Origin of the sequence: Arthrobacter sp. UYEF21, from assembly GCF_040546085.1 — a bacterium.
Taxonomy (GTDB): Bacteria; Actinomycetota; Actinomycetes; order Actinomycetales; family Micrococcaceae; genus Arthrobacter.
The window spans coordinates 114,270-170,455 of the sequence record NZ_JBEPNF010000003.1 but is presented as its reverse complement, the minus strand read 5'-3'; the positions used below and the strand labels follow the sequence as shown (position 1 = coordinate 170,455).

Here is a 56,186-nt window from a genome sequence, read left to right as displayed (position 1 = left end):
CTCCCACTGGAAGGCATGGTGGCCGAAGTCCGCACCAGCCGCAGCCAGCGCGGCCTCATGCCGTTCAAGCACAGGAACGAAGCACTGCAGGCGCACAAGGACGTAGCCGCTGCGGTGGCCGGCGGCGACGCTGTCATGGCGGAGCCCGCCATGCACTCCAGCTTGAAGAGGTGCGGGGCGCAATGGGCCTGCGCTGACCCGGCGCAGGGGTCCGCACCAATCCCGCCGGGCGAAGCCAGCGTAAACCCCTTCCCGCGCCCTGATTTCCTGAGTAGCCTGAAAGAAATCACAGCCTCGGGAGTCATCTCCTGAGGCGGGATACAGGGCTCATGAATTGGGCCTCATAGTGCCGGGTAGAAAGACCTGCGAGGTGGAAGATGGCCATCACCGGAGCGTCACGAATAGGGACAGCCGCAACCGATTCCCCAGCGGTGGTCCCACGGCGCAAAGGCGCCATGGTGGTCACGTGGATCACGTCTACCGACCACAAGATCATCGGGTACATGTACCTGATCGCGTCGTTTGTGTTCTTCTGTCTGGGCGGCGTGATGGCGCTGCTCATCCGGGCTGAACTGTTCGAACCGGGCATGCAGATCCTGCAGACCAAAGAGCAGTACAACCAGCTGTTCACCATGCACGGGACCGTCATGCTGCTGATGTTCGCCACCCCGCTGTTCGCGGGCTTCACCAACGTGATCATGCCCCTGCAGATCGGCGCTCCCGACGTCGCCTTTCCGCGGCTGAACGCGCTGGCGTTCTGGTTCTTCCTCTTCGGCTCCACCATCGCCGTGTCGGGCTTCATCACCCCGCAGGGCGCGGCGGCGTTCGGCTGGTTCGCTTACGCCCCCTTGAATAACACCACGTTCACCCCGGGCGTAGGCGGTGACCTGTGGGTCTTCGGCCTGGCCCTGTCCGGTTTCGGAACCATCCTGGGTGCGGTCAACTTCATCACCACCATCATTTGCATGCGCGCCCCGGGCCTGACCATGTGGCGTATGCCCATCTTCACGTGGAACGCCCTGGTCACCTCCATCCTCGTGATCATGGCCTTTCCCCCGTTTGCCGCTGCGCTCATGGGCCTGGGGGCGGACCGTAAATTCGGCGCCCACCTCTACGACCCGGAAAATGGTGGCGCCATTCTCTGGCAGCACCTGTTCTGGTTCTTTGGCCACCCGGAGGTGTACATTATCGCGCTGCCGTTCTTCGGCATCGTCTCGGAGATCTTCCCGGTCTTCAGCCGCAAGCCGATCTTTGGCTACAAGGGTCTGGTCTACGCCACCATTGCCATTGCCGCCCTGTCCGTGACGGTGTGGGCCCACCACATGTATGTCACCGGTTCGGTGCTGCTGCCGTTCTTCGCGTTTATGACCATGCTCATCGCGGTTCCCACCGGTGTGAAGTTCTTCAACTGGATCGGCACCATGTGGCGGGGGTCGTTGACCTTCGAAACCCCCATGCTGTGGAGCATCGGCTTCCTGATCACGTTCCTCTTCGGCGGCCTGACCGGGATCATCCTGGCATCCCCGCCGCTGGACTTCCACGTCTCCGACTCATACTTCGTGGTGGCGCACTTCCACTATGTGGTGTTCGGCACCGTGGTGTTCGCGATGTTCGCCGGCTTCTACTTCTGGTGGCCGAAGTTCACCGGCAAGATGCTCAACGAGCGCCTCGGCAAGATCCACTTCTGGCTGCTGTTCCTGGGCTTCCACGGAACCTTCCTCATCCAGCACTGGCTCGGCGTTATGGGCATGCCCCGCCGTTACGCCGACTACCTCGTGGAGGACAACTTCACCTGGATGAACCAGTTCTCCACCATCGCCTCGTTTGTCCTCGGTGCGTCGCTGATCCCGTTCTTCTGGAACATCTACATCACCTGGCGCAGCACCGAGAAGGTCGAAGTCGATGACCCGTGGGGCTTCGGCGCCTCGCTCGAATGGGCCACGTCGTGCCCGCCGCCTCGCCACAACTTCACGTCCCTCCCCCGCATCCGTTCAGAGCGGCCGGCCCTGGACCTGCACCACCCGGAGCTCAGCGTCCGCGAGCACGACACAACGCACAGCGCCGCCTCGGCCGCCCTGGGGGCCGCCGACATCGGCGCAAAGGACGTACGCAGTCCCAACCCGGACGAGTGACCCGCGCCGGGCTGTACTCGTTGGTTGAGCGCGGGCAAGGGTCAGCGGTTGAAGCACGCCTGGGTTAACAAAAGCAGGGCCGGTCAAAATGACCGGCCCTGCTTTGAAAATGAAACCCTAAGGCCCCAGAATCTCTAAGGAATTAGAGTGCCTGGATGTTGACGGCCTGGGGGCCCTTGGGGCCCTGCTCGGTTTCGAAGGAAACCTTCTGGTTCTCTTCGAGTGAGCGGAAGCCGGAAGAGGCGATCGCGGAGTAGTGTGCGAAAACGTCCTGTGAGGAGTCATCGGGGGAAATGAAGCCGAAGCCCTTTTCAGCGTTAAACCATTTGACGGTACCAGTAGCCATTATTTTTGTCCTTCGTGAAGGTGGAGGAAAAGTCCCGACTTTCGGGTCCTCCGGTGTGGCATGTTCAAAACCGCTACTTCAGAAAGACGCGGACTTTCGACCGCGCGTACTGCCTGAACTACCAACTGCATAAACACAACAACAGGATCAACACTACAGGAGATTTCGAACAGGATTTACCACTGGCCAGTGCGGTGTGATGGTTGAGCCCGCGGACGCCCAGGCGTACCGTTCTCCCATGGGACAGATTAGGGCCATCCTCCTACCCGGTTCGGTGCTCCCCGCCCAGGCGGCTTACGGCGCACTGATCGCGGCCCTCGGGCCGGACGTGCAGGCAATCACCAAGGACCTCGAACTCTATTCGGGCGATGAGCCGCCGGCCGGCTGGAGCCTGGATACAGAGATCGACGGAGTGCTGCGCGAAGCACACGCGCGGGGTTGGGAGACGTTCCATTTGGTTGGCTATTCAGGTGGCGGCGCAGCGGCGCTGGCGTTCGCTGCCAAGCACCCGGACAGACTCCTCAGCCTGGCGCTGCTGGAACCCGCCTGGGCAGGCAACTGGGACTGGACGCCCGCCCACGCGGAGCTCTGGAAGAAATACGACCAGCTGGAAACCCTTCCACCGGAGCAATTCATGCCCGCCTTCATGAGGCTGGGAGTTAGGCCCGACGTCGTCCTTCCGCCACCGCCGCCGGGTCCCCCGCCGCCGTGGATGGCGAAACGGCCCGCGGGTATCGAGGCGTTCCTGCGGATCTTTAAGACCTATGACCTGGACAGGGCGCGCTTGGCCGCCTTTCGCCAGCCCGTCTTCTTTGCCCTCGGCGGCTTGAGCAACCCCGATGACTACGGCGAGATTGCCAGCCGGCTGTCAAGGGTTTTCTTCCCGGATTTCCATCTGGAGGTGTTCCCCAAGCGCCACCATTTTGATCCGCCCCACCGGATCGAGCCCGAGCGCCTGGCGGAGCTGCTCCTGCGGCACTGGAAGCAGGCCGGTGGTTGAGCCTGTCGAAACGTGTGCCGAACTCGGACCTTGACGAGATGGCCGGTTTGGCGGGGCAGCCACCCTCGCGGGACTGCTCTCGACCGGGCTCCTGAATGGGCATATCCTGCACTCAGATCCCGCTGCAAGGAGACGAAGAGCCATGGAAATGCCCAAGCCGTCCGACGCCGACAAGGAACGGTTCCGCTCGCTGGTGCCGGACCATCCCGGGGTGTCCGTCAAGCCGATGTTCGGCAACCTGGGCGCCTTCGTGAACGGCAACATGTTCGCTGGCCTGTTCGGGCCGACCATCGGTGTCAAGCTTTCGGGAAAGGACCGGGAAGTCCTGGAAAGCACCGAGCGGACAGTGCCGTTCGGGCCTGTGGAGCGGCCCATGGGCGGCTACACCGGCCTGCCGGAGATGTGGAATGAGGAGGGGGACGGCGACGACGCCCGGGCGCGCGCCTGGGTGGAGAAAGCCTTCGGTTACGTTGCCACACTGCCGCCGAAGGAGCCCAAGGCCGGCGCATTGAAGGCCGGCAAGGCCTAGGCCGCGACGAAGTAGCCATGACCCCGCGCGCCGCGTCCCCGGAAAAGATGCACACCCTGGTGATCGGCGCCGGGCAGGCGGGCCTGGCCACCAGCTACTGGCTGACCCAGCACGGCGTGGAGCACCAGGTTTTGGACCGCCGGGACGAGCTGGGCGGCGCCTGGCAGGACCGGTGGGACTCGTTCTACCTGAACACGCCGAATTTCTCGTTTTTGCTGCCGGACCTGACATACAGCGGGACCGAGCCGGAGCTTTTCCTTCCCGTGACACCGTGATCGGTCTCTTCCGCGACTACTCGTAGCGGATCGCGGCACCGGTGCCGCTGGGGACCGAGGTTAACCGGATCGCTCAGACAGACGGCGGCTTCGCGGTGGAAACGGGGCGGGGCGCCTGGCTGGCCCACAACGTGGTGCTCGCCAACGGCGCCTTCCAGCTCCCGCGGATCCCGCCCGCCGCCGTCGGACTTCCACCGCACGTCACGCAGCTGCACAGCCACGATTACCGGAACCCCGCGCAGCTGCCGCCCGGCGCAGTTCTGGTGGTGGGGACGGGACAGTCAGGCGGCCAGATCACCGAGGACCTGCTCGACGCCGGCCGGGAGGTGCACCTCTCCGTCTCGGCCTGCCCGGAAGCCCCGCGCCGGTACCGCGGCCAGGACATCCTTTACTGGATTCTGCAGGTGAACCTGCACGGCCCCGCGTACGGCATCAACGGCCTCCAGGTGGACCAGCTCCCCTCGCCCGCCGCGCGGTTCATGTGCAACCCGCTGCTCTCAGGCAATGGTGGCGGCCACAGCATCCGCCTGCGCGGGCTGGGGCGCCGCGGCGTCCGGCTGCACGGACGGTTCGAGGGAACGGACGACGGCGGACTCGTCTTCACGGACGACCTCCCCCAGCGTCTCGCGCTGGTGGAGGCGGGGTTCGGCCAGCGGCTGAAGCTGATGGCGGATGCGTATATATCAGCAGCCGGCATCGACGCACCTCCCGCCGAGCCTGTGACTGCGGATGACTGGCTGCCGTCCGAATCGGGCGCCCGGCTGGACCTGGCTGCCGAGGGCATTACCTCCGTCATCTGGTGCACAGGGTACGGGCTGGACTTCAGCTTCCTCGATATACCGGTGCTGGATCAGTGGAACTATCCGCGCCATACCCGCGGCGTCACCGAGGTCCCCGGCCTGTACGCCGTGGGGCTGCCGTGGCTCACCAAACACCTGTCGGCCACGCTGTCAGTAGTGGGTGCGGACGCGGAGTTCATGGCGGAGCACCTCGCGGCCCGCTAGCACCCTGTTACCTTCCCGTCACTCCAATGTCGTGGCCGTCCCTTAGAGTGGTCCCACACGATGTGAGCCACAAAACCCGGGACCCCCAATGGACTTCTACGCCATCAATTCCCTGCGTGAAAACCATGCAGGCTGGTCGCTGCTCCGAGCCCAGAACGCCCCCCTGGCGCTGACATTTTTCATGGCGGCGTTCACCGGACCCAACCAGCGCAACCTGGGCCGGCAGCAGCTTATCGATGTGCTGGACGACGTGCTCTTCGGCCTCCGGGACCGGGAGGGTGAGGACAAGTTTCCTCGTGCGGCAGGCGAATACCTCGATGACTGGGCCGGCCCGGAAAGGGCCTGGCTGCGGAAATACTATGTGCCCGGCGAGGACGAGCCGCACTACGACCTGACAGCCGCGGCCGAGGACGTGGTCCGCTGGGTGGAAAACCTGCGCGGCCGCGACTTCGTGGCCACCCAGTCACGGCTGACCAGCATCTTCGCGGTCCTCAAGCAGCTGGTGCAGCAGTCGGAAACGGACCCAGAAGTCAGGCTCGCCGAACTGCAGCGCCAAAAGGACGGGATCGACGCCGAGATGCAGCGGATCCGCGACGGCAACATCCGGGTCATGACCGGACCCGAAGCGCTGGACCACCTCCAGCAGCTCACCGCACTGGCCAAGGACCTGCTGTCCGATTTCCGCGAGGTGGAGCAGAACTTCCGCAAACTGGACCGGCAGGTGCGGGAACAGATCGCCACCTGGTACGGGACCCAGGGCGAGCTGCTGGCATCCATCTTCGCCAACCAGCAGGACATCAGCAGCTCCCTCCAGGGCCGCACGTTCCAGGGCTTCTGGGACTACCTCATGTCCCCGCAGCTGCGCACCGAACTGCAGGACCTCCTCCAGCGCGCCACCCAGATCGAGGCCCTCGCCAAAACCGATGGGCTGCATACCGTGGCCAACCTGCACCAGGACTGGCTGCCCGCCGTCGAGCAGACCCAGGCCACCGTCCGCCAGCTTTCCCAGCAGATGCGCCGGCTCCTTGACGACAAAGTCTTCCTCGAGAACAAGCGCATCATGCAGCTGATCCGCAGCGTCGAATCCGGCGCGCTGGGCACCCGGGAGTCACCGCCGTCGGGCGTATTCATGGAGATCGACGCGCCGTCCGTGGACGTGGTGCTGCCGTTTGAGCGGCCCCTGTATGAGCCCAGCCGGAAGGTGATGGTGGACGACGCCGTCCTCACCGCCGATGACACGGACGTGGACGCGGGTGCCCTGTTCAGCCAGTTCCATGTGGACAAGGAACGGCTGCGGGGCAACATCGACGCCGTCCTTTCCGACGCCGGGCAGGCCACCCTAGCGGAGGTCACCGCCGCGTATCCGCTCTCCCAGGGCCTGGCGGAGGTGGTGGCGTACTACCAGCTGGCCACCGAGTCGGACTGGGCCACCATCAACCCAGAGCAGTCCCAGCAACTGTCCTGGCAACTCCCGGACGGCAGCATCCGCGAAGCCACCCTCGAACAGATCATCTTCGGAAGGCCAGCATGAGCCCGGCGAATCCCAGCACCGACCAGACCGAAGCAAGGACGCCGGAGGAGCTCCCCGGCGTCGTCACCAGGCTCTTCAAAGGCGTGCTCTACGCGGAAAACGACGAGAAGGTCTGGCAGTCGCTGCTCGGCCTGACCTCCCATGTCCGCGATTACGTCTCCGTGCTGGGCCTGGACCTGATCCTGGACGAATCCGAGGGGTACGCGTTCCTGCGGTCGCGCGAGGATCCGGACGGCACGCTCCCCCGGCTCATCGCCCGCCGGACGCTCACGTTCAACGTCAGCCTGCTGCTGGCGCTGCTGCGCGGCCGGATGCTTGAGTTCGACACCAACAGCAGCGAGCTCCGGCTCATCATGACCGCGCAGGACATCGCGGACATGGTCTCCGTTTTCCTGCCCGAATCCAGTAATGAGGCCAAGATCCTGGACCGGCTGGGCACGGACATCAAGAAGGTGGTGGAGCTCGGCTTCCTGCGCAAACTCAAGGGGCAGTCGGACACGTACGAGGTGGCCCGGATCCTGAAGGCGTACGTGGATGCGCAGTGGCTGGAGGAGTTCGATGCGCGGCTGGCTGACTACCGCGCGACCCTCGCCGGCGAGCCACCCGCCGGGGCCCCTGCCGCCGGAGCGGCTGAAACGGAGGAGGGCAAGTGACGGCGCAGCTCGGCACGGACCTGCAGGAGAGCCTGTTCAGCCTGGATGAAACAGCGGACGACGCCGGCACTCCCCCCGGCTTCCGGCTGCATCGTTTGGAGCTGCTCAACTGGGGCACGTTCCACCAGGGCGTGCGCACGTTCCGGCTGGAAGGGGCGAACAGCCTGCTCACCGGCGACATCGGCTCCGGCAAGTCCACCGTGGTGGATGCGATCACCACACTGCTGTTGCCGGCGCACAAGATCGAGTACAACAAGGCGGCCGGTGCGCAGAAGAAGGAACGCTCCCTGATGTCGTACGTCCGGGGCTTCCACAAGAGCGCCCGGAGCACCGGCGGCGAGTACTCGAAGCCGGTGGCCCTGCGCGGAACAGGCCAGCTGACCGTGGTGCTTGGCATCTTCCATAACGCCGTGCTGGGCAAATCGATCACGCTGGGCATCACACTCTGGGCCACGCAGGAGGCCGGGCAGCCCAACCGTTTCTACTCGCTCGCGGAGGCAGAGCAGTCCATCGCGGCGGACTTCAGCAACTTCGGCCAGGACCCGCTGAAGCTCAAGAAGAAGCTCCGCGCCGCCGGGGCTTCGGTTCACGACTCGTTCGAGCCGTACTCGGCTGCGTTCAAGCGGCAGTTCGGAATCAGCGGCAACCAGGCCATGGAGCTGTTCCACCGCACCGTGTCCATGAAGCAGGTGGAAAACATCACCTCGTTTGTGCGCAGCAACATGCTCGAGGAGGACGATGTTGCCACCCGGATCACCAACCTGATCCACCACTTCGATGACCTGAAGAAAGCCCACGACGCCGTCCTCCGCGCCAAGGACCAGATCGCCCTGCTGACGCCCATCAAGGAAGGCGCCGCCCAGCACGCTAATCTCAGCGCAGACGACGACCTGGCACGGAAACAGCGCGACCAGCTGCATCCCTGGTTCACGGACCGGAAGCTGCAGCTGAGCCTGGAGCACCAGGCCGAGATGGAACAGACCGGCGTGCGGCTGCAGGAGGACGCCGCCCGGCTCAAGGGCGAAACCACCCAGCTGCGCCGCGACCTCTCCGGCGTGGAAGAGGACATCCGCACCAACGGCGGCGGCCGGCTGGCAGCCATCGACGCCGACCTGTCCCGGCTCGGCGCCGAGTCCGCGGCCCAGCGGCAACGGTTCGAGACGTACACCGCCGCCGCAGCTGACCTGGGGCTGCAGGCCCCGGAGGACCGGGTACTGTTCGATGCCAACCGGGCCCGGCTCGCCGAAGTCGAGGCCGAGCTCGGCAAGGCGTCGGACGAGCTGCAGGACCGGCGCACCGAGCTGACCATGACCCGGACCGTGCTGACCGGCCAGGCCGCGGACATCGCCGCCGAGCTCACCAGCCTGCAGGCCCGGCGCAACCTGATCCCCCTCCCCCAGCTGGACATTCGGCGTCGGCTTTGCGAGGGCACCGGGATCAAGGACACCGACCTGCCCTACGTGGGCGAGCTCCTCAAAATCCGCGACGGCGAGTCCGCCTGGGAAGGTGCTGCCGAACGCACGCTGCACGGGTTTGCGCTCTCGCTCCTGGTGCCGGCAGAGCACTACGCCGCCGTCAGCACCTGGGTTGACTCAAATATCCTGAGAGGCCGGCTCGTCTACCTAAAAATCGGCGATTCGTACGCGCCCAAACCGGCGGAGCCTGGGACACTCGCGGCCAAGATCGCCATCAAGCAGGGCACACCGTTCCGCGACTTCCTGCAGGACGAACTCAGCAGCCGGTTCGACTACTTCTGCTGCGAGAACCTCGCAGACTTCCGCCGCTACCCCAAGGCGCTGACGGCCAACGGCCAGCTCAAGGGCGGCCGCGGCAGACACGAGAAGGACGACCGGAAGGACCTCGCGGACCGGCGCAACTACGTCCTGGGCTGGGACAACCACGACAAAATGGCCCGCTTCCGCGCCGAGCAGGATGAGGTCCAGGGCCGGCTCAAGGTGGTGGCCACGGAGCTCGGCAAGGTCAATGACCAGCTGGGATCGCTGGGCCGGCAGAACCGGCAGCTGGGCATCATCGGCTCGGTGCAGGACTTCGGCGAGATCAGCTGGCAGCTCACGGCCCGCCGGATCGAGGACCTCAAGGCGGAGAAGCGGGAGCTGGAGTCAACCAGCGACGTCCTGCAGCAGCTGATGGCCAAGCAGGCCCAGGTGACGGACGATCTGGGCCGTCTGGAGGACAAGGGCGGGAAGCTGCAGCAGCGGCTCGGCGCCAATGAGAAGGACGCCCGCGACATCGCCGAGGCCATCGATGAGTGCCGCGCCGTCCTGGCCGGGACGCCGGTAACGGACGACGGCGTGGTGCTGGCCGCCGTCGGACGCCTCACTGCGGAGGCGCTCGGCGACAAGCCGCTCACCTACCGGAACACAGGCACCGTGGAAAGCACGGTGCGGAGCGGATTGACGGAGCGGATCGACGCCCTGTCCAAGCGGATCGCGAGGGCGGCCGAGAGCACGGTCAGGCAGATGGCGGACTTCCGCAACAATTACCCGAACGAAACCACGGACATCGACGCGTCACTGGAGGCCGCGGCGGACTTTAACCGGCTGCTGGAGCAGCTGGAGGGCAACGACCTTCCCCGGTTCGAGGCCCGGTTCAAGGAGTCGCTGAACCAGAACACCATCCACGAGGTGGTGGCGTTCAACGCGTTCCTGGACAGCCGGCGGCAGGACATTGTGAACAGGATCGGCGAAATCAACCAGTCGCTGGCGGGGATTCCGTACAACACGGGCCGGCACATCCAGCTGGAGCACCAGAGCACGTCGGACCAGGACGTGCGCGAGTTCGGCAGTGATCTGCGGGCGTGCTCGGAGGGGACCATCGGTGACGAGGACCAGTACTCGGAGCAGAAGTATCTCCAGGTGGAGCGGCTGATCGAGCGGTTCCGGGGCCGCGACGGGCTGACCACGCTGGACGAGCGGTGGACTGCGAAGGTGACGGATGTGCGGAACTGGTTCGCGTTCTCGGCGTCGGAGAAGTGGACGGAGACCGGCGAGGAGTACGAGCACTTCACGGATTCCGGCGGCAAGTCCGGCGGGCAGAAGGAGAAGCTGGCGTACACCATCCTGGCTGCGGCGCTGGCGTTCCAGTTCGGGCTCGGGTCCGGCAAAGGCGCGGGCCGGAACGCGGGCAGCGGCCGGAGTTTCCGGTTTGTGGTCATTGACGAGGCGTTCGGCCGTGGCTCGGACGAGTCGGCACGGTACGGGCTGGAGCTTTTCCAGCGGATGAAGCTGCAGCTGCTGATCGTCACTCCGCTGCAGAAGATCCACGTGATCGAGCCGTTCGTCTCGCACGTGGGGTTTGTGGCGAACACCAACGGCGACGACTCCCAGCTGCGCAACATGACCATCCAGGAGTACCGCGAGGAAAAGGACCGGCGTGGCCGGTGACGCGGGCCATGCTCACGGCTGGACCACGCTGGCGGGGCTGCGGGCGCAATCACTAAAGGCCTGGAACAGAGGGGGCCTGCTGCGGGAGCTACTGGAGCCGTCCGGTGTATATCCGCGGCGCCGGCCGCTGAAACGCCCGACGGCGGCCGAATTGTTGAGTGATTACGGTGCTGTCCGTGCGTGGGCGGCGGAGCTTTCCGCCGCGGCTGGTGCGTACGGGCTGGAGACGGTGGAGGTGGGGCGCCGGACGGTTGGGTCCAACCGGATACCTGCGGCCGCTGTGTTTCCGACTGTGGAGGACGAGATCGGATTCGTCGGAAAGGGCAGGGAAGCTGCCCAATTTGGCCGGCTCGCCGCGGACCTGGGCGGGCTGGAACCGCTGCTCCTTGGCTGGGCTGCGAGGCGGCCGCTGAAACTCCTGGAGCTGGGAGCTGATGCGCTGACGGCGGCGCGGGTGGCATTGTGGCTGCGGGACAATCCCGAACCCGGCATCTACGTCCGGCAGTTGAGCCTTCCCGGCGTTCACACCAAGTTCATCGAGCAGCACCGGCAGGTTATTGATCAGCTGCAGGCCGCCGTCGGGCCGGTTTCCGCCATTCAGGACGCGGACGTGGACGACGTCAGCGTCGAGGATCCTCCGGCCGGGTTCGCCGCGACGGACGCTGCCCTGGAGGAGGGGGCAGGCCGCACGCCGGCGGCACGTTTTGCGCGGCGGCACGGCTTCATGCATCCGCCGGAGCTGGTGCGGTTCCGGCTCCTGGATCCGGACCTGGACCTGTTCGGCGGTGCCCGTGACATCACCGTCACTGCCGAGGCCTTCAGTTCGTTGCGGTTGCCGGTGGAAACCGTGATCGCAACGGAGAACCAGGTGAATTTCCTTGCCCTGCCGGAGCAGCCCGGGTGCCTGGCTCTGTACGGGGGCGGCTACGGGTTCACCTCGTTGCGGCACACTGCATGGCTGCGCGGCTGCCGAGTCCTTTATTGGGGCGACATCGACACCCACGGCTTCCGGATCCTGGACCAGCTCAGGGCCGTGCACCCGCATGTTGAGAGTGTGCTGATGGATGCGGAAACCCTGCTGGCACACCGGGACAGGTGGGGATCGGAACCAACGCCGTCGAAAGCTCAGCTGACCAAGCTGACAGCCGGGGAAAAAGAGGTCTACGAAGCCCTCTGCAACGACAGCTACGGAAAGAAGTTGCGCCTGGAGCAGGAGCAGGTTACTTGGGACTGGGCGCTGAAACGACTGCGCTAAGGCCGATGGTCAGCGTGCGACGCCGAGAAAGACGGCGAGAGATTGCTCCACCGCAACAGGGGCGTGGACCAATGGCTGGAGCGTCCGGAATAGGTGACATGCGCCGAAGGCAAACCTACGTCGTAATAGCCAACGCGATCGGCGCGGAATTTTCACCCTGACTGCCAAGTGCCTCTGGTCATGCATGCAGTTTGTCAGCGCACCTGGCTGCCAGGGCGGTCAGCCGGATTCCTTTGGTACCAATGTTCCCAGGGCCTGACTCAGGCCCGTGACGGGAATGTCGGGGAACTCCGCGCGGGCCGGAGCCCACTCAAAGGCGACGGCTCCCGATTCCTCCCAGATCCCGGCCTGTGATACGCGGGCGAGGAACGGTGAGAACGGCCTGGCTACGACGGACAGGAGGCGCTCGGCAGCGGGCGGGATCCGTTGGACGGCCCCGTGGCCTACCCGCGCCAGCACAGCCTGAGCCACTTCGTTAGCCGTCAGAGTCTGCGAGCCCCATTCGATGACACGGTTCCGCAGCGCCGGGTCCGTGATCGCACGAAGGACGAGTGCGGCCGCGTCCCGGACCGACGTGTAAGTGACAGAGGCGGTCCCCGATCCGAACACGAGCACCTTGCCCTTGGGTTCGAGCGGCGCGGTCATCAGTTCAAGGCGCTGCTCGAGGAGCGGGCCTATCCTGATCACGGTCCATGCCATGCCGGAGGTGCGGACGGACTCCTCGGCCGCGGCCTTACAGCGCAGGAAGTCGATGGGTCCGTCGGGGGCGGCGCCATGCATGGACATCATAATCACTTGTTCCACTCCGGCCTCCGCCGCAGCACGGACCAACCTGATGGCGCCATCGCGGTCCACGGCGCGCGGGTCAGAGCCCTTGATGCCGAATCCCGAAGCCGCGAACACGGCCGCCGTGCATCCGGCCACCGCCTTCCAGCAGTCCGCTTCGGAGACGAGGTCCCCGCGTAGGGGCTCGACGCCGTCGCTCGCCGTGTCCGGGAAGGGCTGGGAATCGCCGCGCGCCATGATGCGGACTTGGTGGCCGGCGCCTGCCAGCATCGGGACCAGGGCGCGGCCAAGACGGCCCGTGCCGCCGACCACCAGGATCATGACCGGTCACCGCCTCCGGCTGCCCCGCGGATCGCCACGCCGATGGCTTCATCCACGTCCCCGGAGTCGTGGTCCACCGGTTCAAGGTAGAAGTGCGCCGCGGCGATCCTGTCCTCGCGAACGGTGAGGACGGCGACCCCCGCCGACCTGGTGACCGAGCCATCCGGCCGGGTGCCGCGGTTGCTCCATTCCATCCAGACCTTGTTGCCCGGGCCGGTCGCTGCGTCGTGCACTGTGAGGCTCAGGTCCGGCAGGCCGGCGAAGAGTGCGGCCCAGTTCTTCCGCACCTGGGCTGAGCCCTTAAAGCTGCGTGCCGGGTGCACGGGCGTGGTGTTCTCGTAGTCCTCGTCGAACTCGGACACCATCCCCTCAAGATCGTGGCGGTTTGCCGCGGCCACCATGCGCCGTACGGGACCTTCCGGAAGGATGCCTATTCCTGATGCGTCCATGATCTGCTCCTTCGATCTGACCGTCGCTGGAGGCGGAGAGGCTGGTACGCTGAATTTGATACAGTCAGCTGTAATTAACTGCTCTCAGGAGTCTATTCCCGATGGGATCCGTGGTCAACGAACCGCATCGTCGGGCTGCGCGTCCCCGCACCTACAACGCCCAACGCCGCCAGGAATCGGCCGAGGAGGCGAGGAAGGAGGTGCTTGCGAAGTCGCGCGAACTGTTCCTGGCGGAGGGATATGGCCGGACCACCATAGCTGCGATCGCCCGGGCCGCCGGCGTCTCGAAGGAGTCCGTGTACAAGGGCTTCGGCGGGAAGCCGGGGCTCGTCCGGGCGATCTATGAGCAGAGCATCCTCGGAGCCGGCGGCTCCCCGGCGGAAGAGCGGTCGGACCGCGCGCAAAGCACAGTCACGGATCCGCATGAGCTCATGGAGCAGTTCGGCCGGTTCATCACCGAGGTCAGTCCGATCGGATCGCCTGTCTTCCTTCTCATTCGGGATGCCGCCGCGAGCGGGGACCCGGACATGGCCTCGCTCCTGCGCGACGTGGACGACGCGCGGTACCGCCGGATGCTGCACAACGCGCGGCAGGTGCGCAGCAGAGGATTCTTGAGGACGGATCTGACGGAGGAAGAGGTAGCCGATGTCATGTTCACATGCACCTCAGCTGAACTCTACGAGAACCTTATCCTCAAGCGCGGCTGGAGCGCCGAGCGCTACGGCGGGTTCATGGCCAGAACACTGGCGGCCAATCTCCTGCCGGACCCTCCATCCTAATCAACCTGCGCACCGGGCCATCCGGACTGGCACGTTGCGCCGAACTGCATGCGTAACCCGTTGGATCAGCGAGATCACCCCCTGATCCGAAAACCCATATCGCATCCAGGAGACCATATGACAACCCTGCACAACTCCCGCACAGCAACCCGCACCAACGTCCAGAAAGCGTCCATGCTGGTGGGCGCCGTATTCCTGCTGGTGGGCGTCCTGGGCTTCGTCCCGGGTTTCACCAGCAACTACAGCGAGCTGCAGTTCGCCGGCCACCACTCCGAGGCCATGCTGCTGGGCCTCTTCCAGGTCTCGGCCCTGCACAACATCGTTCACCTCCTCTTCGGCGCAGCCGGCCTCATGCTGGCCAGGACCGCCCTCGGCGCCCGTTCCTTCCTCCTCTACGGGGGAGTCGTCTATCTGGTGCTGTTCGTCTACGGGCTGGTTGTACCCGAGGATTCGGCCGCGGACTTTGTGCCGCTGAACGTCTTCGACAACGGACTCCACCTGCTGCTCGGCGTCGGGATGATCGCCCTGGCCCTGATCCTGGCCAAGGGCCACAAGGCACGCGTGTAAACAGTCCCCTGCGGTGACACCGGGAAACGCCCGACGGCGGGACTCACCTTTCGGTGGGCCCGCCGCAGTCGTGTTTGGGACGTTTGCCGAGCGCCCGCACCGTTTCACCGGCCTCTCTACCCCCTCAGGGCTTCTGGAAGTTCCGTCAGGGTGGTGACAGTGTAATCGGGGGCGGCAAAATAGTCCGGGTACTTGGCGCCGGTCCGGTTGATCCATGCCGTGCCCAGGCCCGCCTCGGCCGCACCGTGGATATCCCAGGGGTGCACTGCCACAAGAAGCATCTGCCCCGGCTCCACCGAACAGGCCGACGCCGCGTAATGGTAGGCAGCCTGCGCCGGCTTCCACCCGGGGGCGTCCTCCACGGAAAGCAGCCGCTCGAACTGGTCCCGGATCCCGGCCGGCGTGAAGAGTTTTTCCGCTACCTGAGCCGAGCCGTTGGTCAGGGTGACCAGCCGGTACCCTGCTGCCCGCAACGCCCGGACGCCTTCCGGCACATCAGGATGCAGCCCGAGTGCAGCCATTCCTCCCATGACATGCTCCACAGCCCGGTCCAGGTTGGCATCGATACCCGAACCGGCCAGCAGCCCGCGCAGGACCTCGGCGCCGATCTCCGCGAACGTCCCGTTGCCGCCGGCAGCGGTGAGGGCGAAGCCGTCGCGCAGCAGCGTAGCGAACCAAAATTTCGCCAGCTGGGCCGGGGCGCCAATTTCAGCGAACCGCTCCCCCATCGGCGACATGTCCGAGAGCGTTTCGTTGACGTCGAAAACGATGACTGGCGTTGCGCTGTTCATGGGTTCTCCTTCATCTTCACGGTCGGTGGACTACGAGGCGCAGCAGGAGAGCCGCGAAAAATCCGTGGTGCAGCTATCATCGCAATCACCCACCAAGGAACGGCTGGATAGTCCAAGCGTTTCTCCAGGCGTCATGTCCCGGAGCCATGGTGGCAAAGTCGCCTAGCCCCTACTCCATTTCCTCGCCGTCGTCCATGACTACCTTCATCCGCCCGGAAACGAAGTACCCCATGTGGGATGCCTGGCAGCCCTCCGTTTTCGCGATCGGCTTGACGTGCGCCGGCGGAGGTGCGTCGATTTCATGGATATCTCCTGGAAGTGGGCTACTGCGAAGCCCCGATATCCCACGGCGGAGAAGGATATGGAACCCCGCCAGTGAGGACATTCTCCGCTTGCGCGATGGCGCCCGCAAGAGAGTTTTACGAACCTCGACCCATCCGCCGGGAAATGTGTTCCGAATCACTCAGGACCAGAGGGATCGCCTCACTGGCCAAGACCGAGGAGCGAATTGTGAATCGTAAATCAGTGATAGCCCTTGGGGGCTCAGTCGTTGCCCTAGTTGCCGCGGCCTCCCTGGCAGCAATTCCGGCGCAGGCGCACAATGACCAAAGCGACAGCAGAGACAACGACAAGAACGTCACCCTGACCGCCACGCTCACCGAGCTCAACGGTTCCGGAGCCTCCGGCACTGCCACGGCCGTCGTCGGCAACAAAATGATCAAGCGCATCGAGGTCCATGCCGACGGACTGACCCCCGATGCACCGCACGCCCAGCACATCCACTACGGCCAGCAGGCCCTGAATGAGTGCCCCACCCTGGCCTTCGACACCAACCACGATGGACGGCTCAACACGGTGGAGGGCATCCCCGCCTACGGTCCGGTGGTCGTGTCCCTGACCACCACCGGCGACACCACCCCGGCCAGCCTGCTGGCGGTGGACCGCTTCCCGGTTGCCAAGGACGGCAGCTATGACTACAAGCGCAAGAACATCAAGTTCACCGACGTCGCCGGGACCGGAGACGACGGCGGCATTGGAACGGCCAAGGACATTGCCCAGTCCATCCGCGACGGCGAAGGTGTTGTGGTGATCCACGGCATCGACTACAACGACAACGGCAAGTACGACTTCGGCACGATCGGCGCCAGCGAACTCGATCCCAAGCTCCCGGCCGAGGCCACCGACCCCGCAGCCTGCGGCGTTCTGGAGCGCCACTAGGTCGTCCTCCGAGGGCGTGGAATCTTCGCAAAGCACACCCCTTAAGTACCGCTTGCGTACGACGACAGTGCCACGGGCCGGTCACCGGAAGGTGGCCGGCCCCGCTTGTCGTGCCGTGCGCCTTGGGACCGCCACCTTCAAAGCCCTCAAGGTCCCGAGGCCGGACCGGCCCATCCACCCCATGGGTGCGGCTGGCAGGGGAACCATCGAACGGGCTCTACTGCGCCCGGCCTGGCGGGAGCTGGATCCGTTTCGGTCCTGGCGGTGGCCTTGGAAATTGGAACAGCAGACCAAGCGATTGATATAGACAGAGTCTGAATAAGCCTCCTTCTTGTCTAGGTGAGATGCTGTCCTGTGGGCCTACGACGCGGGGCGCTAAACCGGGCCGCACGGCGGGCGATGTGGTGGGTTTCGTGGCGGCGGCGGACCAGGACGGGTCCGGCGGGCAGCTGCTGGGCGTCGCGGGCGAAGAACCAGGCCTTCGCGAATTCCACCAGGAACATGTACACCACGATCATGCCCAGCAGGGCCAGGAAGAACGGGACCGGCAACGGATCGAAGCCCAGCACTGCCGCCAAGGGCGAGAGCGGCAAGCTGATACCCAGGACCACCACGCCCAGGGAGGCGCCGATCAGCCCGGCGGACGGCCGGCTGCGCAGGAACGGTACCCGCCGGGTGCGGATGGCGAAGATGATGAGGGTCTGCGTAGCAATGGATTCGATGAACCAGCCGGCACGGAACTCCCCCGGCGCGGCGTTGAACACGAACAGCATCAGGGCGAACGTGGCGAAGTCGAAGAGTGAGCTGATGGGCCCGAACAGGAACATGAACCGCCGGATGAACGCGATGTTCCAGTGCGAGGGGGCCCGGAGCTGTTCCTTGTCCACGCGGTCACCCGGGATGGCCAGCTGGCCGGAGTCGTAGAGCAGGTTGTTGAGGAGGATCTGGCCCGGCAGCATGGGCAGGAAGCTGAGCACCACGGAGGCGGTGGCAGCGCTGAACATGTTGCCGAAGTTGCTGGATGTGCCCATCAGCACGTACTTGATGGTGTTGGCGAAGATCCGCCGGCCTTCCATCACTCCTTCGGCCAGGACGCCGAGGTCCTTATCCATCAGTACGACGTCGGCGGCGTCCTTGGCGACGTCGGTGGCGCTGTCCACGGAGATGCCGATGTCCGCCTTGTGCAGTGCCAGGGCATCGTTCACGCCGTCGCCCATGAACCCCACCGACCCGCCGCTTTGGCGTAGCAGGGCGATGATGCGGGCCTTCTGTTCGGGCGAAACGCGGGCGAAGATGGTGGCGGTCCGGGCGGCGGCGGCCAGGTCGGCGTCGGACAGCTTCTCGATCTCCGCGCCGGTCAGTGTTCCACCGGACAGCACGCCGAGGTACGCGCAGACTTTTTCGGCCACCTTGGCGTTGTCCCCGGTGGCGATCTTCACCGAGATTCCCAGCGCCGCCAGCTGGTCCAGGGATTCCTTGGCGTTGGTTTTGGGCCGGTCCAGGAAGATGAGGAACCCGGCCAGCACCAGGCCGTGCTCGTCGGCCGGGGTGATGCTGGCCAGCCCCGCCGCGGAGCGGGTGGCCACCGCCACCACCCGGGAGCCGGCGTCGAACTGATCATCCAGCATCGCCTGCACGGCCGGCGGGGTGGGCCCGCACAAGGCGAGGACGTCCTCCGGGGCGCCCTTGGTGACCAGGCGCGCGGGGCCGCCGGCCTCCCGGACCAGCACGGTGGTGCGGCGGCGCTGGTGATCGAAGTCGATCAGGTCCAGTCGCTCGAAGCGCGCCGGATCAAAGCCAGTCGCGTCCGGACTGTCCCAGAGGGCCGCGTCCAGCGGGTTCTGCCCCGCGGAGGAGAGTTTCGCCTCCGTGTAGTCAGTCTCGGTGGCCAGCAGCCCCAGGGTGAGCAGGCCGCCGTCGGACATCTCCGGGGTGACCGGGAGCGCGCCGGTGAAGCTGATCTTTCCTTCGGTGAGGGTGCCGGTTTTGTCTGTGACCAGGATGTCCATGTCCCCCAGGTCCTCGATGCAGACCAGCCGTTTGACCAGGACTTTCCGTTTCGCCAGCTGGCGGGTGCCGGTGGCCAGGGAAGTGCTGACGACGGCGGGGAGCAGCTGCGGCGTGATGCCCACGGCGATGGCCAGGGAGAACAGGAGGGATTCGATGAGCGGGCGCTGCAGCAGCAGGTTGGCGATGAAGATCAGCGAGGTGAGCACCACAGCCACCTGCAGGAGCAGGAAGCTGAAGCGTTTGAGTCCGAGCTGGAATTCGGTCTGCGGCTGCCGTTCGCCCAGGCCCAGGGCGATCCGGCCGAATTCGGCGCGGCCGCCGGTGGCCACCACCACGCCGGTGCAGCCGCCGGACTGGATGATGGTGCCCATGAAGGCGCAGGAGGTGAGGTCCCCCAGGGACGCTCCGGCGGCCACGGGCGCCGGATCCTTGGCGGCGGGCAGGGACTCCCCCGTGAGGATGCTTTCGTCGCAGAGGAGGTTTTTGGTGCTCAGGAGCCGAATGTCGGCGGGGATGATGGCGCCCAGGGAGAGATGGACGACGTCGCCTGGCACCAGGGCGGTGACATCCACGTCTTGGGTGGTTCCGCCGCGGAGCACCACGGCGCGGTGGGTGACGCGGGAGTGCAAAGCCTCGGAGGCGCGCTCCGCACGGAACTCGTTGGTGAAGCCTAGCCCCACACTGACCAGCAGGATCACGCCGATCACGATCGAATTGGTGGCGTCACCCAAGAAGAGGGACAGGCCGGCAGTGACGATCAGCAGGATCAGGATGGGGCTCGCGAACTGCCGCCCCAGCACCGCCCAGCCGTCGGCCCGGTGGGTGCGGACGGCGTTGGGGCCCAGGGCGGCCAGGCGGGACGCGGCTTCTCCGCCGGTAAGCCCCTCGAGGCATGAGCCCAGGCGGTCCAGGACCTGTTCCCCGGGAAGGCTCGCGGCGTCGGTGATGGGCAGCTGGAGGGAGCTCCGCTCCTGGACGTTGAGCTCTGCCATGCGGATCCGTTCGGACGCGTCGAACATCGGAAAGTCGATGTACGGCTAAGCGTACGGCGCTACTGCCGGGGACTGAACCCCGGAATGTGGTGGAGCACAACCAACATGAACCACGTAGCAAGGATGAACGGCCATGTGTAAACCGGCAGCGCCGTCAGGCCCATCACCCAGGCAAGCACCGAAGAAACGACAACGCCCACAATGGCGGCAACCCAAGGTTGCCACGTGCCCCGCAAAAAGACTGCCGCCAACGCAATGGCCGTCAGGACCCCGGAATAGCCGAGGAGCCCGTGGGTCACGGCCTGCACATCGGAACCTGTGACAAGGTCCATGACGGCCTCCAAGACGCTGCCCAGGAGTGCGGCGGCGGCCACCTTCCAGTGGGCGATGAATAACCCAAGGAGGATAACGGCGCCCGCGATGGCTGAGTCGACCAGCACCACTTCGGAAATATTGGTCAGGATGGCCTGGCCCATGTCGGCAAGTATGTTTTCAGGCACCTCGCCCAGATCGGTGTGCGGGCCGTGCAGTGGGGCGTGCACGGCAAAAAGCACCCCGGCGACGATACAGAACGGCGCGGTGGTTACGGGCAGCGAGTACTTTCGGATGGCAGGGTGGTAAAACAGCCACGCAAGCGCGACGGTGACCGGGCCGCAGGCCAGGCCGCCGGCGACGGCGAACGCGGCGGCCGGCCAGGTAAAGCCCAGAGCGGAGAACTGTGCTGCGCCCACCAGGGCCCCGCAATAGCCGTGCAAGCCGTTGCCCAGTTCGCCGCGGCTCCGCTGGCACAGCACTCCGCTTAAAGTGGAAAACAGCAGCCCCACAACCGCAAGGACAGCCATCCGCCAGTTGGCGATGGCGAACCCGGCCAGCACGGTCAGCCCCGTCCAGACATTTGCCTGGAAGTAGATCTGGCCTAAACCCCGGGCGGTAGCGGCGGTCCAATTGAGGCTGCGGACGACTTCGGGACGCATGTAGTAGGAGGTCATTTGGCGTGCCGCCGCCCCAGCAGAACGGCAAGAATCCACACCGCGGCGAACGTAGCAACCAGGGCAAGCCCGGCGTTCCCGAGGTCGATCCCAGCCAGCCATCCGGCCGCACCGTCCACGCCTAATGCACCGTTGACAAAACCTCCCAGGGTGATGACCGAAACAAAAAGAGCAGAGAGCGCCGACAATCCAGTGATGACGGTGTTGAACCCGAGCCTGCGCTGCGGGTTCCCGATGGCTGACTTGTACAGGCGCATCATGGCGACCCCATTGACGGAATCACACAGGGTCATGGCCGCCGTGAAGGCCAGCGGAATGGCCATCAGTGCGATTGGAGAAACGCCGGCCACGGTCGCTGCGGTGGTCATCACCAACAGTCCGACGGTTGTGGCGGTATCGAACCCCAGGCCGAACAGGAAACCGATCACGTAGATGTTGCGCGGCCGCTCCACCTTGGCCAAAGGCTTGGCTAGAAGCCTCGCCATAAACCCCCTGGCTTCGAGGTCCTGCTCCCCCACGTCACCTCCCCTGGCCATCTTCCGGTAGGACTGTGCGGCGCTGAGGAAGGCCGCGCCGTTGACGATACCCATGAACAGCAGGAAGAGTCCGGATACTGCACTGCCGATCAGCCCCAGCACCAGGTTTCCGGTGGTGCCCCCTTCCATCAGTTGTCCCACCAGAGAGGCACCCGACACCACCAGCACCCCTGCCAAAACAACGACGGAGCTGTGGCCCAGGCTGAACGCAAAGCCCACACTGACAGGGTTCTTGTGCTGGGCAACGAACCTGCGGGTGGAGTTGTCAATCGCCGCGACATGGTCCCAGTCGTAGCTGTGCTTAACGCCGGTCAGGTAGGCGGTCAAGATCAGTCCCAGCGCCAGCGGGTGCCCGGTTGTGCCCGCGAATGACGTTCCCGCGAGCAGGAGTACGACGGCGGCCGCATGCAGCGCGGCCACCGCGCCGAAGGTGAAGAACAGGCGCGTCCGGAGCGGCAGGGTCTCCCGCTCGCGGTACATGACGGCGAACTGGGTCAGTGCGGCCATCAGTACTTCCTCAGGTCCATAGGTGATTGCCCGTACCAGCGTTCGCGCAGCAGCCCTGTGCAGGCTCCCAGGATGTGGTTGAGTTCCCCGGTGCTGTTGGACAGGGACCGCAGGACAAGACCCGTGGTCCCCGCATTTCGTGCGGTCAAAGACACGCCGGTGTGGGCGTCGTAGCCGACGGTCAGTGCGTGAAGTTCATCCGCGAGGGCTTGATCCACCCGCCGGTCTACGACAATCAGCGAGCCCAGGTGACTGAAGCCTTCCATGAAGCCCATCCCGGTGACATCACCCAGTGGCGGCCTGATGAGCAGGTTGTCCAGGGCCAGCAACTGCATGCCGTTAGGGCCGGAGACGTGGATCTCATTCCGCAGCCGCAGTTCTTCATACTTGAACGAGGAGCCATCAGGAGACCAGCCGGGAGTGACAACCTCAGCCATGATCAGGCTCGATGTCGGGCGCACGGTGATGTGCGTGTTCTGCCGGTAGGTTGCCTCGCGGTAGGCGATCAGCTGGTCCGGCGCCAGTTCCAGCTGTGCGTTTTCCCCGAGTCGCAGGGTCGTCCGCTGCTCGGCAAAGGAGTCAGGAGTCCGGTAGATCTTGGTGGCCGACTGCGTCGTCAAAAGCAACGAGGCCCCCGCCTGCACCTCAACGTCCACCGTAAAAAGGTCAGCTCCGAGATAAGCGCCGCCCGGGTTCACCGTGACATAGCAAACCTGCCCGGAGTCATCAAGGTAATGCGGCCGCAACACCCGAAGAGCGCCTTGATGATACTGGTGCGAGGCGATGGATTTGCCGCCGCGCTCGGAAATGACGAGCTCAAGCACACCCCTGGCCCCCGGTGCTTGAGCCTGTCGAAATCCCTGGGTCTCGATGAGCTCCACCACCGGTGCAAGCCCGGATGCCGTCGTACTCATTTGGCCAAATCGAGCATCAGGACGTCGTGCCGGATCCACTCGATGACCTTGTCGAGCCCTTCGTCGGTTTTCAGGTTGGTGAAACAGAACGGCTTGTCCCCGCGGAATTCCTTGGAGTCCTTCTCCATGACGGACAGATCGGCGCCGACGTGGGGGGCGAGGTCGGTCTTGTTGATGATGAAGAGATCGGATTTGATCATGCCCTGGCCTGCTTTACGGGGGATCTTCTCCCCCTGGGCCACATCGATGATGTAGACGGAGAAGTCGACAAGTTCGGGACTGAACGTGGCGGACAGGTTGTCGCCCCCGGACTCAACGAAGATGACCTTGAGGTCCGGGTGGCGCCTCTTCAGTTCCTTAATGGCCGCCGTGTTCATGGAGGTGTCTTCACGGATGGCGGTGTGCGGGCAGCCGCCGGTTTCGACGCCGATGATCCTGTCCTCAGGCAGGATACCGTTTGCCGCCAGAATTTTGGCGTCCTCGATGGTGTAGATGTCGTTGGTGATGGCGGCCATGGAAATGTCACCGCTCATGTGACGGGTGAGCCGCTCCACCAGCTGGGTTTTACCGGCCCCCACCGGACCGCCGATACCGATAATGATGGGTTCAGTCATTCTGTCCTCCTGTTAACTCATGAACATGCGCGCACGTTGCCGCTCGTGCCGCATCTGCGAAATTTCCAATCCGGGGCTCATGGCCCCGAAGTCGTCCGGTGCCAGATGCCCGATCCGCTCGACGGCGGCCGCGACGTCGCCGGCCGCTCGCCCAAGAAGCCGCTGTCCGGCGTTCTGGCCAAGCGGAATGGCGCGCACCGCATTCTGGGTCAGCGACGTGACGGTGGCGAACAGGTACGCGCCGAGTGCCTCCGCCAGCGGCACGCCCAGGGAACGGGCGACGACGGCGAACGCCAGCGGCTGGTGGCCTGCGGCGCGGCCTGTGGCCACCAGGTCGCGGTACTCCGCCAGCTCAGGCGACGGGAAAACCTGGCCGCCGATCTCCAGCAGCCTGCCGCCCATCGTGATGCCGGCTTCGCGCACCTGCCGCGGAAGGAGCTGCGCCGTGAGCACAGGATCCAGCTCGGCGACGGGACTTCCCTCATAGAGCAGCCGAATGGCCATCCCGTCGGAGTAGGTGAGCTGCTGGCCGATAAACGCCGAGAGCCAGCGCCCAAACGAGTCCGCATCGGAGATCAGCCCGCGCTCAATGTACGTCTCGAACCCCAGCGAGTGCGCAAACGCCCCGGTAGGGAGCGCTGAGTCCGTCAGCTGCTGGAGCGCGAGCTGGTAGCTAGTGCGAGTGTTCGGCATGGCGGAAAGGAACGGGCATGACGCGTTCCTGCCGGTCGTAGGGAACACCGACGTGCTTGAGGTAGTCCTCCACGGTGTGATCGTAGGCACAGACCATGACTTCGGAGCCAAACTCGGACCCTGCATCGAAGAACTGGGCCTGCAGGTGACGGTTGCCGAGGGAATGCGCCACGATCCCCATCTCCTGGATGGACCGGGGCGCGATGACCAGGACGTCGGTGGCCAGCACCGACACCACGATCATGTTGGTTTCGGCCACATCCAGGATGTCACCGTCCCGCAGGTCCGCCGAACCTGCGGGCAGGCGGATGCCGATCACCTTGCCGTGGTCAGTGGTGACCCGCTGGATCCGCTTAACCAGCTCGGCGCTGGGCAGGATCACCTTCTCCCGGTGCAGGCCTGCATACTCCCGCGAATCCGGTGGCAGCTCGTGCAGGTTACCTAAAACCTTTTCGATAATCACAAACCGCTCCTAGAAGAGGAAGTAGCGCTGGGCCATAGGCAGCACGTCGGAGGGCTCACAGGTGACGTCCTCGCCGTCGACAGTCACCTTGTACGTTTCCGGGTCAACCTCGATGTTAGGAGTAGCCCCGTTGTGTTTGAGGTCTGCCTTGGTCAGGGAGCGGATGCCGGAGACCGGCCGGATGACCTTCTCAAGTCCCAGCTCCGCCGGCACGCCGGCCTCGATCGCTGCCTTGGACAGGAACGTGATGGACGACTTTTGCAGCGCCTTCCCGAAGGTGGCGAACATGGGACGCATGGTGCGTGGCTGCGGCGTGGGGATGGAGCCGTTGGAGTCGCCCATCAGCGCGTACGCGATCTGGCCGCCCTTGAGCACCAGTTCCGGCTTGACGCCAAAGAACGCCGGGTCCCAGAGCACCAAGTCCGCAAACTTCCCTTCCTCCACCGAGCCGATGGAGTCCGCCATGCCCTGCGCGATAGCCGGGTTGATGGTGTACTTCGCCACATAGCGCTTGAGGCGGAAGTTGTCGCTCTCTTCGCCGGAACCGTTCGCCGCACCGTGCGTCCCGCCGTCGGGATCCTTCAGCACGCCGCGTTGCCTCTTCATCTTGTCCGCCACCTGCCAGGTGCGCGTGACCACCTCGCCCACGCGGCCCATCGCCTGTGAATCGGAGGACGTAATGGCGAAGATCCCCAGGTCCTGCAGGACGTCCTCCGCAGCAATGGTCTCGGCGCGGATGCGGGAATCGGCGAACGCCACGTCCTCGGGGATGGCCGGGCTGAGGTGGTGGCACACCATGAGCATGTCCAGGTGCTCTTCGATGGTGTTGCGGGTGTAAGGAAGCGTCGGGTTGGTCGAGGCCGGCAGGACGTTGGGGAGCCCGGCGATCTTGATGATGTCCGGGGCATGGCCGCCGCCGGCGCCTTCGGTGTGGAACGTGTGGATGACCCGGCCGTCGATGGCCCGGATGGTGTCCTCCACAAAGCCGCACTCGTTCAGGGTGTCGGTGTGGATGGCCACCTGGACGTCATACTCGTCGGCCACCTTCAAGGAGGTGTCGATCGAGGAGGTGGTGGCGCCCCAGTCCTCGTGGACCTTCAGCCCCACGGCGCCTGCCCGGATCTGCTCGGCCAGCGGCTCGACGGCGGACGCGTGGCCTTTGCCGAACAGCCCGATGTTCATGGGAAGCCCCTCAACGGCCTGCAGCATCCGCTGGATGTGCCATTTGCCCGGCGTGACGGTGGTGGCCTTGGTGCCTTCGGCCGGGCCGGTGCCGCCGCCCACCATGGTGGTGATCCCGCTGCAGAGGGCGGTGGGGACCTGGTCCGGGGAGATGAAGTGGATGTGGGTGTCGATGCCGCCGGCGGTGAGGATCTTCCGCTCCCCGGCGATGATTTCGGTGCTGGCGCCGATCACGATGTCCACGCCGTCAGAGATCTGTGGGTTGCCGGCCTTGCCGATCTTGAAGATATGGCCGTCCTTGAGGGCGATGTCGGCCTTGTAGATGCCGGTGTAGTCCAGGATGACGGCGTTGGTGATCACGGTGTCCGGGACGTCCTCATCCCTGGTCAGCTGGCCGTTCTGGCCCATGCCGTCACGGATCACCTTGCCACCGCCGAAAACCACTTCCTCGCCGTACACGGTGAGGTCCTTTTCGATTTCGAGGAACAGGTCGGTGTCCGCCAGGCGGATGGCATCTCCGGTGGTGGGGCCGTACAGGTCCGCGTACTGCTTGCGGGGAATTTCAAGGCTCATTTGTTTGCTCCTTCAGCGTTCGTGAGCGGCCCGTTGACGGCGTTACTCAAGCCGTAGACCTCGCGGTCGCCTGCCAGTTCGATCAGCCGGACAGGCCTGCTGTCGCCGGGCTCGAACCGGGCGGCGGTGCCTGCAGGGATGTCCAGCCGGCGGCCGTAGGCAGCGGTGCGGTCAAAATCAAGGGCGGCGTTGGCCTCGGCAAAGTGAAAGTGCGAGCCCACTTGGATGGGCCGGTCGCCGGTGTTGGTGACGACGACGTCGGTAGCGTCACGTCCTGCATTCAGCGTCACGGGTTCGGACCTGAGGGCGTATTCTCCGGGAATCATGGACCTACTCCTATCGGATGGGATCGTGAACGGTGACGAGCTTTGTGCCGTCGGGGAAGGTGGCCTCGATCTGGACATCGTGAATCATCTCAGGCACCCCTTCCATGACGTCGTCCCGGGTGAGCAGCGTGGTCCCGTAGCTCATCAGGTCCGCCACGGTCCGGCCGTCGCGTGCCCCCTCAATGAGTTCGTAACTGATGAGGGCCACGGCCTCGGGGAAGTTCAGTTTTAGCCCCCTGCCCTGCCGCCGCCGGGCAAGGTCGGCGGCAATAACGATCATGAGTTTTTCCTGCTCACGTGGCAAAAGATGCATAACTTCTCCTTTATGAAAGGTCGGAGCCGCGGAAGCCGGACGTCTGATCACCCAAGGCTTGGAACAGCCGGGGACGTGCGGGGCAGCTATACCGTTATATGCCTTAAAGCCGAGGCCATGCAATTCAGAAATGCCGCTTGCTTCCCGGCTGTCACTCGACGCGCCCGTCAGCCCAGCGGAAGAGTCAGCCCAGCGGAAGAGTCAGCCCATCGGAGGAGTCAGCCCGTACCGGGCGATGATGTCAGGGAGCCATGGTGCTTCGCCGAACTGCAGACCGTATTCGGCTGCGAGTTTGCCGATGGCCTCAGGATCGGGTGGTCCCCCGGGTTCGAGCTGATCGGCCAGCCCCCAGAAGAAGTGCTCGAATCCGGCGGGGCTGATGATTTCGATCATCCTCGCGGGAACTTTGCCCGCGTTCCACATGGTGTGCAGTTCGCCGCGCGGCTTCGTGATGTAGCCCCCGGCGCCTAACACCGCCTCGCGCTCACCGGATCGGAATCCGATCTCGCCTGCAAGGACGATGGAATACTCGTCCTCGCGGGTATGCAGGTGCGGCGGCACCAATGCCCCGACGGGGAACGGGTGCTCCACGATGGAGATCTGCTCATTGGTGTGTTCACCGAACAGTTTGAAGACAACCCCAATACTTCCGAGGCTGCCCTGGCGTCCTTCCCCTGGCTCCACGACAGTGAGCCGCGGAGCCTCCTCAGCGCCCATGACAGGCCACCTTTCCTCATTCGATATACAATGGTGTATAGCGAATTATCCGACCGCACAGGAACCGGCGTCAATGCTTTGAATGAACAGAACCGATCAACCAAAATCCGCACTTATCAGATGAACAAGCGTGCCGAGCAGGTGGAGACTACGCGTCAGCGCATCGTGGACGCTGCGGTTGCCCTGCACGGTTCAATAGGCCCAACCCGGACCACCATTGCGGGCGTCGCCAAGCAGGCCGGCGTGACGCGCCTGACGGTCTACCGGCATTTTGCCGATGACGAGGCACTGTTCGCTGCCTGCTCCTCGCATTGGCTCTCACAGCAGCAGCTACCGGACCCGAGTGCCTGGTCCGAGCTCGCGGACCCCGCGGAACGCCTGCAGGCCGGCCTGACGGATCTTTACCGGTTCTATCGCGGCGGCGAGCCGATGCTCACGCGCATCTATGGCGATCGGGAGGTCATTCCGGAGCGGCACAACCGACAGCTCGAAGAGCGCGATGCGTTTTTCCGCGACACGCTCCTTCAGCCGTTTCCGGCGACAGACAGCAGCGGCCGGCTGCGCGCCGTCGTCGCGCATGCGGTTTCCTTCTGGACGTGGCGGTCCCTCTGCCACGACAACGGGCTTTCCAACCGGGAGGCCGTGGAAGCCATGATGGACCTGATAGCAGCGTCGCGCGCAACAACCCGAAGAAGAACGAACCTCCAGAGGATGCTGCAGCGGTAGCATCTGCCCCGGCCGCGCTATTACAGCTACGTGCTTCAGGCCTCGGCAGGACATAGAACGCCCCGGCAGATTTAAGGCTGCCGGGGCGTTCTGGGGTAAAGAAGGATGTACCTGTGATCAGGCTGCTGCGGGCTGGGACGGGGCGTTCGTCGTTTCGGGCGGGGGTGCTCAGGGCTTGGCGTAGTCGGCGAATCCCTGCCAGTCGATTACCACGCAGGGTTCGTCTCCCACTGTCCAGGCGTCATGGCCTGGCGCCATGGTGCCGAAGTCGCCTGGCCCATACTCCATCTCTTCGCCGTCGTCCATGACTACCTTCATCCGCCCGGAAACGAAGTACCCCATGTGGGATGCCTGGCAGCTCTCCGTTTTCGCGATCGGCTTGACGTGTTCGGACCAGCGCCACCCGGGCAGGAAGGTAGCGCGGCCAACGGCTCCCGTATCGAGGTTGACGAGTTGAAGCTGGCCGGTACCCCCTTCGAAGGGACGGGTCTCCTCGGGCGAATCCAGGCTCTTGCGAACTAAACTTGGCATTTCAACTCCTACAGGGGGTAAAGCTCTTGTTTGGGGTGGGTCCCGGAGTTGCTCAGGGGCTCACGACGTCCCGAAGGACAGTCGGGAGCCGGCAACCGCGGCTGATGGGGAGACACCCTGCGCAATGCACGGCCAACGCAGTGGCGGCGCTGGCAGCGAAGGTGCGTTAATGTTCACGGATTTCTCCTGAAAAACGGCTGCTGGCAAGCCCCGATATCCACAACGGTGGAGATATGGAGCCCGCAGTAAGCACATTCTCCGCCTGGCCGATGATGCCCGCAAGAGCTCCGGCAAACGTCCCGGATGTGTCCATTAAACGACCATCATCCACTGTCATGAAAAAATCGAGGTCAGACGCCGGCTTTGATCAGGAGCGCATCGACCATCATGAAGAACTGGGCGCGGTGATCGGTCGCCTTCGCGTCGGTCATGTATTGGATGGCTGCGCCGTCGTAAATCGTGAGAAAGAGCCTCACCAGGGTGGCAAAGCCTATGAGGCACTGATCCCCGCTGTTTTCGGCGGCGGAAGAAAAGATGTCTCCCAGTTCCACTTCATAGGCCGGATAAGTCTTCGCGGCCAGCGGGCTGACGGCGGCATTTCGCGTTGCCCAGAGAATGAGTTCGATCTCAGCAAGGATGCTTGCCGGCTCTTCCTCCAATGCACGCCAGTAGCCTTCGGCCACCTTTTCCACAGCCGTACGCAGACCCAAGTGGACCGGGACGCCGCTGGAAAAACGGCTCAGGTTCTTTAACCAAGCCTCGGCGGCCTTGTCCATGAGTTCGTCTTTATCGCTAAAGCAATAATGAGCCGCCGCCAAGGGAGCATTAGCTTCCTTGGCAATGGCCCGCATTGTCACCGACTGAACACCTTCACGGCGCATAAGTTCAACCGTTGCTGAGATCAGCTGCTCTTTTCGTTCCGAAGCGGCTACCCGCATGGCCCATTCTCCACTCTCCACGGTTACCGCCACAGCGGGCGGTAACCAACCAAAGACTACCGCTCGGTCAACCGCGATGAATCTTCATCTTGCCTGGCCTTGCGGTTTGATGTCGTTACCACCGAGACCGTATCCCGGCTGCCCATGCACCAGCCAGGACACGGTCCGGAGCGCGGAAGCCCTCCAAATAGTCAGGGCAGCCTGCCGGAACCTAGAACCTTTCTAGATTGGCCAACGGGTATGCCTCCAGTTACCGCGCGGCCAGGATGTCGTCCACAGCGGCAGGCGAGCCGGCGTCCACATCCTGGGACGGGCCGTCCAAGTACCGCTGCATGGAGTCGTCCATCGCGTTGAGCCAGCGGGTGTGGTGCTTGGTCGCCATGGTGCCGGTGACCACGGACCGGTGGAGCATGTCGCGGTACCCCAGAATGTCCGTCTCCTTGTGGTGCATCCAGTCCTTGAACAACTGGCAAACAGCGTCGAGGTCGAAGGGCGGGTAATCCGTGGCCTCGATGAGCTCCCGCAGGTAGTCCGTCTGGAAATCGGCCTCGGCATCGTGATTCGGCAGCGCGTCCTGGCGCTCAAGCCAAAGCTGGATGTCCGCCTCGCGCTCGGCGAGGGACGGAATGTCAATCACTCCGGTCATAACGTCGCGGGCAAACCAGGCCTGCGCGTCGAACATGTTGAAGGTGTAGTACTGGTCCTGCGCACCCAGGTAGAACAGGTTGGTGTTCTGCTGCCACACAACGCCCTTGTAGAGGTTGCCCGGGTACAGCACGTTTGGCGACTTCAACGACAGCTCACTGGGAAGGTACGGGTACTTGTGCTGGTATCCGGTGCAAAGCACGACGGCGTCAAAGTCGCCTTGGGTGCCGTCGCTAAAGTGTGCGGTGCGGCCTTCGAAGCGGGTGACGAGCGGGCGCTCCACCGTGTTCTCCGGCCAGTCATAGGCCATCGGGGTAGTGCGGTAGCTCAGGGTAATGGACGCAGCGCCCATCTTGTGGGACTGCATGCCAATGTCCTCAGCAGAGTAGCTGCTGCCGATCATAAGCAGGTTCTTACCATAAAACCGCTCGGCTCCGCGGAAATCATGGGCGTGCAGGACTTCACCCGGGAATGTCTTGACGCCCCTGAACTCAGGGACCGAGGGGACGGAGAAGTGTCCAGTCGCGACCACCAGCTTGTCGAACACGTGCGTCTCAGTGATGTTGGTTTTGAGGTCCTCCACCGTCAGCGTGAATTCCTGCGTGGCCTCGTTGTAGCTGGTGTGCCGTGCGACGCTGTTGAACCGGACGTACTTGCGGACATCGGACTTCTCCACGCGGCCCTTGATGTAGTCGAAGAGAACCTCGCGTGGCGGGAAGGACGATATAGGACGGCCGAAATGCTCGTCAAAGGAGTAGTCCGAGAACTCCAGGCATTCCTTGGGGCCGTTGGACCATAGGTGGCGGTACATGCTGGAGTGAACCGGCTCGCCGTGGGCATCCAGGCCAATTCGCCAGCTGTTGTTCCACTGGCCGCCCCACTCGTCCTGCTTCTCGAAGCACATGATTTCGGGGATTTCTGCCCCCTTCTGGCGTGCTGATTCGAATGCCCGCAGTTGTGCCATGCCGCTGGGTCCTGCACCGATGATTCCGACTCGAAGTGTCATGCTGCTCTCCTCTTCCAAATTTTCATGGGCCGCCGGTATGCGGCGTAGTGAGTTGGGTTGCGCTGATGGTCCTTACGGGTTGAAGGTGCGGTCGCCGGCGAAGAACCCCAGGCCGTACTCGGGCGTCTCGAACTTGACGGTGGTGCCCTTGGGGAAGAACAGCACGTCGCGTTCCTTGGCGTGCGTGACTTCGCCGGTGGTCTGGTCCGTGAGGATGAACTCGCCCTTGATGACGACCTTCATCTCGTCGTAGGTGTAGGTGTACACCAGCGGCTCGGAAGCCTTCAGCTCGAAGAAGCCGGCGCACATGACCGAGCCCTCGGGGTTGTGGAGGGAGTCGCCGATCGCGGCGTCCGTCCCTGGCTCGTTCATCGACGGCAGGGCGGTGAAGCCGTTTTCTACTTTGTGGATGGAGCCGGCCTTGCTCAGTGTTCCTACGAGGGTGGTTTCCATGGTTTCTCCTGTGAATTGGGTGGAACAATCTTCAGAACTGTTCATGAGGGCATAAATGTCCATAGGGAATTGCACTTTTGGCGCATGAGGAATGCATTGAAGTGGTCTCTGAAACCGGGTTATGGCTCCGGGAGGAATAGCTGCAAATGCGACATTATTGATTCGCAACGGACCGGCTGAGTTCCTCTTTGAACCGTGCGGTATGAAGTGAATCACGTCTGCTCGCTCCACTGACTTTTACATGAACGGCCGTGCAAGTCAATCGTTCAGGAAAACTTGTTGCAGGGAGTCTTTTGCAAAACTGATCCTCAGATCCCCCCGCCCACAAACGTCCACATTCCTTCTCATGGACCCTTGACTGGGACGCTTGTCAATGTCAGAGTATTCAAATCCGTGATCCATATCACGTTGATGCACTTGATTTTAGATTCACCGATACGTTCCGCAAGCAGGTTCCAACTGAAGAACGGTGAAAGACTATGACCACAACAACCCAGCCCCCGTCACTGACGACGGGGGAAACTATCGACTTCTGGTCAGCGAAGACCATGCAGGTCATGAAGGACGAGTGGCCGCGACTGCGCTGCAGGTTTATCAACGCGAATCCCGACGGCCCATGGGATGACTTCCGCCTCTCGGAATGGGAAATGGAAGCCTGCGGCTGGGAGGACTTCCACCCTCACAGCGAAACGAACTTCGTCGTGGAAGGCGAGCTCTACATAGAGTCCGAGGGCAAGACTGTCGTCCTCAGGCCCGGTGACTCAGCACGCGTCAATCCCGGTCAACTTGGCCGGTACTGGGCACCCGTCTACGCCCGGATGGTTACTATTTACGGACCCAACCCCGATGGCGCGAAGTCCCACTCCTTCCGGTACTACGAAATTTGAGCCTTAGACACTTCCACAGCCGCTCCACACGCGGCGCCCGCGGGACCCTCACCAGGATGCCTGCACGCCGCCTTCGGCCACGATCGCCACACCCGTTCGCCCAACAAGTGCTTCTGCATTTCTGCGAATCCTCTCCGCCCTGAGGCCAGTGCGCGAAGATGCACGCGACATAATTCAAACCCTCGCCGCGGTAATACATGCAACTGCAATCGCAGTCGCATGGTTTGTCGAGCCGTAAAAGACATAAAGATATATCAATCTTGGCCTGCCGCCCTAAGCGCGCAAATGCGTTGAGATTTCCACCTTTACATGGCAGTAAACCATCAAGGATGGCATGAATCTTTATTGAGGCGGATTAATCCGGTCTGGCACTGCGAGCTGTCCCATAACGGCGGGCGCCGGAATATTCCCACGGCCGCCAAAATATTCAAGAGCTTCTCTATCCAGCCTCACAGACCAGACGACTTGTCGTCTAAGGAGACAGTTATGAGTAAAAATATTTCGGAGGGTGTTGACCACCTGGAAAGGTCGATCAACTGGAAGCAGGGTTTGGCCATAGCACTGGGCGTCCCCTTGTTGATTCTGCCCTCCCTTGGCTACCTGCCGATGTATATGGCCGCCGCAGCAATCCTGGTCTGGGGGTTGTCGGTCATCCAGGGCTTCATACAGAACGCTGCCTATGCTGAGATGGCTACCACTTTTCCCAAGGCCAGCGGCCTGCCAGGTTTTGCCCAGCATGTATTTCGCACCGAAAACTACAAGGGCAAGTACGACAAGGGAAAGCTGATCGGCGGCTTCTCCGCTTGGAGTTACTGGTTTGCATGGAACCCCGTCCTGGCGATCTTCGCCATCCTGGTCGGCGGCTACCTGCATGGACTGTTTCCGGCTTTGGCCGAGACATTCACCGAGTTTCAGCTCTCATTGATCTCCGGTGCGGTGATCTTTACCGGGTTGTTCATCGTCAACTGGTTCGGCCTCAAGGACGGCGCCATCCTGGGTTACATCCTGGCTGCTGTTTCCCTAATACCGCTGATTATCCTTACTGTGGCGCCTTTTGCTACCGGACACGTTGACCTGGCCAATATCACCGGCAACTGGTGGCCTGCTGACTGGGTGTGGGACATGCACCACGTCCTGATTCTCTTTGGCATCTTTGCGATTGCTCAGTGGAGTGCCTGCGGTTGGGAAACGGCAGCCATCTACGCCCCCGAATACAAAAACCCGTCCAAAGATGTCCCGAAAGCATTGTTCGCCTGCGGCGCTATCTGCTTTCTCTCGTATGTTCTGGTGCAGGCAGCAGTCATCGGCGTGCTTGGTGTTGAAGGTGTGATGGCGGAGCCTGTATCGCCTCTCATTCCGGTGGCCAAGGCGGTCTTCGGGGAAGCCGGCTCAATCATTACCATCATCATGCTGATCGCCGCCATGATCCTCATCATCCAGACGGCTTACCTGGGCTCCTCCCGCGCCATGCACTCCATGACCACGGAAGGCAATCTTCCCAGGGTCTTCGGCAAAACCAATCGCCACGGAACCCCCTTTATTGCCTTGCTCGTCACCGCGGCGTTCAACATGGTCCTGATTTCCATGGGATCCCTTGCTGCAATTCTTGCGGCCGCCGCCATTGGCTACACCTGCGCCAACGGCATCAGCCTGTTCGCCTACGTCAAGGCCAAAAAGCACCCGGCCTTCGCCAACCTGGAACGGCCTTTCAAAGCACCCAAGGGCTGGAAACATGTCGCCATGATCTTTGGCCTGTTCAATCTGCCCCTCTGCCTGATCGGCGTGGTCTACCTGAACAGCCAGGAAATCGGCTGGACCTCAACCTGGCTCGGCTTCCTCGTATTGTCGCTGTACATTCCCATTTGGTTGTATTCGCAGCACGAATCGAGGCGCAGGAATGACGAAGTAGATGCTGTTGTGAGCTCTTTGGACAATGATTCGGATAACGATGCCGAAGACCTGGAAACAGTTCCAACATCCAGGTGAAGTCGACGGTGCAGGATTCTGGACCAAGCGCGGACGGCAGTTCTACATGGCTCTAGGATCGGAGGCGACGGGTTCGTCGTCGTCGTACTGAACTACGACGGCGGCACTCCACCGAGGGGACCCGTCGCCTCCCGCGGTGGTTGAGTCCGGGGAAACCCAGAAGCTCAACCACCGACGAACGCCAGCGCTGGGACATCCTGGGCCAGCAGGACTTCTTCGCCGAACGCGACCGCAACGCCGTGGTCCTCACCGGTGACGTCCACCGGAACTGGGCCAACGACGTCAAGGTGGACTACCGGGACCCGGCCTCCGCCGTGGTCGGCTCGGAACGGTTGAGCCTGTCGAAACCCTCCAACCGGATGCGGGGCCTAAGCTTCCAGACCCCGCATCGGGTTGTTGAAGAGCGGGCTAAACAGCTCCACGTCCGATCGCGGTATCCGGCAGGCATCCGCGGCCTCCCGCCAAGTGCCCAACGCCTTGCGGACGGCGGCGAGAAGATCGAGGTAGTCACCCCCCGTTTCGCCGCAATGAAGGCCCGGCCCAAATGCACGGTGCCTGATTCCATTTCGAGATCGACTTCGATGGATGCACTCATCGGCGCACCCTCTGAGCCAGTTCCTGGCCTGCCCGCGCCCGCCCGAAGTCGGTCTCATGGGGGTCAAAGGCGACGTTGTGCTGATCTCCGAGGCCGAGGACGCGGGCCACGTCGAGGAAGGCCTCGAATGACCTCCAAACGGTCACAAACAGGAAGTACCCCCGCCTGGTGGTCCCGGCGTTCCTCACCAGCTGAAGGTGATGGGCGAGCGAGGAGTCCGTATCCCGTCTGCTGTGCACGGCGTTCGCGCACGCGAAGGCGACGTCGGCACCCTTGCCGCCGATGGGTTCCCGCACCCGCACAGGGACGTCCTCCAGCCTTACCGCCCGAGCGGCCCGGTCCGTGGAGCAGCGGCTTCTGCTAGGGAACGCCGGCCGCCGATTCCGCCGCTGCCAGGGTCTGCGAAAAAGTGTCCACAGCCAGCTTGTAGCCCGCCGGGTTACCTGCGGTTCTCTGCTGGTCTGCGGCGCCCATGGCCTTGATCATGGCAGCGGTCGGTGGGGAAAAGACATCGGACATGGCGGGGAAATCGAACTGCAACCGCGGATCCATTTCGTAGGTGAGCCATCGCCGCTTCAGCAGATCGTGCCGGTCGGCGGTCCTCCCGTATTCCTTGACATCCGCCACGGAAAGGTGCGCTAACAACCCGGCGTCCGCGCCTGAAGCCAGGGACACTGTGCTGACTGCCTCAGACTGGCGACCAAGGGCTTCCTCGGTCCCCAGAGCCAGAGGGGAAACACCCTTCTGGGTGAACTCGACATTGAACTGGTAGGCCCGTATCTCCGCCGGCGTCATGTGGTCCAGGTCGCTGGGAGATTTCCTGGCTACCTCTCTGGAGCCATATCGGCTCGCTACGCTGCTGCGGGGAATCGGGTAGAAATACTTTCCGCCGGCAAACCCGGCGGCGACTGCCACCCAGAACAACCAGTCAGGAGAATCCACAGACACTGCCCCAACAGCCGCACCCACCGTGCACACTGCATGGCCACGAGTAACTATGATCTTGGTGCGGCCGAGCCGGTACACGCGGCGGGGACGATCCAGTTGTTTCTCGTGGAATTCTTTGAGCCTGACAGCCCATTCACCGGCGTTGCTCACCAGTCACGCTCCTCAGTCAGATGACGACACCGGAAACGTGCTGCTGCTCGGCCAAGCCGGTCAACCCAAACACCGGTGTAGGACTTGACCGGTACGGCCCCCCTTCGCCAACGATACCCTTCGCCGGATGGCACGGATTCCTTGGGCTCGTCGCCGCCCTCCCGGGTGCCGCCGTCGCCGTTTCAACGGCGGACGACAATGCGAAGTGGCCGAGGACGAGGGCATGCGCAAGGTAGTAGCCCGCGCTTCCACCGGAAGACGACTCCTACCCCCTAACGTCGCAAACGTGAGTGACCGCACCGGCCCACCAGGTCCACCAGGTCCACCTGCACGCTACGACTGAAATTTCGGGCCCGGGAAGGCCTGGAGTGCTGCGTTCGCAGGCTTTTGCCAGGCGGCGAGGCCGAGAATGCCACCGGCTGCGAGGAAGTCTGTTTCCTCCTCAGGCACTATGAGGTGGGTCCGTCCGCCACAGCTGGCAACGATGCGCCGACCGAGGAACTTCACATCAGCCAGGATCTGGTCCCAGTGCCGGTACTGCACATCGTGGCCCTCGCCCGGGTAGACCCGTTCCACCGTTTCGCGCCCGGCCAGTGCAGCTGTCCAGCGCCTCATCTGTTCCAGCGGGACCAGTTCGTCTGCACTCCCCCAGTACAGGAACACCGGTGCCTGGACCGCGGACAGGTCCCTAAGCGGCTCGGAGGCGTACAGGCCAAAGGCCTGGCGCAGGCCGTCGGGGGGCACGTCGCGTCCCTTCGCAAAGAGCCCCCGCGTGGCTTCCTCGATCACCGAGTCAACGAAGCCGGGAATTGAGTGGACGGAGCTTTCGGCAGGGAACCGCCACCAGGCCACCGGATCCGCAGCCACACTTTCCGGCTCCATGGGCGCATCCGCGCCCTCGAGCATCTCGGCGAAGGCGCAAGCCAGATGCAGGGACCGGACCTGCCCCGGGCGCGCCGCGATAATCGCGGCGGCGTAGGGTCCGCCGCCGGAAATCGCAAGGACGGAGACTTGCCCAATGTTCAGGGTGTCCAGGAGGGACCAGACGTCCGCGGCGTACTCGTCCGGTCCGACGGCGGGATCGAACACGGTCTGCCCCAGGCCGTTGCGCTCCACGGACACCACACGGATCCCCATTTCCTGCCGGAAGGACCGGGCGAACTCCAAGAGCCTGAAGGCCCTGACGGTCGTTCCGGCGCCGCCGAGGAAAAGCAGCGGAACCGCCCCGGCGGCGCCGTCGTCGATATAGTTCACCGTGCGGCCGGACCCCACGACGGCGGAGCACACCACCGGGCCCAGCGGATCGAAGCCGGAATTCCGGACCTGGATCGCTTCGACGGCGTCCGTGAGGGCCTCCATGGATGTTGTCCTCTCACCTGTAGTCATAAAAACCGCGTCCGCTCTTGCGGCCCAGCATGCCTGCCTCCACCATGCGCAGGAGCAGCGGCGGCGGGGCGTAGTGCGGTTCCTTGAATTCCTCATACAGTGCGGCGGCCACATGCAGCGCCGTGTCCAGGCCCACCAGGTCCGTCAGTCGCAAGGGACCCATCGGATGTGCACAGCCGGCCACCATGCCGGTATCGATGTCGGCCGCGGTGGCGTGACCTGCCTCCACCATGCGGATGGCGGACAGCAGGTAGGGGATCAGGAGGGCATTGACCACGAATCCCGCACGGTCCTTGGCCACAATGACTTCCTTGCCGAGACCCGCCGCGAAAACGCTGGCCCGTGCCAAGGTCTCGCTGCTTGTTTGCAGGCCGGTGACCAGCTCCACGAGAGGTTGGACCGGTGCCGGATTGAAAAAGTGCACCCCCAGGACGTTTTCCGGCCGTCGCGTGGCTGCGGCGATGCGGCCGATGGGCATGGATGAGGTGTTGGAGGCCAGAATGGTCTCGGGGTCCTGCAGTACGGCGTCGATGCGCCGGAACGCGTCGAGTTTGAGGTCCATGATTTCCGGGACGGCCTCGATCACCAGGCGCCTGTCAGCGAAGGCCTCGATGTCGGTGCCAAAGCTGATCCGGGCAAGGGCTTCGTCCCTGTCCGCGGCATTCAGTCGGCCGGAAGCAACCGCCTTGTCCATCGACGCCGTGAGCCGTTTGCGGCCTGCGGCCACCGCGGCGTCGTTGGCTTCAACAACCACAACGCCGGCACCGGCCCGGGCACAGACTTCCGCGATGCCGGAACCCATGAGTCCGCACCCGAGCACGCCTACCCGCTCAAATTCGCCCACGCTCATTCGGGATCCCCCGCGGGGCGGTTGAGGGCGGCGTAAGCGAGCTGTTCGATGAGCATCGACGCCGAGGCCGAAGACTCCGCTGCGGCGTCGATTGCCGCTTTGGTCCAGGCCACCGCCATCGCCGGCTGCCCGGCCAGGAATTCCGCCCGCGCCAGGGCAACGGTCAGCGCCTCTCCCGCCGGTACCACTTCACGGACCAGGCCCAGGCGGTGGGCCTCGGCCGCCGGGAACCGCTCGCCGAACAGGATGATCTCCCGGGCAATGGCAGGGCCGGCGGCACGGACCAGCCGGGTCAGCCCGCCGGAGCTGGGCAGGATACCGAGCCCTACCTCCGGAAGGCCGAAGCTGGCGGTCTGGTCCGCGATCCGGATGTCACACGCCAGTGCAAGCTCGAAGCCGGCGCCCAGACAATACCCCGACACCGCAGCTACGGTGGGCTGCGGCAACCGCGACACAACCTCATACAGCGAACCGCTCCCCCGGTAGTAGGCCGCGATCCTCTGCGGCGTCATATCCGGCAGTTCGGAGGTGTCCGCACCGGCCGAGAAGGCCCGCTCCGATCCCGCGAAGACGATGGCCGAAGCACCCGTCACCTCCGGCGAGTGCAGGGCGTCCAGCAGCGCCTGCTCCAGGGCGGTGGACAGGGCATTGAGTTTGCCGGGACGGTTGAGCTGCACCACCGCCACCTTGCCCTGACGCCGGACCTTGACGAGGCATTCGGGATGAGGATCCTGGGCTGCCGGGCTGGTCACCGCGGAGTGCGGTTCTGCAGTTTGTGCCTGTGACGTCACTTGGCCACCGCGCCGGCGTAACCCAGCAGGCCCTCGGCGCCCCGCTTGTTGATTTCGTTGCCGATGATGACCGTCTGGATCTCCGAGGTGCCTTCCCAGATGCGGTCCACGCGGAGTTCGCGCCACAGGCGTTCCACCGGGTTTTCCCGCATGTAGCCGCGGCCCCCGAAGATCTGCAGGGCATTGTCGACGCAGCGGTTGGAGGCCTCGGAAGCGCCCAGCTTGATGACGGCGGCTTTGGCGTTGAGGAGCTTCCGGTCCATACCCTGGTCCGCTTCCCAGGCCACCTGGTACGTCAGGGCGCGATTGGTCATGATGTCCACGGTGTTTTTGGCGAGCATGTTCTGGATGAGCTGGAATTCCAGGATGGGCTTGCCGAACTGCACACGGGATTTGGCGAACTCGGCTGCGAGCAGGGTGGCCCGTTCGGCGGCGCCGATGGTGCGGGCGGCGATCATGAGGCGCTCCTCCACGAACCAGTCCCGCGTCAGTTCGTAGCCCTGGCCGATCTCGCCCAGGATTTTGTCCGCCCCCACGCGCACGTCCTCGAAAAGGAACTCGGGGTGCTCGTAGACGAAGGTGTGGGTGTAGCGCGGGGTGCGGGTGACGGAGACACCCGGGAGGTCCTTGTCCACCAGGAACATGGTGGGGGCACCCTCCACGCTGGCGAGCACAAGGATGAAGTCCGCTGCATCCCCGACGGTGACGAAGAGCTTCTCACCATTGATGATGTAGTGGTCGCCGTCCTTGACCGCGGTGGTCTGGATGTTCTGCGGGTCCGATCCGGCCTCCGGTTCGGTGATGGCGACGGCGTCGCGGCGCTCGCCGCGGATTTCGGGGATCAGGTATTCCTCGCGCTGGGCCGGGGTGCAGGCCTTCAGCGCGTTGGCCGGACGCCACAGCGTGTCCCACAGGGCGCCGGTCAGCTTTCCCACTTCCTCGGAGACGATCGCGTGTTCCAGCACGCTGAGTCCTGCGCCGCCCCACTCGGCCGGCATGTTGATGGCGGCGAGCCCGTGGTTGATGACCAGCTGCTTGACCTTGGCGTGCTGATCATCCGTGAGCCCGTTATTCATTTCACAGTCGAGCTCGTACTGGTACATCTCATTTGTCCAGGCAATAGCACGCTGCTTGATTTCGATCTGGCGGGAAGTCATGCGAAAGTCCACGGTTCCTCTTTCTTGAGTATGTTGGTGCTGCTTGGTCTTGTTTGGCGGAACGGTTCAGTCGAGTACGATCCGGGCATCCAGCGCGATGGCGCCGGCGGGCATTGCGGCCACCGGGTTGCATTCGATTTCGGCGATCTCCGGGTGGGCGGCGGCCACCGCTGAAAGCCGGGCGACGATGTCCGCCGCTGCGTCGATATCCACCGGCGTCCGGCCGCGGGCCCCGGTCAGGAGCGCCGCCCCGCGCAGGGACAACAGCATGTCCCTGGCCTGGGCGGCGGTCACCGGACCGAGTGCGCAGCGCACGTCACGGAGGATTTCGGCAAAGACCCCGCCCAGGCCCACCAGCACCAGCGGGCCGAAGCGCGGATCGCGCCGGACCCCCACCAGCAGTTCCACCGCTCCGGCGAGGTCCGCCATTTCCTCGATGGAGCACGACGGCGGCGCGAGCCTGGCGTCGACGTCCCGCCAGGCCGCGAGCAGCGCTGCCTCGTCGGCAATGTTGAGGATGACACCCCCGCGGTCGGATTTGTGTTCGTCCCCGAGGGCCTTGAGGACAAGCGGGTAGCGCAGTGTGGCCGCAGCCTCCAGGAGTTGGTCCTCGCTGGAAACCTCGGCCGCCCCGACGAACGGGATGCCGGCGCCGGCCAGCAGCTGGCGTGAGGCGTAGTAGCCCGTATCTTCAACAGGCTGTGCCGGCGATGGCAGGGCAGGAATTCCGGTGGCCGGTTCGGTGCGGCGGCGGGCGAGCCGGCCGAGCGCCCATGCGGCTTCCTCAATGCCGCGGTAGACGGGGATACCTCCATCGCGGAGGGCGGCGGCGGCCGCTGACTGCCAGTTCATCGTCTGGACGAGGACTGTGCCGCCGCTCGCGGCCGTTTCCGCGGCCATCCGTTGGGCGGCCTCCACTTCCCGTGCCGCGAGTTCGGGCCCGTAGCTTCCGTATCCGCCGAAATAGCCGCTCATGAGGGTGGCGTCGACGTCGTCGCTCGCCACCAGGTGGCCCAGGACCCGCTGGAAGCACATGATGTCCTGCTCACCGCCGCCGGCGACGTCCACCGGATTACTGACCGCCGCAGTCGGCGGCAGTTCCGCTGCAATAGCCGACTGCAGCGCGGCGCCGAACTCGACGACGTCGAGGCCCTGGTCGGCGGCATTGTCGCTGGCCACGGATGCCTGCCCGCCGCCGTCGGCAAATACGGCGGTGCGGGCGCCGGCCGGTACCCGGCTACGGACGAGGGCTTGCAGCAGATGCGCCATCTGGGCGGGCGAGGAGACCTGTTCGATCCCGGCGGCGCGGCAGGCAGCCTCCACGACGATCCCGGAGGACACCATGGCGCCGGTGTGCGACTTCGCGTTGCGGACCGAGGCGTCCGTGGCTCCGACGGTCAGCAGCACAACAGGCTTGCCGGCTTCAGCGGCGCGCTGGGCGGCTCTGGCGAAGCGTCGGCCGTCGCGGAAGTCCTCGCAGTACACGGCGATGGCTGCAGTGCCGTCATGCTTCACGAACGCGTCGATCAGATCCGCGGCATCGAGGTCCGCCTGGTTGCCCAGCGAGGCAAAGCGGGAGACGCCCAGCCCATGGTCCACCAGGAGCGTGGCCAGCTCCAGGGCGAGGTTTCCGCTCTGGGAGATGACGCCGATGTTGCCGACCGGGAACTCGTTGGAGGCGAGCATCAGCGAGCTGCTGTGATCCAGCACGCCCAGACAGTTGGGGCCCAGGAGCCGGGCGCCTGCGGCACGGATTTTGGCAGTGATGCGTTCCTGCAGCAGGAGTCCTTCTCCCCCGGCTTCGCCCAGGCCCGAACTGATCCCCACAATGGCCTTGGCGCCGCCGGCCAGGGCGTCGTCCACGGCATCCTCGAATCCGGCTGCCGGGACCGCGATGACCGCCAGCTCGACGGGGCTGCCAATCGAGGCGACACTGGGAACGGCGGGGCGGCCCAGCACTGTGGACCTGCTCCGGTTCACCAAATGGACCGGGATGCCGCCTTGGAGCGCCTGAACGGCGATCCAGTTCCCGTATTTGCGGGTATCGTCGCTGGCACCGACGATGGCCACCGCGTTGGGGGCGAACAGCGCGGCCAGGTCACAGGCCTCCGTGGCGGGCAGGACCGGCCGGTCCGTGATTGACGTCATGAGAGCTCCTTTGCGGGGACGGGACGGCCTGAGCCCCAGGCGTCGGCCCCGCCGTCGATGGTGATGGTGGTTCCGGTGATGTAGCGCGCGGCGTCGGTGGCCAGAAAGGTAATAACGTCTGCCACGTCCTCCGGCTGGCCGAGACGTCCGAGCGGGACCCCTTGTTCCCATTCGGAGCGCGCCTCGGCCGTGTACTGCTCCAGGCCTTCGCTCATGATGCTGCCCGGGGCGACGGCCACGGAGCGGATCCCGAAGCGGCTCCACTCCAGGGCCAGCCCGGAGGCGAGATTTTCGACGGCGGCACGCGCGGCCGTGGCATGGACCATGCCCGGGATGCCCCGCCGTGGCGAGAAAGCCATAAAAACCAGCAGGCCCGAACGGTTGGGAATCATGGTCCGCGTGGCCACCTCGCGGGTGAGGTTCCAGACAGAGTCCACCGAGAGCCGGTGCACGGCACGCCAGCCGTTGAGCGAGATGTCCTCCGCCGGGGACTGGAACTGGCCGCCTGCGTTGTTGACCAGGACGTCGATCCGGCCGAAGGCGGCGAGTGCGGCGTCCACAAGTTCGGTGGCCTGCTCCGGCTCGCGGATATCCCCTGCGACGGCGATGGCCTCCCCGCCGGCCCGGCGGACCAGTTCGGCGGTTTCCTTCAGGAGGACCTCGCGCCTGCCGGCGAGCACGAGTTTCGCGCCGCACCCGGCCATGGCGAGGGCTGTGGCACGGCCGATGCCGGTGCCGCCGCCGGTGACCAGGACAACCTTTCCCGCCAGCGCTTCAGCGTGGAAGCTGCGTGCGGGTACCTGTGCGCCGTTCATGGGGTGCTCAGACGGTCGGGAAGCTGGAAGTTGGGCGTCGCTGTGAGCAGTGATTGGGTGTAGTGATGTTGGGGGTCTGCGAACATGCCCTCCACCTCTCCGAATTCGACGATCCGGCCGCGCTCCAGGACGGCCACCTGCTGCGCGATATTGCGCACCAGGGCGATGTTGTGGGTAATGAAGACCAGGGTGAGCCCCATTTCCGCCTGCAGCCCGCGCAGCAGATCCACCAGGGTGGACTGCACCGAGACATCCAGTGCCGACGTGATCTCGTCGCAGATGAGGATCTCGGGTTCGGTGGCCAGCGAACGGGCGATCGCCACGCGCTGGCGTTCGCCGCCGCTGAGCTGGTCCGGATAGCGGGTGGCGTGGTCCGGCCGCAGCGATGCACGTTCCAGTGCCGTGGCCACGATCTCGCGGGCGTTGCTGACCTTGCCGCGTACGGCGGTGACGGGCTGCAGGATCAGTTCCTCCACCGTCCGCCGCGGGTTCAGTGACTCGTAGGGGTTCTGGAAGATGTACTGGACACGGCGCCGCTGATCCTTGGTGCGCTTAAAGCTGCTTGGTGCCAGGGCGCTTCCATCCAGGAAGACGGAGCCGGTGTAGTCATGATGGAGCCCTGCGATGCACCGGCTCAAGGTGGTCTTCCCGGACCCGGATTCGCCCAGCAGGGCCACACAATCCCCGGCGTACACCTCAAGGTTGATGCCTTCCAGGACAGTGTTGCTGCCGTAGCCGGCGGTCAGCCCGTCGATGTTGATCACCGGCTTCCGTCCCGGGGCCGGGGCGGAACGGATGGACGGGACCCGGACCTGGACCGGCGGAAGCGGCTCCTCGGCTTTGAAGCACCGCACCGTGTGCCGGGGACCAACCTCGGTGGCTGCGGGGGCGTCCGTTTCGCAGCCGGCGTCCGCGAGAGGGCAGCGTGGTGCGAAGGCGCAGCCCTGCGGCCGGGCCAACGGTGATGGGGCGTGGCCGGGAATGCCGATCATGGGACGCTTGGCGTGAAGATCCGGTACCGCCAGCAGCAGGCGCCCGGTGTAGGGGTGGCGTGAATTGGACAATACTTCGGCGGTGCTGCCGATTTCCACGATCCGGCCCGAATACATCACGGCTATCCGGTCAGCAAGTTCAGCAACAACGGCCATATCGTGGCTGATGTAGACGGCGGCGCAATCGTAGGTCCTGCACATGGAGCGCACGGTGGCCAGAACATGGGCCTGGGTGCTGACGTCCAGGCCCGTCGTGGGTTCGTCCATCACGATCAACGCCGGCCGCGCGGTGAACGCCATGGCGATGGCTACCCGCTGCTGCTGGCCGCCGGAAAGCTGGTGCGGGTAGCGCGCCAGGAAAGCGTCGTCGTCGGGTAATGCCACCTCCCGCAACACCTCCCGGACCCGATCAAGCACCTGGGCTGAGGGTCCCGCAAGGCATTCCTTCAGTTGGGTGCTGATGCGAAGGGCCGGGTTCAGCGCCGACGCGGGCGACTGCGGGATGTAGGCAACCGTGCGCCCGCGGAGTTGACGGACCTGCCGCCAGTGCAAACCGGCCAGCTGCTGGCCGGCAACGCTGACCCTGCCGCCGCCCAGCCGGGTGCCTTCCTTGCAGTAATTCAGCAGTGCCAGCCCCAGCGTGGTCTTCCCGGATCCCGATTCTCCGACGACGCCGAGTATTTCGCCGGGACGGACTTCAAGGGAGAGTTCCTCTACGATGGCAGCCATCGACGGAATGCCGATGATTTTCAGGTCCTCCACCTCCAGGGTGGGCGCGGCCGTGCTCATACCGTGACTCCTTTGTCGCTGCCGATGGATGCTTTAGCCAGACCATCGGTCACCAGGTTGGTGCCGACCGTCAGCAGGGCGATCGCGATAACGGGTAATGCCACCGACCAGGGGGATATTGTCAGGGCAATCCGGTTTTCGTTGATCATCAGCCCCCAGTCCGCCGCGGGCGGCTGCATGCCGAGTCCCAGAAAGCTCAGACCGGCAACCAGCCCGATCGAGTACGTCAGGCGCAGGCCAAACTCCACCGCCAGCGTGCTGCTGATGTTGGGAACTATTTCGCCGATCATGATGCGCCAGCGGGGAATGCCGACAGATTCGGCGGCCTTGACGAAGTCCCGCTCCACCACCGACAGAGCGGCGCCGCGGACCACGCGGGCAACCCGGGGAAGGTGGCCGAATCCCACCATCAGTACCAGCAGCCACAGCTCCGGACCGATGATGGACAGGAACAGGAGTGCCAGCACAATCTGGGGAAATGCAAGGGCCACATCGCCGGCGCGCATCAGCAATTCATCCAGCCAGCCCCGCCGGTAGGCGGCCAGCACTCCCACCAGCGCGCCCAGGCCCACCCCGAGGGCGGTGGCAACGATCGCAAGGATCATCAGGGTCTGCCCGCCGGCAAGGAAGCGGGAAAGCACGTCCCGTCCGAGGTTGTCGGTGCCGAACGGCCCGCCGATACCCGCCGGCGAGAAAGGTGCGGCCACGAATTCGGTGGCGGAATGCGGCGCCAGGTAAGGGCCAAGGAATGCCACAGCCAGAACGGCCAGGCTCAGCACCAGGCCCACCACGGTGCGCTTGGACTGAAGAGCCCGCCGGAAGAGCCCCTGCTTCCGGGTGGCACGGGCTGTATGGGCGGAGCCACCGGCCGGCCGGGTACTCATGCTGATGCTCATGATGCCGTCCTTACTTTCGGGTTGGCGGCCAGGGTGACCACATCGGCAAGAAGGTTCACCGCCACGTAGAAGATGGCGATGACGATGACCAGTGCCTGCACCACCGGCAGGTCCCTGTTGGTGACGGCGTCAATCAGCTGGAAGCCGACGCCCGGGAAGCGGAACAGGAACTCAACGATCACTACGCCGCCGATCAGCCAGGCGAGCTGCAGGGCAATCACCTGCGCTACCGGGCCAATGGCGTTCGGCAAGGCATGGCGCAGGATGACCGTGCGCTCCGGCAGACCCTTGAGCCGGGCCTGCTGGACGTACTGGCTGTCCAGGACCTCGAGCATGGTGGCCCGCATGATCCGGATGATGTACGGGGACACGGCCAGCACCAGGGTCAGCACGGGCAGCACCAGCTGGGCCGGGTTGCTCCATACCTGTTGGCCGGGAATGAGGACAAATACCGCCGGGAAGATATGGAAAACCCCGGTGGCCAGAAACAGGACCAGCAGCACACCCACCACGAATTCCGGCAGCGAGGCCAACACCAGGGTGATGATGCCGGTGACGTGATCCACGGCGGAGTCCTTCCGCAGGGCGGTCCAGGTGCCGATGCCGATGGCCAGCGGGATAGCGATTACGGCCGCGCACAGCATCAACACGCTCGAGTTCAGGAGCATGGGTCCAACAGCCGAGGCCACCGGGATCCCGCCGGCCAGGGAGGTTCCCAGATCAAAACTGAGGAGATTGCCCAGCCATCCGAAGTACTGTTCCGGGAGCGAGCCGCCAAGGTTAAGCTGCTCGCGGAGGGCAGCCAGCCGCTCCGGGGTTGCTTCGCGCCCCAGGATGGCTTGGGCCGCATCGCCCGGCAGCGCTTGTGTGGCGAGGAAGACCACCAGCGACACCACCCAGAGGGTAAAGAGCCCGAACAGGGTGCGCCTGAACAGCAGCCGGCGCATGCCCCCTCCCTGTGCAGCCGTCACTTATTGAGCCAGGCGTTGCGGAACCCGAATGATGTCAGCGGTATGCCGCTCTTGTCCGGTGTCAGTCCCTGGACCGTGGCACTGTAGGCGTCCACGCTGTTCGGAAAACCCCAGATGATGTTGCCGCCGCGCTCAAATTCGATCTGCTGCGCCTGCTTGATCAGTCCGCAACGGGTTTCGGTGTCCGTGGTGGCTCGTGCCTTGGTGACCAGCGATGACCATTCCTGATCGTCCCAATGCGTTTCGTTGTAAGGCGACGTGGCGAAGCCCGAGTTCGACGCCTGCGAGATGTAGTCGCGGGTGAACCAGAAATCCTGGGCGAACGTCCACTTCAGGTACTGGTCGCCGTAGAACTCCCCCGGATCCACCTTCTTGACGTTGACGGTGACGCCGGCCGCTTTCGCTTGCTGCGCGAAAACCTGTGCTGCCTCCACGAGTCCGGCGGCCACTGGCGATGTGACCAGGTCGACGCTGAGGTCGCTCTTACCGGCCTCCGCCAAAAGCTGCTTGGCTTTCTCGATGTCCTGGGCACGCTGGGGCGTGTCCGACGGATAGCATGAGTCCAGCGGTGAGTACATGTCGTTGCCAACGGTGCCGTGGCCACCAAGGACCTGATCCACCATCTGCTGGCGGTCCACGATCAGGCGGAAGGCCTGGCGGACTTTGGGTTCGTTGAACGGCTCCTGATCCACGCGCATGGTGAACGGCAGCCATGAACCGGTGGCCGATTCCAGGACTTTCATGGCCGGATTGGCTTTGATCACGTTGACCTGGCCGAGCGGCAGCTGGTCGATCGCGTCCACCTGGCCGCCCAGGAGTGCGTTGACGCGGGCGGTGTCGTCCGGGAAGTCGATGATGGTGACCTTGTCCACGTGCGGCTGGCCGGTCCGCCAGTAGTGCGGGTTCTTCACAAACACGCTTTGCTGGCCCGCCGTGAAAGTTTCCGTCATGAACGGCCCCGCACCGATCGGCTTCTTGGGATCGTAATCGGCCGGCACAATGCCCAGCGCGTACTGGGCCGCGGTGTCCGGAAATGTCGAGTTGGGAGCGTTGAAGGTGAAGACGATGGTCCGCGGGTCCGGGGCCGTCAGGGCATCGCGGTTGAGCGTAGCCAATGCTGAGGCTCCGCTCTTCGGGGACTCAGGGTCCGTAACGCGGCGAAAGGTAAAGATGACGTCTTCAGCCGTCAGGGGCCTGCCGTCGCTGAACTTCAGCCCATCCCGGAGACGGACGGTCCAGGTGGTGGCATCCGCAGACGGCGTGATGGAGTCGGCCAGCGCCATTTGAATTTTGTGCTCGTTGTCGTAGCTGGCAAGCGTGTCATAGAGCTGGATGACACGTGCCTGGTCCGGATGGGTCACCGGGGCGTGGGCGTCCAAGGTATCTTTGGCCGACCCACCCACGATGCCCACGCGCAGATTACCGCCGGGCTTGGGGTCCGACACGGCTTCTGCCCCTGCCTGGACCGCTGACGCTCCGGAAGAGCACGCGGACAGAGCAATGAGCGAACCCATTGCCAAAGCGGTCATGAGGTGAAAACTCTTAGGACGTCGGTGGGCGGTCATGGTGTGCCTCCTGCGGCGATGAAGGAAGAATCGGAGACCTTGACGCATTGACTGACGCGTCGGTCATTGACCCAAGCTTCGTGTCTTGGATCACAAACTGTCAAGACGCCCTTGTCCGCCAGACCAAAAAGCGCCTACATCCAGGGTTCCAACCCGTAGTCACATTCCGGAGGATGGGCAGAACGGGTTGGCAAGAACCCAAAATTCATGCGCATAAATTGACTGACGCGTCAGTTTTTTGCCTAAGCTAGAGTCATCGGTACAAATGATGTGCCAGTCCTCGGAAGGAACTGCCATGAGTGATTCGGGCGATGCCAAGGGATCCCAGGAACGCAGGAACACCATTCTCGAAGCCGCGTCGCAGCTGATAGCGGAGCGTGGTTACCATCATGTCCGGGTGCAGGACATAGCCAGGATCTGCGGCACAAGTACCGGCACTATCCACTATTATTTCCCGGGCAAGGACGATGTCCTCCGCGAAGCACTGCGCTACTGCGTGGACCAGGCCTTCGAACGCCAGGGTGCCGTGCTGAGCCAGATTGACAACGCGCACAAGCGACTGTTGGCGCTGATTGAACTCCAGCTGCCTATTGGCACGCAAGTACGCAACGAGTGGTCCATCTGGCTCCAGTTCTGGTCCGAAACGTGCCTCAACCCTTCGCTCCGGCCTATCCACAACGACTTCTACGCCCGCTGGATGGACGCAGTCGTCAGCATCGTCCGCCGCGGCCAGCGCCAGGAAATCTTCCCCGACCTCGATCCCGTGGGATTCGCGCGCCTGCTGACCTCGGCCACTGACGGAGCGGCCATCAAGATCCTCACCGGCGCCCCTGACATGACCATTGATGGCATGCGGACCATGCTGGTATCCATCGTTGACAGGGAGCTCACCCTGTCCCCAAGCGTGGCCTGACAGTGGAGCACATCGCCGGGACGCACAGTGAAGTTCGTTCTCTGTGGCGTTCCCGCTTGGAGCACCGGACCCGCCATGTTGCCGGCCAAGAGGACCCCGGAGTGCGCCGTGCCGCTGTCGCCGTCACCGCCTATCCAAGGTCCGGCTCCCTCCACTTTCTGATCATCAAGCGTGCGGCCAGGGGCTCCAACGCCGGGCAGTGGGCGCTCCCGGGCGGCCGCATGGATCCGGGCGAAGACCTCGTGGACACCGCGCTGCGCGAGTTACGAGAGGAGACGGGGATCCTGGCATCGCACGACGATGTCGTTGGCATGCTGGACGATTTCCCGGCCAGCCGCGGCATCGTCATCACCCCCGTCGTCGTCCTGCTGGATGAGCCGCAACGGCCCCGCCGGCATCCGGCCGAAGTGGCCTCACTGCACCCGCTGGCACTCGAGGCCCTGACTGCGGACGGAGTCCCGCGCTGGCAACCACAGCCGGACGGCGGCCAGATCCTCCAGATGCCGCTGCGTCGTGGCATGGTTATCCACGCCCCAACAGGCGCCATCTTGTGGCAGTTTGCTGACGTGGTGCTGAGGGGACACGAGCTGCGAGTGGCGGAGCTTGCCGAACCGGCCTTCACCGCCCGCTAAGCAGATTGCCACCAGACCGCCCAAAAAGGAGACTAGCCCGATGGAATTTCTCGCCGAAGCTTCCGGCTGGTTCGGTGCGCTGGCCGTGCTCGCCGGGTACCTGCTCTTTTCCGTGGGCCGGATCCCGAACGGCAGGACCTTCCAAAGCGCCAACCTGGTCGGCGCCGTGGCCCTGCTCGTCAACGGCGCCTATCATGGCGCCTGGCCCTCGGTGGTCACCAACATCGCCTGGTGCGCCATCGCAATCACTGCCCTGATCCGCCTGCAACGCATACGCCATTCCGCGCCCATGCCGCCGGAAGCCGCAGACCTGGGCGGGGACGAGCTGCTGCCCCCGCCAGGGCCGGCGCCGATGGAGGAAATCGGGCGCTGACATGGATCCGGAGGGGCAATACGCGGAGGGGCAATACCCGGCGGCGGAGCCAGGGGATGACGACATCGTGTGGTCAGTGTCTTGTCCAACAAACTTGTCAGACTTCCAGTAGGCTGAAAGTTCCCCAGACCCAGCAAAGCGAGGCATGACGTGCACCAGGACGCTGCCCGGTTCCTGGCCCGGCCGGTGGCCGCCCAGCCCGGCTCACCACTGCGGGTGGCGGTGTACTCCCGGATCGCCGAAGCCATCCGCAACGACCTCCTCAGGCCCGGCTCCATGATCCCCACGGAAACCGAGCTCGGCGCCGACATGGAAGTCAGCCGCACCGTGGTCCGCGAGGCCCTGATGCTGCTTGAGGAGGACGGCCTCATCCGGGCGCGGCGCGGCGTGGGACGCTTCGTCTCGGATACCCTCCCCCGCATCGGCATAGAGCGGATCCGGCCCTTCGAGGACGTCCTCGGCAGCGCCGGCCAGCCGATCAAGGTCAAACGCATCCGAGTGGGCCGGGAGGCGGCCTCCGAATTCGCCGCGCCGGGCATCGGGGTGGAGCCCGGCAGCGATTGCTGGTTCTGGGAATCCGTGCTGATCCGCGACGGCGAGGCCATCGCCCACCTGCAGGAAAACGTCTCCGCCGGGCCTTTCCGTAGCGGTAACAGCGCCGCCGCGCCCCTAGAGATCCCGGACGACGGCGGCGCCACCATGCTTGCCGCCCTCACCAGGGCATTGGGCCGGCTACCCGGTCCGGGCGAGTGCCAGATCAGCCTCAGCCAGGTAGGACCCAGCCGCGCGAAGCTGTTGGACCTGCGGCCCTCGGACCCCGTACTGGTCCTCACCCAGTACGTCCGGCAGGGCACCCGGCCCTTCTACCTGGCCAAGTGCCTGGTCTCGCCCCGGGCCGGGCACCTCTCGGTCATGCAGCAGTACCAGTAACGCCTCAGGCAGCCGATCCGGCGGAGGCGAGTGCCGGCGTCGTACTTTCCACCCTGGCCGAGAACGAGAGCAGCGTCTCCACCAGGTGCGGCGGGAACTCGCCGTCAAGCTCCAGGACCACACGGCACCGCGCGCCGGACTGCTCCGGGTAGCCCATGTAGCGCCCGCGCATGTCGCAGACGGTCTGCCCGCGGCCCGGCCCGAAGGACGTATCGACGGCGGCACGCACCACCGGCGCGAGGGACGCCCGGATGCCGCCCACGGCGAGCGCCGCCGCCAGGGGATCATGCATGGCGGAGCAGTGCCGGCCGAAGATGTCTTCGTAGAACCGGAAGTAGAAGCCCAGCATCTCCCCGAGCGCACGCGGCACCGGAGCGGCCGAGGCGAGCAGCTCCCGCCGGTGGGATTCCTCCAGCACGTTGGTCATGGTCACGTCCAACGGAACCAGGGTGAGATCCCAGTCGGCGGCGAACACCTCGGCGGCGGCTTCGGGGTCGTTATAGATGTTGGCCTCGGCCAGCGCCGTGATGTTGCCGGGGGCCAGGGCGGCGCCGCCCATGATGGTGATCTCGTGCACCAGCGTAGGAAGTGCGGGTTCCAGCCGGAGGGCTTCGGCGATGTTGGTCAGCGGGCCGATCGCGAGCACCCGCAGCGTGCCGGGGTGTTCGTGGGCGAGCCGGACCAGCATCTCGGCCGCGGTTTCGGTGGCCAACTTGGCAGCGGCGGTGTCCAGCGAGACGCCGCCGATGCCGTTGTCCCCATGCACCCACGGGGCGCCGCCGCCGAACGAGCCGGCCTGGGGATCGTGGGCGCCGAGCGCCACGGGGATGTGCGCGTGCCCGGCGAGCTGGAGCAGGTCCAGGGTGTTGCGGGCGCCGAGGGCGGCGCTGACGTTACCGCTGACGGTTCCGACCCCCACCACCTCGGCGGTGGGGGCGGCCAGCAGGTAGGCCAGGGCGAGGGCGTCGTCAATCCCGGTGTCGCAGTCCAGGTAGAACGGGTGGGGTGTGGGCGTGGTCATGGCGGTGGTTCTCTTTTCCGTGGTGCGGACGCGGGGTGCGGCGATTAGGCGGTCTCGCCCTTGGGGGCGGCGACGAAGAGGCTGACAATGAACCCGGCGGCCGTGATGCCCACCGAGATCCAGAGGGCGGTGGCGTAGCCGGCGGCCGTGGCCTGGGCGGCGAAGGGCGCTACGAGGACGACGCCGAGGCTCGCCCCGATGCCGAAGGCGGCACCGTTGACGCCGGGCAGGGCAGCCGGAGCCTCCTCGGGTGAGAGGAGGACGGAGAGACCGTTGATGGCGGTGAAGAACAAGCCGTTGTAGAAGATGCCCAGGGCTGCGATGGCGACCAGCACGGCCACCTGGTTGTCCGGGAACATGGCGGCAGCGATGGCGCAGGCCAGGCTCAGTCCGGTGCCGGCGCGGAGGATCTTGATCCAGCCGCGGCGGTCGGCCAGCCAGCCGGCCAGCGGGGCCGCGAAGACGCCAATGAGAGCGGCCGGGGTAAGGAACAGCAAAGCCGACACGGAGGCGGACAGCCCGAAGCCGGCGCCGGTGTCCTGGCTCAGCAGGACCACGGTGAAGTTGATCACGGCGAAGATGCCGGCCAGCATGAGGACGGTGGTGGCGATGACCGGCCAGACCTGCCGCGAGCGCAGGTGGTGCACGGCGATGAGCGGGTTGCGGCGCCGTTTTTCGATCATCCAGAACGCGGTGAAGGAGGCGATGGTGCCTGCCAGGAGGGCCAGGGTGCCCGGCGCGGTCCAGCCCGCGGCCGATCCGCCGGAGACAAAGTAGGTGATGAACACCAGGAACAAGGAGAGCGATGCCGCGCCCCACCAGTCCATGGCTCCGTGGATGCCCGCCGGCCTGCCCTTGGGGACCACCCTGATGATGCAGGCTGCGGCGACGGCGGTCAGGACGAGCACCACCACGAAGATGGACCGGAAGCCGAGGGTCTCGGCCATGAGGCCGCCCACGTAGCCGTCCACCCCGCCGACACCGCCGTTGATGGCGGCGATGATGCCCACGGACGTCCCGAAGACCTTGGCTGGCAGGTTCTCGCTGAGCACGATGTAGGCGAGCACAAAGACGGCGCTGGAGAAGCCCTGCAGGAACCGGCCGGCGATGAGCAGGGGCAGCGTGGGTGCGGCGATGCAGAGGATGGTGCCGGCGCCCATGATGCTGAGGACCAGCAGCAGGGCGGTGCGGCGGCCGAGGAAATCGCTCCACCGGCCGATCACGGGACCGGCGATGCCACCGGCCAGGAAGAACATGGACTGGACGGGCGCGGCGCTGTCGGCACTCAGTCCGAAGCTCGCGGCGATCTGCGGCAGGGCCGGGGTGACCATGCTGGCGTTGAGCTGGAAGGACAGCACGCCGAGCATCAGCGCGGAGATCAGCAGGGCGGCGCGGCGGCCGGTGAACTTGGCTGGGTCGTCGGGAAGTACGACGGCGGCATCGGCTGCCGCGGGAGGCGCGGCTGCCGCAGGGGTTGGGGCGTTCACATCAAACTCCTTTGTTCGAGCAGGGGTGGGTCGCCTGGGAGGGCGAGTCGAGTTGTTATACAACCACGTATGACGAGCGAGTACAACCATGGCGTACACTATTTCCTAATCCAGCCGCTTCCGGCATCCCCTCCAGAGAGACTTCTCATGAGCAATCGACTTCCTGCCGTCACCGTCGTCGGCAGCATCAACCTGGACCTGATCGCCACCGCCGAGAGGCTTCCCACTGCGGGTGAGACCATCGGCGACGCCGTCCTGTCCGAGCAGCCCGGCGGCAAGGGCGCCAACCAGGCCGCAGCAGCGGCACGTCTCGGCGGCAGTGCCCGCATGGTGGGCGCCGTGGGCAACGACGCGCAGGGGCAGCGGATGCTGGACGCACTGAAGAGTGCCGGCGTCGACACCGCGGACGTCGCCGCCCTTCCCGGGGCGACCGGAACGGCGCTGATCGTGGTGGACCGCGATGGCGAGAACCAGATTGTGGTGTGCCCGGGTGCCAACTCCAGCCTCTCCCTCGACGCCGTCGAGTTCGGCCCTGACGAGACGGTCCTGTGCCAGCTGGAGGTGGGCCTGCCGGTGGTGCTCGAAGCAGCCAGGAAGTCCGCCGGTTACTTTGTGCTGAACGCTGCGCCGGCCATGGACCTGCCGGCGGAGCTGCTGGAGCGCTGTGACTTGGTGATCGTCAACGAGAGCGAGTTTGCGCTGATCCCGGCCCTCGCCGAGGCCAAACTGGTGGCCGTGACGTACGGCAAGGACGGCTCGGCGATGTTCGAGAACGGCAAGAAGGTGGCGGCGGCTCCGGCGTCGGCGGTGACGGTGGCGAACACTGTCGGTGCCGGCGACGCGTTTTGCGCGGCTCTGGTCTTGGCGCTGCGGAGCGGGCTGGACTACACCCGGGCGCTGGCCGTGGCCAACGCGGTGGGGGCCGACGCGGTGGGCGATCCGTCATCCCAGCCGGAGTTAGCACGGCTGGGCCACTATGTGGAGCGGACCGCCCCTGCCACCGACGCACGGTGAGCGTGGAACTGCGGCGGGCGGCACCGCAGGACTTTCCCGAGGTCCGCCGCATCACCCGCGAAGCGTACCTGCGGGCAGGGCACTTCGCGGCCGAACACCCATACATGAGCCTTCGGAGGGCTTTGCAGCGTTCTCGTCATTGCAGCCGGCTACGGAGCTAGCAAGTTTCTCGGCCGCCGCCAAGAGCAGCCTGAAGCATGAGACGCCCGCACTTCGCCAGCGTCTGCTCGGCCCCCGGCTTCTGCGCTTCCGGAGAGGTGTGCCGCCGACGTTCGTGGGCGGTCGCGCCGGACTTACCTCAGGACGCGGCTCTCGCATCAGCCTGGTCATGCACGTGATGGTACGGGTGGTGCAGAACTCAGTGGAGCGCCGCGATGCTCTGACTCGTCGACAGCTTCACTCTTAATGGGTCAGGTTCCGCAGAAGGTACGGTACGGCCCGAAGCTTTCCGGGGCGGGCGCCGCGTAACGCTCGAGACCGGGACGCTCCTCGTACGGGGAGGCTACTGCTTCCATCAACCGCTCCAGCGGCCCAGTGTTCCCGCCCGTAGCGGCCGCCAGGACCTCCTCCACCAGGTGGTTGCGGGGAATATAGATGGGGTTGACCCGGTCCATGGCGTCAGCGTCCGGCATCAGGGCGCGCCAGCGCGCCAGCCAGGCATCAAACGCTTCCAGGTCCAGTATCATGCGGCGGGCAGGTTCAGCTTGGCCACGGGCGGCTTT

Annotated in this window: 55 protein-coding genes and 1 pseudogene (1 of these 56 only partly in view); 22 read left to right on the top strand and 34 right to left on the bottom strand. The window is 64.8% G+C overall.

Annotated features, from left to right (window positions below):
- The first annotated feature begins 15 nt into the window (after positions 1–15).
- Both ABIB27_RS05545 and ctaD read left to right on the top strand, forming a co-directional pair.
- A complete protein-coding gene (locus ABIB27_RS05545) occupies positions 16–312 on the top strand; it encodes a hypothetical protein (protein ID WP_354253657.1) in 297 nt (98 codons plus the stop codon).
- A 65-nt stretch (positions 313–377) separates the two neighbouring features.
- On the top strand, positions 378–2,132 hold the full coding sequence (ctaD, locus tag ABIB27_RS05540) for an aa3-type cytochrome oxidase subunit I (protein WP_354253656.1): 1,755 nt from the start codon (positions 378–380) through the stop codon (positions 2,130–2,132).
- A gap of 142 nt (positions 2,133–2,274) precedes the next feature.
- On the opposite strand, the gene ABIB27_RS05535 is transcribed toward ctaD, so the two are convergent.
- A complete protein-coding gene (locus tag ABIB27_RS05535; protein ID WP_024365339.1) occupies positions 2,275–2,478 on the bottom strand; it encodes a cold-shock protein in 204 nt (67 codons plus the stop codon).
- A 238-nt stretch (positions 2,479–2,716) separates the two neighbouring features.
- Between ABIB27_RS05535 and ABIB27_RS05530 the strand changes: the two genes are divergently transcribed.
- The 8 genes from ABIB27_RS05530 (at position 2,717) to ABIB27_RS05495 (ending at position 12,129) form a co-directional block, all read left to right on the top strand.
- Positions 2,717–3,478: an alpha/beta fold hydrolase gene (locus ABIB27_RS05530; protein ID WP_354253655.1), complete on the top strand. Its 762-nt coding sequence runs from the start codon at positions 2,717–2,719 to the stop codon at positions 3,476–3,478.
- 142 nt (positions 3,479–3,620) lie between these two features.
- Positions 3,621–4,007 carry a TfoX/Sxy family protein gene (locus tag ABIB27_RS05525; RefSeq protein WP_354253654.1) on the top strand — a complete coding sequence of 129 codons (387 nt, stop codon included), beginning with the start codon at positions 3,621–3,623 and terminating at the stop codon, positions 4,005–4,007.
- A gap of 17 nt (positions 4,008–4,024) precedes the next feature.
- The gene (locus ABIB27_RS05520; protein ID WP_354253653.1) at positions 4,025–4,282 is read left to right on the top strand and encodes an NAD(P)-binding protein; all 258 of its coding nucleotides are present in this window, start codon (positions 4,025–4,027) and stop codon (positions 4,280–4,282) included.
- Positions 4,283–4,323: 41 nt separating this feature from the next.
- On the top strand, positions 4,324–5,286 hold the full coding sequence (locus ABIB27_RS05515; protein WP_354253652.1) for an NAD(P)-binding domain-containing protein: 963 nt from the start codon (positions 4,324–4,326) through the stop codon (positions 5,284–5,286).
- 88 nt (positions 5,287–5,374) lie between these two features.
- Complete coding sequence (locus tag ABIB27_RS05510; RefSeq protein WP_354253651.1) at positions 5,375–6,817, top strand: DUF3375 domain-containing protein; 1,443 nt, start codon at positions 5,375–5,377, stop codon at positions 6,815–6,817.
- The gene (locus tag ABIB27_RS05505) at positions 6,814–7,470 is read left to right on the top strand and encodes a DUF4194 domain-containing protein (protein WP_354216098.1); all 657 of its coding nucleotides are present in this window, start codon (positions 6,814–6,816) and stop codon (positions 7,468–7,470) included. The genes ABIB27_RS05510 and ABIB27_RS05505 overlap by 4 nt, the downstream gene beginning before the upstream one ends.
- Positions 7,467–10,874, top strand: a complete 3,408-nt coding sequence (locus ABIB27_RS05500) for an ATP-binding protein (RefSeq protein ID WP_354253650.1) — start codon at positions 7,467–7,469, stop codon at positions 10,872–10,874. Before ABIB27_RS05505 ends, ABIB27_RS05500 begins: the two co-directional genes overlap by 4 nt.
- Entirely contained in the window at positions 10,864–12,129 is a 1,266-nt protein-coding gene (locus tag ABIB27_RS05495) for a Wadjet anti-phage system protein JetD domain-containing protein (RefSeq protein ID WP_354253649.1), read from the top strand. The genes ABIB27_RS05500 and ABIB27_RS05495 overlap by 11 nt, the downstream gene beginning before the upstream one ends.
- Positions 12,130–12,348: 219 nt before the next feature.
- Here the strand turns inward: ABIB27_RS05495 and ABIB27_RS05490 are convergent, their stop codons facing one another.
- Entirely contained in the window at positions 12,349–13,236 is an 888-nt protein-coding gene (locus ABIB27_RS05490; RefSeq protein ID WP_354253648.1) for an SDR family oxidoreductase, read from the bottom strand.
- A complete protein-coding gene (locus ABIB27_RS05485; RefSeq protein ID WP_354216094.1) occupies positions 13,233–13,685 on the bottom strand; it encodes a nuclear transport factor 2 family protein in 453 nt (150 codons plus the stop codon). Before ABIB27_RS05485 ends, ABIB27_RS05490 begins: the two co-directional genes overlap by 4 nt.
- Positions 13,686–13,786: 101 nt before the next feature.
- On the opposite strand from ABIB27_RS05485, the gene ABIB27_RS05480 reads away from it, so the two are divergent.
- Both ABIB27_RS05480 and ABIB27_RS05475 read left to right on the top strand, forming a co-directional pair.
- Positions 13,787–14,464, top strand: coding sequence for a TetR/AcrR family transcriptional regulator (locus ABIB27_RS05480; RefSeq protein ID WP_354216093.1), 678 nt, complete (start codon positions 13,787–13,789; stop codon positions 14,462–14,464).
- A 117-nt stretch (positions 14,465–14,581) separates the two neighbouring features.
- Complete coding sequence (locus tag ABIB27_RS05475; protein ID WP_354216092.1) at positions 14,582–15,031, top strand: DUF4383 domain-containing protein; 450 nt, start codon at positions 14,582–14,584, stop codon at positions 15,029–15,031.
- A 116-nt stretch (positions 15,032–15,147) separates the two neighbouring features.
- On the opposite strand, the gene ABIB27_RS05470 is transcribed toward ABIB27_RS05475, so the two are convergent.
- Positions 15,148–15,822: a haloacid dehalogenase type II gene (locus tag ABIB27_RS05470; protein WP_354216091.1), complete on the bottom strand. Its 675-nt coding sequence runs from the start codon at positions 15,820–15,822 to the stop codon at positions 15,148–15,150.
- Between the two features lie 510 nt (positions 15,823–16,332).
- On the opposite strand from ABIB27_RS05470, the gene ABIB27_RS05465 reads away from it, so the two are divergent.
- On the top strand, positions 16,333–17,040 hold the full coding sequence (locus tag ABIB27_RS05465; protein WP_354253647.1) for a hypothetical protein: 708 nt from the start codon (positions 16,333–16,335) through the stop codon (positions 17,038–17,040).
- 335 nt (positions 17,041–17,375) lie between these two features.
- On the opposite strand, the gene mgtA is transcribed toward ABIB27_RS05465, so the two are convergent.
- The 11 genes from mgtA to ABIB27_RS05410 all read right to left on the bottom strand — a co-directional run bounded on the left by mgtA (position 17,376) and on the right by ABIB27_RS05410 (position 27,869).
- Positions 17,376–20,042 carry a magnesium-translocating P-type ATPase gene (gene mgtA, locus ABIB27_RS05460; protein ID WP_354253646.1) on the bottom strand — a complete coding sequence of 889 codons (2,667 nt, stop codon included), beginning with the start codon at positions 20,040–20,042 and terminating at the stop codon, positions 17,376–17,378.
- Positions 20,043–20,101: 59 nt separating this feature from the next.
- On the bottom strand, positions 20,102–21,031 hold the full coding sequence (locus ABIB27_RS05455) for an urea transporter (protein WP_354216088.1): 930 nt from the start codon (positions 21,029–21,031) through the stop codon (positions 20,102–20,104).
- Complete coding sequence (locus tag ABIB27_RS05450; protein ID WP_354216087.1) at positions 21,028–22,074, bottom strand: HoxN/HupN/NixA family nickel/cobalt transporter; 1,047 nt, start codon at positions 22,072–22,074, stop codon at positions 21,028–21,030. Before ABIB27_RS05450 ends, ABIB27_RS05455 begins: the two co-directional genes overlap by 4 nt.
- The gene (locus ABIB27_RS05445; protein WP_354216086.1) at positions 22,074–22,988 is read right to left on the bottom strand and encodes an urease accessory protein UreD; all 915 of its coding nucleotides are present in this window, start codon (positions 22,986–22,988) and stop codon (positions 22,074–22,076) included. The genes ABIB27_RS05450 and ABIB27_RS05445 overlap by 1 nt, the downstream gene beginning before the upstream one ends.
- A complete protein-coding gene (ureG, locus tag ABIB27_RS05440; RefSeq protein WP_354216085.1) occupies positions 22,985–23,602 on the bottom strand; it encodes an urease accessory protein UreG in 618 nt (205 codons plus the stop codon). The genes ABIB27_RS05445 and ureG overlap by 4 nt, the downstream gene beginning before the upstream one ends.
- Before the next feature lie 12 nt (positions 23,603–23,614).
- The gene (locus ABIB27_RS05435; protein WP_354216084.1) at positions 23,615–24,295 is read right to left on the bottom strand and encodes an urease accessory protein UreF; all 681 of its coding nucleotides are present in this window, start codon (positions 24,293–24,295) and stop codon (positions 23,615–23,617) included.
- Complete coding sequence (gene ureE / locus ABIB27_RS05430) at positions 24,276–24,758, bottom strand: urease accessory protein UreE (protein ID WP_354216083.1); 483 nt, start codon at positions 24,756–24,758, stop codon at positions 24,276–24,278. The genes ABIB27_RS05435 and ureE overlap by 20 nt, the downstream gene beginning before the upstream one ends.
- A 9-nt stretch (positions 24,759–24,767) precedes the next feature.
- Complete coding sequence (gene ureC / locus ABIB27_RS05425; protein ID WP_354216082.1) at positions 24,768–26,513, bottom strand: urease subunit alpha; 1,746 nt, start codon at positions 26,511–26,513, stop codon at positions 24,768–24,770.
- The gene (locus ABIB27_RS05420) at positions 26,510–26,839 is read right to left on the bottom strand and encodes an urease subunit beta (RefSeq protein WP_354216081.1); all 330 of its coding nucleotides are present in this window, start codon (positions 26,837–26,839) and stop codon (positions 26,510–26,512) included. Before ABIB27_RS05420 ends, ureC begins: the two co-directional genes overlap by 4 nt.
- Positions 26,840–26,849: 10 nt before the next feature.
- Entirely contained in the window at positions 26,850–27,152 is a 303-nt protein-coding gene (locus ABIB27_RS05415) for an urease subunit gamma (protein WP_354216080.1), read from the bottom strand.
- Positions 27,153–27,353: 201 nt separating this feature from the next.
- Entirely contained in the window at positions 27,354–27,869 is a 516-nt protein-coding gene (locus ABIB27_RS05410; protein ID WP_354216079.1) for a cupin domain-containing protein, read from the bottom strand.
- A gap of 120 nt (positions 27,870–27,989) precedes the next feature.
- On the opposite strand from ABIB27_RS05410, the gene ABIB27_RS05405 reads away from it, so the two are divergent.
- Positions 27,990–28,595: a TetR/AcrR family transcriptional regulator gene (locus tag ABIB27_RS05405; RefSeq protein ID WP_354216078.1), complete on the top strand. Its 606-nt coding sequence runs from the start codon at positions 27,990–27,992 to the stop codon at positions 28,593–28,595.
- 168 nt (positions 28,596–28,763) lie between these two features.
- On the opposite strand, the gene ABIB27_RS05400 is transcribed toward ABIB27_RS05405, so the two are convergent.
- From ABIB27_RS05400 to ABIB27_RS05385, 4 genes are all read right to left on the bottom strand, one after another.
- Positions 28,764–29,126 (bottom strand): cupin domain-containing protein, encoded by a 363-nt coding sequence (locus ABIB27_RS05400; protein WP_354216077.1) that lies wholly within the window; start codon positions 29,124–29,126, stop codon positions 28,764–28,766.
- Positions 29,127–29,476: 350 nt separating this feature from the next.
- Complete coding sequence (locus ABIB27_RS05395; RefSeq protein WP_354216076.1) at positions 29,477–30,064, bottom strand: TetR/AcrR family transcriptional regulator; 588 nt, start codon at positions 30,062–30,064, stop codon at positions 29,477–29,479.
- A 250-nt stretch (positions 30,065–30,314) separates the two neighbouring features.
- Positions 30,315–31,715 carry a trimethylamine monooxygenase gene (locus ABIB27_RS05390; protein WP_354216075.1) on the bottom strand — a complete coding sequence of 467 codons (1,401 nt, stop codon included), beginning with the start codon at positions 31,713–31,715 and terminating at the stop codon, positions 30,315–30,317.
- Positions 31,716–31,787: 72 nt separating this feature from the next.
- Positions 31,788–32,168: a cupin domain-containing protein gene (locus ABIB27_RS05385; protein WP_354216074.1), complete on the bottom strand. Its 381-nt coding sequence runs from the start codon at positions 32,166–32,168 to the stop codon at positions 31,788–31,790.
- Between the two features lie 479 nt (positions 32,169–32,647).
- Here ABIB27_RS05385 and ABIB27_RS05380 point away from each other — a divergent pair, with 479 nt between their 5' ends.
- The 3 genes and pseudogenes from ABIB27_RS05380 to ABIB27_RS05370 form a co-directional block, all read left to right on the top strand.
- Positions 32,648–33,055, top strand: coding sequence for a cupin domain-containing protein (locus tag ABIB27_RS05380; RefSeq protein WP_354216073.1), 408 nt, complete (start codon positions 32,648–32,650; stop codon positions 33,053–33,055).
- 309 nt (positions 33,056–33,364) lie between these two features.
- Positions 33,365–35,041, top strand: coding sequence for an APC family permease (locus tag ABIB27_RS05375; RefSeq protein WP_354253644.1), 1,677 nt, complete (start codon positions 33,365–33,367; stop codon positions 35,039–35,041).
- 134 nt (positions 35,042–35,175) lie between these two features.
- Positions 35,176–35,385, top strand: a pseudogene (locus ABIB27_RS05370) (alkaline phosphatase D family protein); the annotation flags it as partial.
- Between the two features lie 247 nt (positions 35,386–35,632).
- Here the strand turns inward: ABIB27_RS05370 and ABIB27_RS05365 are convergent.
- From ABIB27_RS05365 to ABIB27_RS05310, 12 genes are all read right to left on the bottom strand, one after another.
- On the bottom strand, positions 35,633–35,938 hold the full coding sequence (locus ABIB27_RS05365; protein ID WP_354216109.1) for a hypothetical protein: 306 nt from the start codon (positions 35,936–35,938) through the stop codon (positions 35,633–35,635).
- 58 nt (positions 35,939–35,996) lie between these two features.
- Positions 35,997–36,734 carry a hypothetical protein gene (locus ABIB27_RS05360; RefSeq protein WP_354216071.1) on the bottom strand — a complete coding sequence of 246 codons (738 nt, stop codon included), beginning with the start codon at positions 36,732–36,734 and terminating at the stop codon, positions 35,997–35,999.
- 333 nt (positions 36,735–37,067) lie between these two features.
- Positions 37,068–38,093, bottom strand: a complete 1,026-nt coding sequence (locus ABIB27_RS05355; RefSeq protein WP_354216070.1) for an alpha/beta fold hydrolase — start codon at positions 38,091–38,093, stop codon at positions 37,068–37,070.
- Positions 38,094–38,106: 13 nt separating this feature from the next.
- On the bottom strand, positions 38,107–38,970 hold the full coding sequence (locus tag ABIB27_RS05350) for a 3-hydroxybutyryl-CoA dehydrogenase (protein ID WP_354216069.1): 864 nt from the start codon (positions 38,968–38,970) through the stop codon (positions 38,107–38,109).
- A complete protein-coding gene (locus ABIB27_RS05345) occupies positions 38,967–39,761 on the bottom strand; it encodes an enoyl-CoA hydratase/isomerase family protein (protein ID WP_354216068.1) in 795 nt (264 codons plus the stop codon). Before ABIB27_RS05345 ends, ABIB27_RS05350 begins: the two co-directional genes overlap by 4 nt.
- Entirely contained in the window at positions 39,758–40,918 is a 1,161-nt protein-coding gene (locus ABIB27_RS05340) for an acyl-CoA dehydrogenase family protein (RefSeq protein WP_354216067.1), read from the bottom strand. Before ABIB27_RS05340 ends, ABIB27_RS05345 begins: the two co-directional genes overlap by 4 nt.
- A gap of 66 nt (positions 40,919–40,984) precedes the next feature.
- Positions 40,985–43,066 (bottom strand): acetate--CoA ligase family protein, encoded by a 2,082-nt coding sequence (locus tag ABIB27_RS05335; RefSeq protein WP_354216066.1) that lies wholly within the window; start codon positions 43,064–43,066, stop codon positions 40,985–40,987.
- On the bottom strand, positions 43,063–43,881 hold the full coding sequence (locus tag ABIB27_RS05330) for an SDR family NAD(P)-dependent oxidoreductase (protein ID WP_354216065.1): 819 nt from the start codon (positions 43,879–43,881) through the stop codon (positions 43,063–43,065). Before ABIB27_RS05330 ends, ABIB27_RS05335 begins: the two co-directional genes overlap by 4 nt.
- Positions 43,878–45,662, bottom strand: coding sequence for an ABC transporter ATP-binding protein (locus tag ABIB27_RS05325; RefSeq protein WP_354216064.1), 1,785 nt, complete (start codon positions 45,660–45,662; stop codon positions 43,878–43,880). The genes ABIB27_RS05330 and ABIB27_RS05325 overlap by 4 nt, the downstream gene beginning before the upstream one ends.
- Positions 45,659–46,558 (bottom strand): ABC transporter permease, encoded by a 900-nt coding sequence (locus tag ABIB27_RS05320; RefSeq protein ID WP_354216063.1) that lies wholly within the window; start codon positions 46,556–46,558, stop codon positions 45,659–45,661. The genes ABIB27_RS05325 and ABIB27_RS05320 overlap by 4 nt, the downstream gene beginning before the upstream one ends.
- Complete coding sequence (locus ABIB27_RS05315) at positions 46,555–47,505, bottom strand: ABC transporter permease (RefSeq protein ID WP_354253643.1); 951 nt, start codon at positions 47,503–47,505, stop codon at positions 46,555–46,557. Before ABIB27_RS05315 ends, ABIB27_RS05320 begins: the two co-directional genes overlap by 4 nt.
- 20 nt (positions 47,506–47,525) lie before the next feature.
- Complete coding sequence (locus ABIB27_RS05310) at positions 47,526–49,058, bottom strand: ABC transporter substrate-binding protein (protein WP_354253642.1); 1,533 nt, start codon at positions 49,056–49,058, stop codon at positions 47,526–47,528.
- Between the two features lie 331 nt (positions 49,059–49,389).
- Between ABIB27_RS05310 and ABIB27_RS05305 the strand changes: the two genes are divergently transcribed.
- The 4 genes from ABIB27_RS05305 to ABIB27_RS05290 all read left to right on the top strand — a co-directional run bounded on the left by ABIB27_RS05305 (position 49,390) and on the right by ABIB27_RS05290 (position 51,942).
- Positions 49,390–50,007 (top strand): TetR/AcrR family transcriptional regulator, encoded by a 618-nt coding sequence (locus ABIB27_RS05305; protein ID WP_354216060.1) that lies wholly within the window; start codon positions 49,390–49,392, stop codon positions 50,005–50,007.
- 101 nt (positions 50,008–50,108) lie between these two features.
- On the top strand, positions 50,109–50,639 hold the full coding sequence (locus tag ABIB27_RS05300; RefSeq protein ID WP_354253641.1) for an NUDIX hydrolase: 531 nt from the start codon (positions 50,109–50,111) through the stop codon (positions 50,637–50,639).
- Between the two features lie 40 nt (positions 50,640–50,679).
- Positions 50,680–51,012 (top strand): CBU_0592 family membrane protein, encoded by a 333-nt coding sequence (locus ABIB27_RS05295; protein ID WP_354253640.1) that lies wholly within the window; start codon positions 50,680–50,682, stop codon positions 51,010–51,012.
- Positions 51,013–51,162: 150 nt separating this feature from the next.
- Entirely contained in the window at positions 51,163–51,942 is a 780-nt protein-coding gene (locus ABIB27_RS05290; RefSeq protein WP_354216057.1) for a GntR family transcriptional regulator, read from the top strand.
- Positions 51,943–51,946: 4 nt separating this feature from the next.
- Here ABIB27_RS05290 and ABIB27_RS05285 read toward each other — a convergent pair whose 3' ends face one another.
- A complete protein-coding gene (locus tag ABIB27_RS05285; protein WP_354216056.1) occupies positions 51,947–52,963 on the bottom strand; it encodes a nucleoside hydrolase in 1,017 nt (338 codons plus the stop codon).
- 44 nt (positions 52,964–53,007) lie between these two features.
- Complete coding sequence (locus ABIB27_RS05280; protein WP_354216055.1) at positions 53,008–54,450, bottom strand: MFS transporter; 1,443 nt, start codon at positions 54,448–54,450, stop codon at positions 53,008–53,010.
- A 147-nt stretch (positions 54,451–54,597) separates the two neighbouring features.
- Here ABIB27_RS05280 and ABIB27_RS05275 point away from each other — a divergent pair, with 147 nt between their 5' ends.
- Positions 54,598–55,464: a ribokinase gene (locus ABIB27_RS05275; protein ID WP_354253639.1), complete on the top strand. Its 867-nt coding sequence runs from the start codon at positions 54,598–54,600 to the stop codon at positions 55,462–55,464.
- Between the two features lie 410 nt (positions 55,465–55,874).
- Here ABIB27_RS05275 and ABIB27_RS05270 read toward each other — a convergent pair whose 3' ends face one another.
- Positions 55,875–56,186: the 3' end of a protein adenylyltransferase SelO gene (locus ABIB27_RS05270; RefSeq protein ID WP_354253638.1), read on the bottom strand. It continues 1,152 nt past the right edge of the window; only the last 312 of its 1,464 coding nucleotides appear in the window; its start codon lies beyond the right edge, outside the window; it ends in the stop codon at positions 55,875–55,877.

What these genes read in the sequence shown, in the direction of transcription:
- ABIB27_RS05545 (WP_354253657.1), top strand. Translation starts at nt 16, where the DNA reads ATGGTGGCCGAAGTCCGCACCAGCCGCAGCCAGCGCGGCCTCATGCCG.
- ctaD (WP_354253656.1), top strand. Translation starts at nt 378, where the DNA reads ATGGCCATCACCGGAGCGTCACGAATAGGGACAGCCGCAACCGATTCC.
- ABIB27_RS05535 (WP_024365339.1), bottom strand. Translation starts at nt 2,478, where the DNA reads ATGGCTACTGGTACCGTCAAATGGTTTAACGCTGAAAAGGGCTTCGGC.
- ABIB27_RS05530 (WP_354253655.1), top strand. Translation starts at nt 2,717, where the DNA reads ATGGGACAGATTAGGGCCATCCTCCTACCCGGTTCGGTGCTCCCCGCC.
- ABIB27_RS05525 (WP_354253654.1), top strand. Translation starts at nt 3,621, where the DNA reads ATGGAAATGCCCAAGCCGTCCGACGCCGACAAGGAACGGTTCCGCTCG.
- ABIB27_RS05520 (WP_354253653.1), top strand. Translation starts at nt 4,025, where the DNA reads ATGACCCCGCGCGCCGCGTCCCCGGAAAAGATGCACACCCTGGTGATC.
- ABIB27_RS05510 (WP_354253651.1), top strand. Translation starts at nt 5,375, where the DNA reads ATGGACTTCTACGCCATCAATTCCCTGCGTGAAAACCATGCAGGCTGG.
- ABIB27_RS05505 (WP_354216098.1), top strand. Translation starts at nt 6,814, where the DNA reads ATGAGCCCGGCGAATCCCAGCACCGACCAGACCGAAGCAAGGACGCCG.
- ABIB27_RS05490 (WP_354253648.1), bottom strand. Translation starts at nt 13,236, where the DNA reads ATGATCCTGGTGGTCGGCGGCACGGGCCGTCTTGGCCGCGCCCTGGTC.
- ABIB27_RS05485 (WP_354216094.1), bottom strand. Translation starts at nt 13,685, where the DNA reads ATGGACGCATCAGGAATAGGCATCCTTCCGGAAGGTCCCGTACGGCGC.
- ABIB27_RS05480 (WP_354216093.1), top strand. Translation starts at nt 13,787, where the DNA reads ATGGGATCCGTGGTCAACGAACCGCATCGTCGGGCTGCGCGTCCCCGC.
- ABIB27_RS05475 (WP_354216092.1), top strand. Translation starts at nt 14,582, where the DNA reads ATGACAACCCTGCACAACTCCCGCACAGCAACCCGCACCAACGTCCAG.
- ABIB27_RS05470 (WP_354216091.1), bottom strand. Translation starts at nt 15,822, where the DNA reads ATGAACAGCGCAACGCCAGTCATCGTTTTCGACGTCAACGAAACGCTC.
- mgtA (WP_354253646.1), bottom strand. Translation starts at nt 20,042, where the DNA reads ATGGCAGAGCTCAACGTCCAGGAGCGGAGCTCCCTCCAGCTGCCCATC.
- ABIB27_RS05455 (WP_354216088.1), bottom strand. Translation starts at nt 21,031, where the DNA reads ATGACCTCCTACTACATGCGTCCCGAAGTCGTCCGCAGCCTCAATTGG.
- ABIB27_RS05450 (WP_354216087.1), bottom strand. Translation starts at nt 22,074, where the DNA reads ATGGCCGCACTGACCCAGTTCGCCGTCATGTACCGCGAGCGGGAGACC.
- ABIB27_RS05445 (WP_354216086.1), bottom strand. Translation starts at nt 22,988, where the DNA reads ATGAGTACGACGGCATCCGGGCTTGCACCGGTGGTGGAGCTCATCGAG.
- ureG (WP_354216085.1), bottom strand. Translation starts at nt 23,602, where the DNA reads ATGACTGAACCCATCATTATCGGTATCGGCGGTCCGGTGGGGGCCGGT.
- ABIB27_RS05435 (WP_354216084.1), bottom strand. Translation starts at nt 24,295, where the DNA reads ATGCCGAACACTCGCACTAGCTACCAGCTCGCGCTCCAGCAGCTGACG.
- ureC (WP_354216082.1), bottom strand. Translation starts at nt 26,513, where the DNA reads ATGAGCCTTGAAATTCCCCGCAAGCAGTACGCGGACCTGTACGGCCCC.
- ABIB27_RS05420 (WP_354216081.1), bottom strand. Translation starts at nt 26,839, where the DNA reads ATGATTCCCGGAGAATACGCCCTCAGGTCCGAACCCGTGACGCTGAAT.
- ABIB27_RS05415 (WP_354216080.1), bottom strand. Translation starts at nt 27,152, where the DNA reads ATGCATCTTTTGCCACGTGAGCAGGAAAAACTCATGATCGTTATTGCC.
- ABIB27_RS05410 (WP_354216079.1), bottom strand. Translation starts at nt 27,869, where the DNA reads ATGGGCGCTGAGGAGGCTCCGCGGCTCACTGTCGTGGAGCCAGGGGAA.
- ABIB27_RS05405 (WP_354216078.1), top strand. Translation starts at nt 27,990, where the DNA reads ATGAACAAGCGTGCCGAGCAGGTGGAGACTACGCGTCAGCGCATCGTG.
- ABIB27_RS05400 (WP_354216077.1), bottom strand. Translation starts at nt 29,126, where the DNA reads ATGCCAAGTTTAGTTCGCAAGAGCCTGGATTCGCCCGAGGAGACCCGT.
- ABIB27_RS05395 (WP_354216076.1), bottom strand. Translation starts at nt 30,064, where the DNA reads ATGCGGGTAGCCGCTTCGGAACGAAAAGAGCAGCTGATCTCAGCAACG.
- ABIB27_RS05390 (WP_354216075.1), bottom strand. Translation starts at nt 31,715, where the DNA reads ATGACACTTCGAGTCGGAATCATCGGTGCAGGACCCAGCGGCATGGCA.
- ABIB27_RS05385 (WP_354216074.1), bottom strand. Translation starts at nt 32,168, where the DNA reads ATGGAAACCACCCTCGTAGGAACACTGAGCAAGGCCGGCTCCATCCAC.
- ABIB27_RS05380 (WP_354216073.1), top strand. Translation starts at nt 32,648, where the DNA reads ATGACCACAACAACCCAGCCCCCGTCACTGACGACGGGGGAAACTATC.
- ABIB27_RS05375 (WP_354253644.1), top strand. Translation starts at nt 33,365, where the DNA reads ATGGCAGTAAACCATCAAGGATGGCATGAATCTTTATTGAGGCGGATT.
- ABIB27_RS05355 (WP_354216070.1), bottom strand. Translation starts at nt 38,093, where the DNA reads ATGGAGGCCCTCACGGACGCCGTCGAAGCGATCCAGGTCCGGAATTCC.
- ABIB27_RS05350 (WP_354216069.1), bottom strand. Translation starts at nt 38,970, where the DNA reads ATGAGCGTGGGCGAATTTGAGCGGGTAGGCGTGCTCGGGTGCGGACTC.
- ABIB27_RS05340 (WP_354216067.1), bottom strand. Translation starts at nt 40,918, where the DNA reads ATGACTTCCCGCCAGATCGAAATCAAGCAGCGTGCTATTGCCTGGACA.
- ABIB27_RS05335 (WP_354216066.1), bottom strand. Translation starts at nt 43,066, where the DNA reads ATGACGTCAATCACGGACCGGCCGGTCCTGCCCGCCACGGAGGCCTGT.
- ABIB27_RS05330 (WP_354216065.1), bottom strand. Translation starts at nt 43,881, where the DNA reads ATGAACGGCGCACAGGTACCCGCACGCAGCTTCCACGCTGAAGCGCTG.
- ABIB27_RS05325 (WP_354216064.1), bottom strand. Translation starts at nt 45,662, where the DNA reads ATGAGCACGGCCGCGCCCACCCTGGAGGTGGAGGACCTGAAAATCATC.
- ABIB27_RS05320 (WP_354216063.1), bottom strand. Translation starts at nt 46,558, where the DNA reads ATGAGCATCAGCATGAGTACCCGGCCGGCCGGTGGCTCCGCCCATACA.
- ABIB27_RS05315 (WP_354253643.1), bottom strand. Translation starts at nt 47,505, where the DNA reads ATGCGCCGGCTGCTGTTCAGGCGCACCCTGTTCGGGCTCTTTACCCTC.
- ABIB27_RS05310 (WP_354253642.1), bottom strand. Translation starts at nt 49,058, where the DNA reads ATGACCGCTTTGGCAATGGGTTCGCTCATTGCTCTGTCCGCGTGCTCT.
- ABIB27_RS05305 (WP_354216060.1), top strand. Translation starts at nt 49,390, where the DNA reads ATGAGTGATTCGGGCGATGCCAAGGGATCCCAGGAACGCAGGAACACC.
- ABIB27_RS05295 (WP_354253640.1), top strand. Translation starts at nt 50,680, where the DNA reads ATGGAATTTCTCGCCGAAGCTTCCGGCTGGTTCGGTGCGCTGGCCGTG.
- ABIB27_RS05285 (WP_354216056.1), bottom strand. Translation starts at nt 52,963, where the DNA reads ATGACCACGCCCACACCCCACCCGTTCTACCTGGACTGCGACACCGGG.
- ABIB27_RS05275 (WP_354253639.1), top strand. Translation starts at nt 54,598, where the DNA reads ATGAGCAATCGACTTCCTGCCGTCACCGTCGTCGGCAGCATCAACCTG.